The sequence below is a fragment of the Solimonas fluminis genome (assembly GCF_002930645.1).
Classification (GTDB): domain Bacteria; phylum Pseudomonadota; class Gammaproteobacteria; order Nevskiales; family Nevskiaceae; genus Solimonas_A; species Solimonas_A fluminis.
The window spans coordinates 161,662-217,639 of record NZ_PSNW01000006.1; the positions used below are offsets into that span (position 1 = coordinate 161,662).

Here is a 55,978-nt window from a genome sequence, read left to right on the forward strand (position 1 = left end):
CCGCCGTCCTGGCGGCGGGGCCGTTCATGGACGGCATCCTGGTCGGGGGCAGGGAAGTGCCGACCGCCAACCGGAGCAGAAGACCATGAAAGTGAGCCAATGCATGAGCCCCGATGTCTGCGTGGCCATGCCCGACATGAGCCTGCGGGATGCCGCGACCCTGATGGCCGACATCGATGCAGGAGCCCTGCCGGTGCGCCAGGGTGACCGACTGGTCGGCATGATCACCGACCGCGACATTGCAATACGCGGGATCGCCGCCGGGCTGGGGCCGGACGCACGTGTCAACCAGGCGATGAGCACCGAGGTGAAATACTGCTACGAGGACGAGGATGCCGAGCATGTGGCGCGCAACATGGGCGATATCCAGGTGCGCCGCCTGCCGGTCCTCAACCGCGACAAGCGCCTGGTCGGCATCGTCGCCCTGGCCGACCTGGCCTGCTCCGCCACGGACCGCGAGAACCTCGGCTGCGCGCTGGGCGACATCTCCCGCGACAGCAGCCTGCATTCGCAGACCCTGCCGAGAACCCACTGAGAAAAGTCGAAAGCCCGGGTTCGTCCACGACGGTGCGGACGGATTCGGGCAGGCCGGGGGATGCCGTCCATGGCGAAACCTCGTTCCTGGAGCGGGCTCCCGCCGGTGTTTCGACGTGGGGCGTGGCATGAGTCAGGCCCGGCGGCAGGGCAAACGCTCCATGGCCGGGCCTTCGGACGGGTGGATGTCGATCGGACATCCACCTGCCCCTCGGCCAAACGGAGGATTCGCCCGCGCGGGGACTGCGATGAACTGCGGCGCATTCACCGCACCAGGAGCAGTCATGGATACCCAGGCCCTCGAACGCCGCCTGCAGAAGCTGGAAGATGCCGAAGCGATCCGCACGCTGAAGGCGCGCTACCTGTTCGCCTGCGACCGCAAGGACACCGCGGCGATGCGGGCCTGCTTCGTCGACGGCAAGGTCCACATCGACTACGGCGTGGTCGGTACCTTCGACAATGCCGACGCCCTGGTGCAACTGTTCAAGGATGTCGGCTGCCATCCCCACATGGTCGAGATGCACCACGGCGCCAACCCGCAGGTCGAGGTGCTGGACGCCGCGCGTGCCCGCGGCACCTGGAGCCTGCACTACTTCCTGGTCAACACCCAGGCCAAGAGCCTGACCCAGCTCGCCGGCTACTACGAGGATGAATACCGCAAGGAAGGCGGCGTCTGGAAGATCGGCAGCACGAAGTTCATCGCCACCTCGACCCTGGCCCTGGACTACACCGACGGCGCCCTCAAGGCGCTGTTCGCCGGCGCTCCGCCGCCCGCCGCCGCGGCCTGATACACCTGGGTTGGCGGCCGTGGGCCGCGACGAGCCGGTGACTACGCCGCGGAGTTGCCGCGGCCGGCCCGCCCCTGCGGCTGGGTTCGTCCACTACCTGCGGGGGGCGGGTTGTTGCGGGCTGATATCGGGTCGTCGCTCGGCGCCCGCCGCCGCGGTGATCCTTGCATGCGGAAGATCGCGGCCCAGGCCGCTCCCAGCGGTTGGAAATCCCGCTGGACCTTGCCGTTCTGCCCTTTTGATGATAGTAATATCACTAATAGTAATGGCCCGGAGCCCCGATGAAGCAAGTCCAGACCCGCGTCGGCCCTCTGGCCTATGCCGAGCAGGGCAGCGGCCTGCCGCTGGTGCTGCTGCATTCGGCGGGACACGACCACCATGACTTCGACGCCATCCTGCCGTCGCTGGCCGAACGCCATCGCGTCATCGCGCTGGATTGGCCAGGCTTCGGCGAGTCCCCCGCGCCGCAGCCGCCGGCCTCCCTCAGCGCCAGCCTGGTGGGCGAGGTGCTGGAGGACGCGGTGGCCGCCCTGGGGCTTGAGCGGGCCGTGTTCCTGGGCAACAGCGTCGGCGGCATGGCGGCGGCGAGGCTGGCGGCCCGGCAGCCGCAGCGCGTGCGCGGCCTGGTGCTGGTATCGTCCGGCGGCTTCACGCCGATGAACGCGGTGACCCGCGCCTTCTGCCGGGTGCAGGGGCGCGAGTGGGTGCGCCGGCATACCGGCCGCTGGTTCGCACGCGCCTACCTGCGGCGCCGCAACAGCCACACCGCGGCGATCCTGCAGCGCTTCGACGCCACGCACGCGCGTCCGGCGACGCTGGCCGCCCACGCGGCGCTGTGGCGCAGCTTCGCCGAGGACGCCAGCAGCGTCATCGAGCAGGCGCGCGGCATCCGCTGCCCGACCTTGCTGGCCTGGGGGCGGCACGATCCGGTCTCGCGCCGCGGCGTGGAGGGGCGCTGCGCCCGCGAGGCCATCGCCGGCGCGCGCTACGTCGAGTTCGACACCGGCCACATGCCCTTTGCCGAGGACCCGCCGGCCTTCCTGCGCGAGCTGCTGCCCTTCCTCGAGGGCCTGCCGGCATGAGTGCTGCCGCCCGCCGGCCGAAGCAGGAGGCGCGGCCGCGACGCGGCGCGCCGGAGGAGACGCGCCGCCGCCTGGTGGCGGCCGCGGCGGAAGAGTTCAATCGCCTGGGCTACGAGGGCACCGATTCCAACCGCCTGGCCCGCGCGGCGGGCTATGCCCCGGGCACCTTCTACAAGCACTTCCGCGACAAGCGCGAGATCTTCCTGGCGGCCTATGCCGAATGGGTGGACCGCGAGTGGGAAGAGGTCAGTGCGGCGCTGGACCTGGGTGGCGAGGTGACCCGGCGCGCCGGGTGCATCGTCGACCTGCTGCTGGCCCATCACCGACGCTGGAGCGGCCTGCGCGCCAGCCTGCGCATGCTGACCGCGGCCGATCCGGTGGTCCGCGAGTTCTACCGCGGGCAGCGCCGCCGCCAGTTCGAGCTGCTGGCGCGGCTGCGCGCCGCGGCCGGTGATCCGCCGCGGCCGCGCGAGCAGGACGCCCTGCTGCTGTTCACGCTGGAGCGCAGCGCCGACGCGATGGCGGAGGACGAGGCCGAGGCGCTGGGACTGGACCCGGCGGCGATGCGGGCGCTGCTGGTGGAACGGGTGACGGCTGCCCTGTAGGAGCCGGCTTGCCGGGGACTTCCGGGCGGATGGGTCGCCGGCAAGCCGGCTCCTACGAGGCAGCCGCTTCGCTCCTGAAGGTCAGCACCAGCACGTCGCGATAGGCCGGCTGCGCCGGATCCAGCGGCTGCACGGCGGTGACGCCGTGGTACACGCGGCTGTCGTCGATCAGCGTGGCATCGCAGGGAGCGGTCAGCGTGAAGCTGCCCAGCGGGCTGCCGTCCGGGCGATGGATCGTGGTGACGCCGCTGGCGATGTTCTGTCGGCGGACCAGCAGCACCAGCACCCAGTCCACGCCGTCGCGGTGCACGCCTTCCGGGGTCGGCTGCCCGGCCTCGCCGGCCCGCGCCTCGATGCGGAACTGGTGCGCCTCGATGTGCCAGTTCGCCACCTGCGGCGAGAGGCGGCCGAACAGGCCGCGGCAGAAGCGCAGCAGCGTGTCCAGGCTGGCGCCGCTACCGATTTCCGGCAGGATCGGCTCGAACCAGCGCGCCACGCCGCCGTTGAGGCGGTTGTAGTCCCGGCTCTGGTAATGCGGCTGGTGCGGCTGGCGCTCGACCGGGCCGTCGCGCCCTGCGGCATAGACCGCGTGCCGGCGCCGGCGATAGCGGCCGCCATCCGCCATGTGGCGGTCCAGCTCCAGGCCGTTCCAGCTCGCGGCAAAGCTGTCCCAGTCCGACAGGCTGCCGGCAGCTTCCAGCAGCGCGCGCATCGGCTCGCCCTGCAGGAAGACATGGCCTTCGCGGGCGAGCGGGGTTTCCAGGGCCGGCAGGCCGGGGGAAGCAGGCGGTGACACGGAGCGGTCCATCGGGGCGCGCATTGTAGACCCTCCGGCCGCCGGCGGAGACCCGGGGGCACTACTGCGGGCGTACTTCCAGCGCCGCCAACTCCAGGTGGTGATGATGCAGTTCCAGCTCGAAGCGGCCGCTGTGGCCGGCGCGGAAGCGCAGGCTGCCGGTCTGCCCGGCCCGCAGCGGCATCGACAGGTCATAGCCGTGCAGGTGCAGCTCGTCGTCATGGTCGCTGGTCACGCGCAGTTCCACCTCGTCCCCGGCCTGCAGCACCACCACGGCGGGGCCCGACTCGCGCCGCCCTTGGCGCACCACCCATTCCGCCGTCATGGCCGGCGCGTCGGGCAGGGGCTCCGAGCCCGGCGGTACCGGGCCGGGCTCGCCGGGGAGGGCACCCGGCGGGGGCTTGATGGCGGCCTCCGGCGGCGCGGCGGGCGCCGCGCCGGGGGGCCCGGCTTCAGGGCGCAGCAGCAGGAAGAGGCCGGCCAGGACGGCAATGCCGAGGGCGATGAAGACGAGGGCTGAGCGGTTCATGCCGTCCAGCATAGCCGGCGATGGTGCCGGCCGGCACGGGCCATTTTTACTACAGGCCCGGCGTCACAGAGGGCTCCGGTTTGGTTAGCTTCGCGCGTTCGACAATAACGACAGGGAGAGGGGCATGCGGCAGCGCATTCTCGGAGTCATGGCGCTGGCGGCCATGCTGGGGCTGACAGCCTGCGGATCGAGCAAGCCGGTGGATGGCGGGTCCGCCACGCCGCGCGGGGCGCCGGTGACGCGCTATGACATGGCCAACGCCTGCTACGTCCTCAAGGCGGTGGAAACCGGGCGCCATGCGCTGCGCGACGGCGACGGCCGCTACGCCGCCACCGCGGGCGCCGCCGAGGCCACGCCCTTCTTCATGAAGCCCACCGCCCTGGGCAAGTACCTGTTCTTCGCCGAGGACGAATCGATGATGGCGGCCGCCGGCGGGGCTGTCGGCAGCGTCGCGCAGCCCGGCGAGAGCGCGGACTGGACCATCGACACCGACTCGGCCGGCGATTTCACCGTGTACTCCTCCAGTGCCGAACGCTTCCTGGCCCTGGACACCGCCAGCGGCGCGCTCACGCTGGCCTCGGCGCCTGCGAAGTTCGACTTCGTGCCGGCCCGCGGCTGCAAACCCTTCCCGGAAATCCGCACCGACGCCGAGGGCGCCACCTTCAAGGGCCAGGGCGTCGACAAGCCGGTGCTGGGCTTCGCCGAGGTGCATGCGCACGTCAGTGCCACGCATTTCCTCGGCGGCGGCCATTACGGCCGTCCGTTCCACCGCTTCGGCGTCACCCAGGCCCTGGGCAACTGCGCGACGCAGCACGGTCCCAACGGTGCGCTGGACCTGGTCGGCAACCTGATGGGGGGCGCCGGCAGTCCGCTCGCCACGCATGACACGCAGGGTTGGCCGACCTTCATCGACTGGCCGGCGCGCGATTCGCTGATGCACGAGGCGATGTACTACAAGTGGATCGAGCGCGCCTGGCTGGCCGGCATGCGCATCATGGTCAACGACCTGGTCGAGAACGAGGTGCTGTGCCGCCTGCAATCGCTGGTGAACACCGCCAACGTGCTGAACCTGGATATCGGCGACCTGGTGCAGGAGGTCAGCGAGATTCCCTCTCCGCAGTACTGCAACGAGATGGAAAGCGCGGTGAAGCAGGTGCAGTTCATGCGGGACCTGCAGGACTACATCGACGCCCAGGAAGGCGGGCCCGGCAAGGGCTGGTTCCGCATCGTCACCTCGCCGCAGGAAGCCCGCCAGGTGATCAACGACGGCAAGCTGGCGGTGGTGCTCGGCATCGAGATCTCTCACCTGTTCAACTGCAAGGTCCTGCAGCCCGGCGGGCTGTTCGAGGTCGCCAGCTGCGACAACGAGGAGATCGACACCCAGCTCAACCGCCTGACGGACCTGGGCGTGCGCCAGATGTTCCCGCTCCACGAATTCGACAACGGCCTGGGCGGCAACGGCATCTTCGACGGTCTGATCCTGAACCTGGGCAACTTCCTGGACACCGGCAGCTTCTGGGCCACCTACGATTGCCCCGAAGACGAGTACTTCTACGGTGCCGGCGCGCACATGACCACCTCGCTGCCGGCACCGCTGGATCCGCTGAGCAACCTGCTGCACAACCTCACGCAGGGACTGCTGCCGCTGTATCCGTCCAAGCCGCAATGCAATGCGCGCAGCATGACCGAGCTGGGCCACTACGCCTTCGAGCGCATGATGGACAAGAAGGTCATCATCGAGGTGGATCACCTCGAGCTGAAGATGAAGAGCGAGCTGCTGGACATGGCCGACGAACGCTCGCCGGTCTACCCGCTGGTGTCCACCCACGGCGGCCACGGCGGCATCAGCATGACCCAGGCACACCGCCTGCTGAAGGGCGGCGGCCTGCTGTATCCCTCCAAGGGCAACGGCCGGCAGTATGTCAGCCAGCTCGACAAGCTGCGCCCGCTGAAGGACGACCGCTACCTGTTCGCGATGGGCTACGGTGCCGACACCAACGGGCTGGCGGCGCAGTCGAGCCCGCGTGGCGCCGACGCCGAGCCGGTGCGCTATCCCTTCACGCTGTTCCGCGGTCCGGGCTGGGGCCCGCAGTTCGCGCGCGTACAGCCGGTGGTGTTCGACCAGTCGAAGGTGCCCGAGGGCAACCGCAGCTTCGACATCAACGCCGAGGGCCTGGCGCAGTACGGCATGATCGCCGACTGGGTCGAGGAAGTGCGGCTGGAGGGAGGCCAGCAGGCGGTGACGGACCTGTACAACTCCGCCGAGGCCTACCTGCAGACCTGGGAGCGGACGGTGAACCGCTAGACGGGCGACTGACCCCAACCAGAAAGGCCGGCGATCGCCGGCCTTTCTGGTTTCGAACCGCCATGCTCACCCGCGGGGGGGCAGCAGCAAAGGTGGTTTCATCACGACCGTCATACCGGCGAAGGCCGGTATCCAGTCGATCAATGATCACTCCCGTCGGCGACTGGATGCCGGCTCGCGCCGGCATGACGGATTGCTTCACCTGGCGGGATTGCAGAGCGCCGGGTGATTGTTCCGCCTGAACGGAAGAGGCCGGCATTCGCCGGCCTTTTCCGTTTGCGCCTCCGCGTTTCAGTCCAGGGGGCCGATCCGCTCGGCGCGCTCCACCCGAGCCTGCCGCTCCGCTGCGCCTTCGGCGGGGTAGTCCCAGCCCTGCAGCTCGCGGCGCACCAGGGCCTCCAGGGCGGCGATGTGGGCCGGCTCGTCGTTCAGGGCGGGGATGTAGCGCAGGGCTTCGCCGCCGGCCTGGCGGAAGCTCTGGCCGTAGCGCAGCGCGATCTCCTCCAGGGTTTCCAGGCAGTCCGCCGAGAAGCCGGGACAGATCACGTCGAGCTTGCGCAGGCCCTGCCTCGCCATCGCCTGCACCTGGGGCTCGGTATAGGGCTGCAGCCAGGGCGTGCGGCCCAGGCGGCTCTGGAAGCTCACCGACCACTGGCCCTGCGCCAGGCCCAGGCGCCCGGCCAGCAGGCGTGCCGTCTTGTGGCAATGGCAGAAGTAGGGATCGCCGGCCTGGAAATAGGCCAGCGGGATCGAGTGGAAGGACATCAGCAGGTGCTCGCCGCGGCCCTGCGCCTGCCAGTGCGCCTCCACGCTGCGGGCCAGCGCATCGATGTAGCCGGCGTCGTCGTGGTACTGGTTGACGGTGCGCAGCTCCGGCAGCCAGCGCCAGCGGCGCAGCAGCCCGAACAGCTGGTCCAGCACCGTGGCGGTGGTGGTGGCGGAGTACTGCGGGTACAGCGGCAGCACCACGAGGCGGCGCACGTCCTGGCGCCCCAGCTCGTCCAGCGCATCGGCGATCGAGGGATTGCCATAGCGCATCGCCAGGGCCACCGGTACCTCCGGGCCCAGCGCCGCCTGCAGGGCCGCCCGCTGGCGCTTGGAGATCGCCAGCAGCGGCGAGCCCTGCGGCGTCCAGACCGACTCGTAGGCGTGCTTCAGCTTCAGCGGCCGGAAGGGCAGGATGAACAGGTGCAGCACCGGCAGCCAGAACAAGCGGCTGAACTCCACCACGCGCCGGTCGCTGAGGAATTCGCGCAGGTAGCGGCGGATGGCCGGCGCCGTGGGCGCGTCGGGCGTGCCGAGGTTCACCAGCAGAACGCCGCGCCGCGGCGAGCGGCTATGGATGTGTTCCGGCAGGCTCATCTCAGGCCGTGCGGGCGAGGTGGCTGTGGCGGCGCGAATAGAGGAAGTAGACCGCGATGCCCACCAGCAGCCAGCTGCCGAAGCGGACCCAGGTCACCGCCGGCAGGCTCAGCATCAGGTAGATGCAGAACACGATGCCCAGCACCGGGATGACCGGGCCGAACGGCACCTTGAAGGGGCGCGGCAGGTCCGGCAGGCGCTTGCGCAGCACGATCACGCCGGCGCAGACCAGCACGAAGGCGCCCAGCGTGCCGATGTTGACCAGTTCCGCCAGCTCGTTGATCGGGGTGAAGCCGGCGGTCAGGGCGATCAGCACGCCGCTGATCATGATGATGCGCACCGGGGTCTGGGTCTTGGCGTTGACGGTGGAGAACACCGGCGGCAGCAGGCCGTCGCGCGACATGGCCAGGAACACGCGGGTCAGGCCGAAGTACAGCACCAGCATCACCGTGGTGAGGCCGGCGATGGCGCCGGCGGTGACCAGCTTCAGGCCCCAGCCGATGCCGTGGGCGCGCAGGGCGTCGGCCATCGGCGAGGCGGTGTTGAGGCTGGCGTAGGGGACGATGCCGGTCAGCAGCGCCGCGACGATGATGTACAGCACGGTGCAGATCGCCAGGCTGCCGAGGATGCCGATGGGGATGTCGCGCTGCGGGTTGCGCGCCTCCTCGGCGGCCGTGGAGACCGCGTCGAAGCCGATGTAGGCGAAGAAGATCACGGCGGCGCCGGTCATCACGCCGTTCCAGCCGAAAGGCATGAAGGGCGTCCAGTTGGCGGTGTCGACCTTGCCTGCCGCCACCACGATGAACACCAGCAGGGTGAACAGCTTCAGGAACACGATGCCGGAATTGAAGCGGGCGCTTTCCTTGACGCCTACCGCCAGCAGGATCGACAGCACCATCACGATCAGCACCGCCGGCAGGTTCACCAAGCCGCCGTCGGCCGGGGCCTTCATCAGGGTCTCGGGCAGGTTGATGCCGACGATCTCCATGCCGCGGCCGAAGTAGCGCGACCAGCCCACCGCGACGGTGGCGGTGGCCAGGGCGTATTCCAGCACCAGGTCCCAGCCGATGATCCAGGCGATGAACTCGCCCAGCGAGGCGTAGGCGTAGCCGTAGGCGCTGCCGCAGCCGCCGTAGCTGGCGGCCAGCTCGGAGTAGGACAGGGCGGCGAAGGCGCAGGCCAGGCCCGAGACGATGAAGGACAGGATGATCGCCGGGCCGCTGGTGGTGGCGGCGGTGATGCCGGTCAGCACGAAGATGCCGGTGCCGATGATGCAGCCGATGCCCAGCAGCATCAGGTCGGTGGCGCTGAGGCAGCGCTTCAGGCCGGTATCGGCGGTGGGAACGATGTGCTTGGTTCTGAACAGACTCATGGAGTTTCCCAACGCAAGTTCCGGGCCGGCGGCCCGCTGATGATCAGGGGCCAGCCGGCTCGGGAATGAGCTTCGGGCAGGAGGTACGCATGCGCGAACGCTACTACGGACGGGCCAGCAGGAACAGCGGCTCCGGGTAGACGCCCATGGCCAGCATCAGCAGCATCGACAGCAGCAGCATGACGCCGCCGGCCGACTGGGCCCAGCTCATGGACTCGCTGACGCGCTCGTAGCCGGGCATCGGCACGAACAGGGCGCTGATGACGCGCAGGTAGTAGTAGATGCCAATGGCGCTGCCCAGCACGATGCCGCTGACCAGCAGCCAGAGGTCGGACTCGACACCCACGGCGATGGCCGCGAACTTGCCGATGAAGCCGGCCGTCAGCGGGATGCCGGCCAGCGACAGCATCATGGCGGTGAAGATCGACACCACGTAGGGGCGCTGCCAGAACAGGCCCTGGTACTCGGAGAGCTTCTCGCGGTCGCGCTCGCCGGCCGGGCTGGACACCAGCGCGATCACGCCGAACACGCCCAGGGAGGTGATCAGGTAGGTGGCCATGTAGACGCCCGCCGTCTCCAGGGAGCGGCTGCCCGGGGCCACCAGCACGATCAGCAGGAAGCCGAAGTGGGCGATGGACGAGTAGGCCAGCAGACGCTTGAGGTTGTCCTGGCGCAGGGCCAGCAGGCTGCCGACGATCATCGAGGCCAGGGCCAGGATGGTCAGCGCCTTGACCACCAGCGGCGAGGGCGGGGCGCCCGCGGCGTGGAACAGGCGCAGGGCGGCGGCCAGCACGCCGGCCTTGACCACGGTGGCCAGGTAGGCCGTCACCGGGGCCGGGGCGGCCTCGTAGACGTCCGGCGTCCACTGGTGGAAGGGCACGATGGACAGCTTGAAGGCCAGGCCGGCCAGCACCATCGCCGCGCCCGCCAGCACCAGCGGCTGGCCGAGGTTGGCGTTGACCAGGATGGCGGCCAGGGCCTTCAGGTCCAGGGCGCCGGTGGCGGCATAGATCAGGGCCAGGCCGAACAGCAGGGTGGCGGAGGCGCCGGCCGACAGCACCAGGTACTTGGCGCCGCCCTCGACCGCGCGGCGGTCGGAGGTGGCGTAGGCCACGCCGGCCACCATCGGCAGGCTCAGCAGTTCCAGGCCGATCAGCAGTGTGGCGGCATGGTTGGCGCAGGCCAGGGTCAGGCCGCCGAGCGCGCCGAGCAGGATCAGCAGGTAGATTTCCTCGCGGTCGCTCCTGTAGCCCTCGAAATAGGCGTGGCACAGCGTCATCACGCCCAGCGTCGCGACCAGCACCAGCGCCATGTAGAAGCTGGCCAGCCCGTCCACCACCATCAGCGGCGTCACCTGCACCGGGCCGGTACCGGCCAGCCAGGTCGGCAGCAGCGACAGCAGGGTCAGGTTGAGGCCGACCACCGACAGGAAGGCGGTCAGGCGGTGATGGCGGCGGACCGAGATCGCCAGCATGACCGCCACGATGGTGGCGGAGATGACGAAGAAGGGCAGCAGCGCGGTGAGTTGTTGTGCGGTCATGGCGTGGTCGCTCCGCTGGCGGCGGCGCCGGAGTAGATGTGGTGCAGGGCCTGGATCGGGGCATGCGCGGCGTCGATCACCGGCTGCGGGTAGAGGCCCAGGCCCAACATCAGCAGCATCAGGACCAGCATCATCGCCAGCTCACGGTGATTGAGGTCTTCCAGCATGCCTTCCTCTCGCGGTGCGCCGTGGAAGGCCTTCTGCACCACGATCAGCGAGTACACCGCCGCCAGGATCAGTCCCGATGACGCCAGGATGGTGACCAGCGGGGCGACCGGGAAGCTGCCGACCAGGATCAGGAACTCGCCCACGAAGTTGCCCAGGCCCGGCAGGCCCAGCGAGGCGGCCGAGAAGAACAGCATGATCGGCGGCAGGTAGGGGAAGCGGGCCCACAGGCCGCCCATCTGGCGCAGGTCGCGGGTGTGCAGGCGCTCGTACAACTCGCCGCAGAGGATGAACAGCGCGCCCGCCGACAGGCCGTGCGCGATCATCTGCACCACCACGCCCTGCAGGGCCTGCTCGGTGCCGGCGTAGATGCCGATGATCACGAAGCCCATGTGCGAGACGCTGGTGTAGGCGATCAGGCGCTTGATGTCGGTCTGCGAGAAGGCCACCACCGCGCCATAGACCACGGTGAACACGCCCAGCCACATCGCGATCGGGGCGAACTCGCGCGAGGCTTCGGGGAAGAAGGGGATGCCGAAGCGCAGCAGGCCGTAGGCCGCCGTCTTCAGCAGGATGCCCGCCAGGTCCACCGAGCCGGCCGTGGGAGCCTGCGAGTGCGCGTCCGGCAGCCAGGTGTGCAGCGGTACCAGCGGGGTCTTCACGGCGAAGGCGACGAAGAAGCCGAGCATCAGCAGCCAGGCGATCTCCTTGCTCATCGGCGTGTTGAGCAGGTCGTGGTAGTCGAAGCTGATCACGCCGGTGGCCTTGTGGTGCAGGAACACCATCGCCAGGATCGCCAGCAGCATCAGGAAGCCGGAAGCCTGGGTGAAGATGAAGAACTTCACCGCCGCGTAGACCCGACCCTTGCCGCCGGGGATGTTGTGTCCCCAGAGCGCGATCAGGAAGAACATCGGCACCAGCATCATTTCCCAGAAGAAGAAGAACAGGAACATGTCCAGCGCCAGGAACACGCCGACCACGCCGCCCAGGTTCCACAGCAGGTTGAGATGGAAGAAGCCGACGTATTTGTCGATTTCACGCCAGGAGCAGATCACCGCCATCAGGCCCAGCAGGTTGGTCAGCACCACCAGCAGCAGCGACAGGCCGTCCAGGCCCAGGTGCAGGCTGATGCCGAGGCTGGGAATCCACGCGGCGCGGAATTCCACGGCCCATTGCGGTGCGGCGCCGGCCGCGGCCTGGAAGCCGGTGCCGGTGACGGAGTAGTCGCCGGTGGCCCACAGCCACAGCGAGATCACCAGCGAGAGCAGCATCGTGAAGAAGGCGATCCAGCGCGGGACGCCGAGCGACCAGCGCTCGGACTGCCAGCTCAGCAGGCCGCCGATGAAGGGGATCAGGATCAGCCAGACCAGAACCATTGTGGTCGTTCCCTATGTTCGGATCAGTGGAAGGCCACGAGGGCGATCAGCAGGCAGGTGCCGGCACCGGCCACCGCCGCGTACCAGCGCAGGCTGCCGGTCTGGGTGCGCACCAGGGCGGCGTTGAGGCCGCGCAGGCTGGCCGGGACCACGTTGATGATCGAGTCGACGACATCGTTCTTGTTGGTCTCGGCAGCCCAGACGAAGGGCTTCACGAACAGGCGGTCGTAGAGCCAGTCGAAGCCCCAGGCGCTCTTCCACAGCTTGCCGATGGGAGCGAGGCCGCCCGAGGCCAGCGCCGCCGGAATCTGCGGGCGCTTGAGGAACAGGAACCAGGACACCGCGATGCCGGCCAGCGACACGAACAGCGGCAGGTGCGGGACGATGCCGCCGTGGTGCTCGCCCTCGGGGATCGGGGCATGCGGCAGCACCGCGTCCAGCGGCAGGTGGATGAAGCCGCCGACGATCGACAGGACCAGCAGCACCGCCAGCGGGATATGGTGGTCCATGCTGTGCGCGCCATGCGGCGCGTGATGCTTGGCGTCGAAGCGCTCGGGACCGTAGAAGGTGATGAAGATCAGGCGGAAGCTGTAGACCGCGGTCAGGAAGGCGCCGAACAGGCCGGCCAGCCAGAGGTCGTGGTTCCCGGTCAGGTAGGCCTGGTGCAGGATCTCGTCCTTCGAGTAATAGCCCGAGGTGAACGGGAAGGCAGTCAGCGCCAGGGTGCCGATCAGCATGCAGGCGAATACGAAGGGGATGTGCTTGCGCAGGCCGCCCATCTTGAAGATGTCCTGCTCGTGGTGCATGGCCAGGATCACCGAGCCCGCCGAGAGGAACAGCAGCGCCTTGAAGAAGGCGTGCGTCATCAGGTGGAACACGGCGGGCTGGTAGGCCCCCACGCCCTCGGCCAGGAACATGTAGCCGATCTGGCTCATGGTCGAGTAGGCCAGGATCTTCTTGATGTCGGTCTGCATCAGCGCGGTGAACCCGGCCAGCAGCAGGGTGATGGCGCCGATGACGCCCACCATGTGCAGCGCGAACGGCGACAGCGCGAACAGGTCGTTCATGCGGGCGATCAGGTAGACGCCCGCGGTCACCATGGTCGCGGCATGGATCAGCGCGGAGACCGGGGTGGGGCCGGCCATGGCGTCCGGCAGCCAGGTCTGCAGCGGCAGCTGCGCCGACTTGCCTACCGCGCCGCCGAGCAGCAGCAGGCAGGTGGCCGTGGCCAGGGTCGAGCCCACCGCCCACTGCGTGGGGGCGATGACCGCCAGCTCCTTGATGTTCAGCGTGCCGAACTCACGGTAGAGGATGAACAGGGCGATGGCCATCAGCGTATCGCCCACGCGGGTGATGACGAAGGCCTTGCGCGCCGCGGCGCCGTTGGCCGGGTCCTTGTACCAGAAGCCGATCAGCAGGTAGGACGCCAGGCCCACGCCTTCCCAGCCGAAGTACAGGAACAGCAGGTTGTCGCCCAGCACCAGGAACAGCATGCTGGCCACGAACAGGTTCATGTAGGAGAAGAAGCGCGGGTAGGCATCGTCGCCGCGCATGTACCAGGACGCGAACAGGTGGATGAAGAAGCCGACGCCGGTGATGACCGACATCATGGTCAACGACAGGGCGTCCACGTGCAGCGTGAAGGTCGGGGCGAAGTTGCCCACCTTCATCCAGGTCCACAGGTGGACCGAGACGAAGCCGCCTTCCGGCGGTGCCGAGGAGAACTGCCAGATGGCGGCGGCGGTGGTCAGCGCGGAGATGCCGACGCTGCCGACGCCGATGGCGGCGGCCAGGTTCTCGGACATGCGGCTGCGCGACAGCGCCAGCACCAGGAAGCCGAGCAGGGGGGCGACGAAGACGAGGGGCAGGTAATTCATCATCCTTTCATCCCTTCATCTGGCTGGCGGCGTCGATGTCCAGCGTGCCGAAGCGCTTGTACAGCTGGATCACCAGGGCCAGGCCCACGCAGGCCTCGGCGGCGGCCAGCGTCAGCACGAAGATGAACATCACCTGGCCGTCGGCCTGCAGCCAGCGGCTGCCGGCGGTGACGAAGGCCAGGCCGGTGGCGTTCATCATCACTTCGATCGACATCAGCATGAAGATGATGTTGCGGCGCAGGACCAGGCCGCAGAGGCCCATCGCGAACAGGATCGCGGCGAGCAGGAGCGCATGCTCCATGGGGATGGCGTGGGGCGTCATTGTTCGGACTTGCCCAGGTGGTAGGCCGCGACCAGGCCGGCGAGCAGCAGCATCGAGGCCAGTTCGACGGCGAGCAGGTAGGGGCCGTAGAGGATGATGCCGACGTCCTTGGCGGTGATGGTCTTGAGGCCGGCGGCGGTCAGGGTGGTGTCCGGCATGATCACGCGTCCGAGCATGAACAGCAGCACGGTGGCCAGGATCGCGGGGCCGGCGGCGGCCACGGGCGACAGCCAGATGCGCTCCTGCTCGGTGGTACGGCGCCCGAGGTTGAGCATCATCACCACGAACACGAACAGCACCAGGATGGCGCCGGCATAGACGATCACCTGCAGCACGCCGGCAAACGGCGCGCCCAGCGTGAAGAAGGTGGTGGCCACCGCCAGCAGCGACAGCACCAGGTAGAGCAGGGCGTGCACCGGGTTCGGGCTGGTCACGACCAGTGCGGTCGAAAGCAGGGCGATGGCGGCGGCGACGTAGAACAGGAGTTCCATGGTCTCGGGTCCTTTAGGGCAGCAGGCTCTTGATGTCGACCGGGGCTTCCTCGTTGAGAGCCTCGCCCTTGTCCTTGCCCTTGATGGCCATGCCGGCCACCCGGTAGAAGTTGTAGTCCGGGTACTTGCCGGGACCGCTGATCAGCAGGTGCTCCTTCTCGTACACCAGGTTCTGGCGGTTGTACTCGCCCATCTCGTAGTCCGGCGTCAGCTGGATCGCGTTGGTCGGGCAGGCCTCCTCACAGAGGCCGCAGAAGATGCAGCGCGAGAAGTTGATGCGGAAGAACTCCGGGTACCAGCGGCCATCTTCCTTCTCGCCCTTCTGCAGCGAGATGCAGCCCACCGGGCAGGCTACCGCGCAGAGGTTGCAGGCGACGCAGCGCTCCTCGCCGTCCGGGTCGCGGGTCAGCACGATGCGGCCGCGGTAGCGCGGCGGCACGTAGGGCTTCACCTCAGGGTAGCTGATGGTATCGCGCGGACGCCAGCTGTGGGAGAAGATCATCCCGATGCTGCGCAGCTGGGTGTAGATGCCGTGCATCACGGCCTTGAACTGGCTCATGTCAGGCTCCGTGGTTCCACAGCACGATCGCGCCGGTGACGAGGAGGTTGATCAGCGACAAGGGCAGGCAGACCTTCCAGGCCGCGGACATCATGTGGTCGTAGCGCGGGCGCGGCAGCGCGGCGCGCAGCAGGATGAAGCTGGACATGAAGAACAGGCACTTGATCGCGAACCAGACGAAGGGAATCTTCTCGGTCCAGAAGGGGCCCTCCCAGCCGCCGAAGAACAGCGCCACCGTCAGGCCCGAGACCATGACGATGCCGACGTACTCGCCGACGAAGAACATGCCGAACTTCATGCCCGAGTATTCGGTGTGGTAGCCGGCCGCCAGCTCCGACTCCGCTTCCGGCAGGTCGAAGGGCGTGCGGTGCGTCACCGCCACCGCGGCCAGCGACCAGACGCAGAAGCCGATGAACTGCGGGACGATGAACCAGACGTTCTGCTGCTGGTACTCGACGATCTCGCGCAGGTTGAACGTGCCGGCCTGCATCACCACGCCCATCAGCGACAGGCCCATGAACACTTCATAGGAGATGGTCTGCGCGGTGGAGCGCAGGCCGCCCAGCAGCGAGTACTTGCTGTTGGAGGCCCAGCCGCCGAGCATCACCGCGTACACGGCCAGGCCGCCGATGGCGAAGAAGAACAGCATGCCGAGATCGGCCGACGAGACGCCCCAGGTCGGCGTGATCGGCACGAACAGGAAGCCCAGCATCATCATGCTCATCGCGATCAGGGGCGCCAGGATGAAGGTGGCCTTGTCGACGAAGGGCGGCGTCCAGTCTTCCTTGAAGAAGATCTTGATCATGTCCGCGATCACCTGGCCGAGGCCGAAGGGACCGATGCGGTTGGGGCCGTAGCGGTCCTGCCACAGCGCCAGCAGGCGGCGTTCCAGCCAGATCATCCAGGCGGCCGACAGCACCAGGCCCAGCAGGATGATCACGGCCTTGACCATCGCCCAGATCGCGGCGAGGACCACCGGCGAGCTCAGCCAATCCACGAAGGCGGACATGCGCTCAGGCTCCCTTGGCGACGGTGGCGGCGCTGCCGGCCTTGAGGGGCGGGACGCCGGCCAGGCCCACGGGCAGGCCCAGCACGCCGGCCGGCAGGTCCGGGCGGACGCGGGCGGGCAGGCTGAAGGTCTGGCCGTCGAGCGTGATGCTGATGCGCTCGGCGTGGTTCACGCCCAGGCGCGCGGCGTCGCCGACGCTGAGGGCGGCATAGCTGGCCGGGATGCGCTGCTGGATCGGGGCCGCCAGCGACGACAGCTCCTCGCTGCCGAAATGCTGGTACAGCGGCTCCACGCGCAGGGCGCCGTTGGGCTTGAGGGCCGCGGGCACCGCCGAGTAGTAGGCGGGGCGCGAGGCGGCGGCCTTCACCAGGTGCACGCCGGGGTCGCCGCCGCGCAGCGCGCCGCCGACCTCGGCCTGGAACTTGTTCCAGGCCTGCGGGCTGTTCCAGCCCGGCGCCCAGGCGAAAGGCAGCAGCTCCGGCGGGCGGTCGACGCCGGAGGCGCCGTTGACGCCTTCCATCGAGAAGGCCAGGGCGGAGTCGGCGTCCTGCGTGGAGCGCGGCTCGTGCACGAAGATGTTGGCGCGGGCTGCGGTGCGGCCGGACTGGCGCTGCGGCGCGCGCGCGATCTTCATGCCCTTGATGCGGAAGCTGGCATTGGGGGCGGCGGCGGCGATGCCCTTGAGCGCGGGCAGGGCGGCCTCGGCCTGGGCCAGGACCTCGTCCAGGTTCTCCCGGGCCGCATCGCCGTTCTGGAGGCGGTCGAGCCAGCGCCAGGATTCGGCGACGGCGACCGAGCGGTCGTAGTAGGCGGGGTCGAAGTTCTGGAAGTAGCGCTGGGCGCGGCCTTCGTAGTTGATCAGCGTGCCGTCACCCTCGGCGAAGCTTGCCGCCGGCAGCAGGGCCTGGGCGCGCTGCGCGGTGCGGGTGTCCTGGTGATCCAGCACGATCAGCGTGGAGCGGGCCAGGGCGGCGTCGACCTGGGCGGCCGGCAGGCGCGCATAGAGGTCATTCTCCACCACCACCAGCACGCTGGGCTGGGCGGCCGCGCGGGCCAGCGCGGCTTCCAGGTCCACGGCCTCGAACAGGGCCAGGCCGATGCTGTTGGACTCGGGCACCGCCAGGCAGATTTCGGCGGCCGGGTGGCTGGCCTGCAGGGCCCAGGCGATGTTGGCGGCGGCCTGGATCACGGCGGCATCGCCGCAGCCGGTGCCGGAGATCACCAGCGGCCGCTTGGCGGCCTTGAGCGCGGCGGCGATGCGCTGCGCCAGCTCGGCGGTCTTCGTGTCGAGACCTTCGACCGCCGGGCTGGACGCATCCAGCGCGTGGGCGATGGCATAGCCCAGGCGGGCCAGGTCCGGCGCGGCCGCGCGGTGCGTGGCCGCGGCGATGTCATCGAAGCGGGTGGCCGCCGGGGTGGCGACGAATACCGGGTTCAGCAGGCGCTGCGCGATGTCCTTGGCCGAAGCGGCCTGCCAGTCCGGCACCTTCTTCTCGGCGCACATCGTGTCGGCCTTGCCCTTGGCGGCTTGGCGCAGGGCCAGGGCGATGCGCGGCGCGGTCGCCAGCACGTCCTCGCCCAGCACCAGCACGGCGTCGGCGTCCTCGATCGAGGACGGAGTGGCGCACTTGGCCGGCCCCTGGCGCAGCACGTCCAGGCAGAGGCGGGTCAGGGCGGCATCCAGTGCGGTCTGGCCGTTGCTGAAGTGGGCGGTGCCGACCAGCTCGCGCAGGGCGTAGTTGGATTCGATCGAGGCGCGGGGCGAACCGATGCCCAGCACCGGCTTGCCGGCCTGGAGCTGTTGGCGGATGAAGTCCAGCGTATCGCCGGCATCCATCGCCTCGCGGCGGCCGTCCTTGCTCACCAGCAGCTGGCGCGGGCGGTCCTTGCGGTTGACGTGGCCGTAGCCGAAGCGGCCGCGGTCGCAGAGGAAGTAGCCGTTGAGCTCGCCGTGGTAGCGGTTTTCGATGCGGCGCACCTCGCCATAGCGTTCGCCCGGGGAGATGTTGCAGCCCACCGAGCAGCTGGCGCAGATGCTGGGCGAGAACTGCATGTCCCACTTGCGCGTGTAGCGCTCGGAGTGGGTCTTGTCGGTGAAAACGCCGGTGGGGCAGACCTCGGTGAGGTTGCCGGAGAACTCGCTCTCCAGCGTGCCGTCCTTCTCGCGGCCGAAGTAGACGTTGGCGGCGGAGCCGTAGACGCCCAGGTCGGTGCCGCCGGCGTAGTCGTTGTAGAAGCGCACGCAGCGGTAGCAGGAGATGCAGCGGTTCATCTCGTGCGCGATGAACGGGCCCAGCTCCTGGTTGCGGTGGGTGCGCTTGGTGAAGCGGTACTCGCGGTTGTGATGACCCGTCATCACCGTCATGTCCTGCAGATGACAGTGGCCGCCTTCCTCGCAGACCGGGCAGTCGTGCGGGTGGTTGGTCATCAGGAAGGAGATGATGGTCTCGCGGAACTCCTTGGATTCCTCGTCGTCGATCGAGATCCAGGTGTTGTCCGTGGTCGGCGTCATGCAGGACATGACGATGCGGCCCTGCTTGTCGTCGCCGTCCTTGTACTGCTTGACGGCGCATTGGCGGCAGGCGCCGACGGAATCCAGCGCCGGGTGCCAGCAGAAGTAGGGAATGTCCAGGCCCAGCGAGAGGCAGGTCTGCAGCAGGTTCTCGCCGCCCTTGACCTCGTACTGCTTGCCGTCAACGTGAATGATTGCCATGAATCAGCTCGCTTTCTTCTGGGCGAGGTCGCGGTCCGTCGTGATGTCCGGCAGACCCGCGGGAAGGATGCAGACGTCGGGCTTGGCCGAGTCGATGTCGCAGACGATGCCGATCTCGAATTCGTCGCGGAAATACTTGATCGCCGACTGCAGCGGCTCCATCGCACCCGGCGCGTGGGCGCAGAAGGTGCGGCCCGGGCCGAGCCAGCGCGTCATCTTGGAGAGCTGCTCGATGTCGCCGGTCTTGCCCTGGCCGTTCTCGATGGCGCGCAGGATCTTGACCGTCCAGGGCAGGCCGTCGCGGCAGGGCGTGCACCAGCCGCAGGACTCGCGGGCGAAGAACTCTTCCAGGTTGCGCACCGCCGAGACGATGCTCTGGTCCTCGGCCACGACCGTGATCAGGCCGGTGCCCATGCGCGAACCGGCGCGGGCGATGGTGTCGAAGTCCATCGGCAGGTCCAGGTGCTCGGGCAGCAGGAAGTCGGTGGACGCGCCGCCCGGCAGCCAGGCCTTGAGCTTCTTGCCGCCGCGCATGCCGCCGGCATGCACTTCCAGCAGCTCGCGGGCGGTGGTGCCCATCGGCAGCTCCCAGCAGCCCGGCTGGTTGGCCCGGCCCGAGACGCCGTACATCTTGGTGCCGGCGTCGCTGGTCTTGCCCTGGTTCAGCTCCTTGAACCAGGTGGGGCCGTTGAGCAGGATGTGCGGTACGTTGGACAGCGTCTCGACGTTGTTGACGATCGTCGGACGGCCCCAGAGGCCGGCGATCTGCGGGAAGGGCGGCTTGGCGCGCGGGTTGGCGCGGCGTCCTTCCAGCGAGTTGATCAGCGCGGTTTCCTCGCCGCAGATGTAGCGGCCGGCGCCGGTGTGCACGTAGAGCTCGAAGCTCCAAGGACCGCCGAGGATGTTCTGGCCCAGCAGGCCCGCGGCGCGGGCCTCGGCGATGGCCTTGTTCAGGCGCTCGGCGGCGACGACGTACTCGCCGCGCAGGAAGATGTAGCCGGTCTGAGCCTGGATGGCGTAGGCCGCCACCGCCATGGCTTCCACCAGCTGGTGCGGGGCCTGCTCCATCAGCAGGCGGTCCTTGAAGGTGCCGGGCTCCATCTCGTCGGCATTGCAGACGAGGTACTTGGCGCCGGCATCCGGCCCCATGGGAATCAGCGACCACTTGATGCCGGTGGGGAAGCCGGCGCCGCCGCGGCCGCGCAGGTTGGCTTCCTTGACCTTGGCCTGCACGTCCTGCGGCTTGAGGTCCTTGATCGCCTTGCGCAGGGCGGCATAGCCGCCCTCCGCCTCGTGGCCCTTCAGGTCCAGGGGACCGGCGGCCGTGTCGATCAGGCGCGTCAGCGGCTTCTGGTAGTTCGGGTCCTTCGCGCTGCGCAGGCTCACTGATAACCCCCCAGGATCGCGGCGACGTCCTTGGGCTCCACCGGCCCGTGCAGGTCGTCGTCGATCATCATCGTGGCGCCGCGGTCGCAGGCGCCCAGGCAGCAGATCGGCAGCAGCGTATAGCGGCCGTCCTTGGTGGTCTGGCCATAGCGGATGCCGAGCTGCTTCTCCAGCTCGTCGCGCAGCTCGTCGTAGCCGGTGAGATGGCAGGAGATGCTGTCGCAGACCTTGATCACGTGGCGGCCCACCGGGCGGCGGAAGATCAGGCTGTAGAAGGTGGCCACGCCCTCGAGGTCGGCGGCGCTGATGCCGATGGCGGCGGCGATCACCGGGATCGCGTCGTCCGGCACCCAGCCGCGGTGCTTCTGCACCGCCTTGAGCGCGTCGATGCTGGCCGCGCGGCCGTCGGGGTAGTGGGTCAGGGCGTGCTCGATCTCGTGGCGCTCCTCGTCGCTGAGGACGAAGGAGGGCTTGTTGAGGTCGGCGAGTTTGACGACTTTATCTGTCGACATCGGCCATCACGAAGTCAATGCTGGCGATATAGGCGATCAGGTCGGGCACCATCTGCCCGTTGATCGCCGCCGGAATCTGCTGCAGGTGCGCGAAGCTCGGCGTGCGGATGCGCGTGCGGTAGCTCATCGTGCTCGCGTCGCTGGTGAGGTAGTAGCTGTTGATGCCCTTGGTCGCCTCGATCAGCTGGCTGGTCTCGCCGGCCGGCATCACCGGCCCCCAGGACACGTCGAGGAAGTGCGTGATCAGCGTTTCGATGTCGCGCAGCGTGCGCTCCTTCGGCGGCGGGCAGGTCAGCGGGTGATCCGCCTTGTACGGGCCGGAAGGCATGTTGTTGAGGCACTGCTCGATGATGCGCAGCGACTGGCGGATCTCTTCTTCGCGCGCCAGGGTGCGGTCGTAGCAGTCGCCCTTGTGGAACACCGGCACCTCGAAGTCGAAGTTCTCGTAGCCGGAGTAGGGGCGGACCTTGCGCAGGTCGTAGTTGCAGCCGGTGGCGCGCAGGCCGGGGCCGGTGACGCCCCATTCCAGCGCGCAGGCGGTGTCGTAGGCGGCCACGTCGCGCGAACGCGACTTGAAGATGGCGTTCTCGACCGCGGCCTTCTTGTACTCGTCGAGGCGCTTGGGCATCCAGTCCAGGAACTCGCGGACCTTCTTGTCCCAGCCCTGCGGCAGGTCATGCGCCACGCCGCCGATGCGAAACCAGGCCGGGTGCATGCGGAAGCCGGTCACCGCCTCGATCACGTCGTAGGCCTTCTGGCGGTCCACGAACATGAAGAACACCGGCGACATGGCGCCGACGTCCTGGGCGTAGGTGCCGTAGAACAGCAGGTGCGAGGTGATGCGGAAGAACTCCGCCATCATCACGCGGATGGTCTGGACGCGCTCCGGCACCTTGATGCCGGCGAGCTTTTCCAGCGCCAGCACGTAGGGCAGGTTGTTCATCACGCCGCCGAGGTAGTCGATGCGGTCGGTGTACGGGATGTAGCTGTGCCAGGACTGGCGCTCGCCCATCTTCTCGGCGCCGCGGTGGTGGTAGCCGATGTCCGGCACGCAATCCACGACTTCCTCGCCGTCGAGCTGCAGCACCACGCGGAAGGCGCCATGCGCCGCCGGGTGGTTGGGGCCGAAGTTGAGGTACATGAAGTCGTGGTCGGCGGTGCCACGCTTCATGCCCCAATCCTCGGGGACGAAGCGCAGCGCCTCCTGCTCCATGTCCTGCTTCAGGGAGTCCAGGTAGAAGGGATCGAACTCGGTGGCGCGCGCCGGGTAGTCCTTGCGCAGCGGGTGGCCGGTCCAGGTCGGCGGCAGCAGGATGCGCCGCAGTCCCGGATGGCCCTCGAAGACGATGCCGAACATGTCCCAGGCCTCACGCTCGTACCAGTTGGCGTTGAGGTAGACATTGGTGATGGTCGGCAGGGAGGGGCTCTCGCCCTGCAGCGCCACCTTCAGGCGCACGTCACCCTTGCCGCGGGTGGCGATGTCGCGGTCGATCGACAGCAGGTGGTAGATCACCGTGAAGTCGGCTGCCGGCAGGCCGTGGCGGTGCTTGCGCAGCCGCTCGTCCATCGCCGTCAGGTCGTACAGCATCTTGTAGGGCTTGGGCGCCTCGTTCTTGAGGTAGCGCAGCACCTCGTGCAGGCGGTTGGCGGGCAACCACAGGGTGGGCACCTGGTCGACCGTGGCCTGCAGCGTGAAGAGGTTCTCGCCGAAGCGCGCGTACAGTTCGCGGACGACTTCGGGCAGGGCGGGGGCTCCGTCGGCGGCCATTAGAGCTTTCCCATGAGCAATACGCGCACGCGACGGAGGTCGTTTTGGCGTTCCGCTAACCCTATCGACCCGCGGTGTACACGAGTACATAAGGGGCGATACGGGCCGCGGGGCGCGAAAACGGCCCCGTCCCTCCGGGTTGCGCCGGAAATCGCGCCATGCTGCGCCGGCCACTGCTTATTTGGAACCACCAAACCGCGCATCGACCGACTTGCCGGGCGCGATTTCTGGCAGCAACGCGTGTGCGTATTGCTCATGGGGAGGCTCTCTACACCGAGTCCGGCGTGCGGAGGATGGTCTGCGCGCGGCGCTCCTCGGCCTTGAGGTCGCGCTGCGACGGCATCTTGGCCTTGTAGATGCCCTGGTCGCCCACGACCCAGGACAGCGGGCGCTGCTCCTTGCCGATGGAGTCCTGCAGCATCATCAGGCCCTGCAGGAAGGCCTCGGGGCGGGGCGGGCAGCCCGGCACGTAGAGGTCCACCGGCAGGAACTTGTCCACGCCCTGCACCACGGAATAGATGTCGTACATGCCGCCGGAGTTGGCGCAGGAGCCCATGCTGATGACCCACTTGGGCTCCAGCAACTGCTCGTACAGGCGCTGGACCACCGGCGCCATCTTGATGAAGCAGGTGCCGGCGATGACCATGAGGTCCGCCTGGCGCGGCGAGGCGCGGATGACCTCGGCGCCGAAGCGGGCCAGGTCATGGGTCGGCGTGAAGGCCGTGGCCATTTCCACGTAGCAGCAGGACAGGCCGAAGTTGTACGGCCAGATCGAGTGCTTGCGGCCCCACTGGACCAGGTCCGAGAGCTTGGCCGTCAGCACGTTGCGGCGGACCTGCTCCTCGGTGAACGTCTCTTCCGCCGGCTTGGCGAAGGGCGACACGCCGGTCGGACGGTTCGGGTCGATTCGGGTAAGGGTGTATTGAGGCATGGGGGCTGGCTCGCGCTTGCCGGGGGAGGGCCGATCAGGTCTGCTTTTCTTCGCGCTGGCGGCGCGCCTTGCGCGCCTGCGGCGACCAGTCGAGGGCGCCGACGCGGACGAGGTAGACCAGGCTGGCGCCCAGGATGGAGATGAAGATGAAGGCCTCGATGAAGCCCATCCAGCCGGCTTCCCGCAGCGACACGGCCCAGGCGTAGAGGAACAGGGCCTCCACGTCGAAGATCACGAAGAACACGGCCACCAGGTAGAACTTGGCGGAGAGGCGCAGCTTTTCGGGGGAGCCGGACACCACGCCCGACTCGAAGGGTTCGTTGCGGGCGCGGGCGGCGGAACGGCCGCCGAGCAGCCAGGAGAGGACCAGCATCAGGGCACAGAGGCCGAACACGCCGACGATGTAGAGGGCGGTACCCCAGAACTCGGGCGATTCCGGAACACTGGCGAAATCGGTCATTCGTGGCCTCGTACGGTCGCTCGTCTGTCTTGTCGTGGGCAGGGCACCATGGGCGGCCGCAACGGACATGCCTGAAGTCCGGGCGACGTGGCTAAAACTTCCCCAGGGGTGGCGGCCTGCATGCCGTCCGAACGGATTATAGACCGGCGAGGTGGCAAAGCGCTGAATTTTTTGTCGGAAGTTGCAGGGGTGTTGACAGCAGAAGGCCCGCATGTGCGGGCCTTCGGTGTGCAACTCCGGTGTACAGCCGTGACGCTTACTTCTCCACGAAGGCGCGCTCGATGACGTAGTCGCCCGGGGTGCCGATGTGCGGGGAGATCTGGAAGCCGCGGCTGTCGAGGATCTCGCAGGAGTCCTTCAGCATCTGCGGGCTGCCGCAGATCATCACGCGGTCGGTCACCGGGTTCAGGTCCGGCAGGCCGATGTCGGCGGCCAGCTTGCCGCTGCGGATCACGTCGGTCAGGCGGCCCTGGTTGCGGAAGGGCTCGCGGGTGACCAGCGGGTAGTAGATCAGCTTGTCACGCACCAGCTCGCCCAGGATCTCGTCCTGGGGCAGGCCTTCCAGGTAGTCCTTGTAGGCCAGGTCGTTGACATTGCGCACGCCATGGATCAGCACGATCTTCTCGAAGCGCTCGTAGGCCTCGGGGTCCTTGACCAGGCACATGAAGGGGGCCAGTCCGGTGCCGGTGCTGAAGTAGTACAGGTTCTTGCCCGGGTTCAGGTCGTCCAGCACCAGGGTGCCGGTCGGCTTGGTGCTGACCAGCAGCTCGTCGCCTTCCTTCAGGTGCTGCAGCCGCGAGGTCAGGGGGCCGTTCTGCACCTTGATGCTGAAGAACTCGAGATGTTCCTCGTAGTTGGCGCTGGCGATGGAATAGGCGCGCATCAGCGGGCGGCCGTTGACCTCCAGGCCAATCATGACGAACTGGCCGTTGCGGAAGCGCAGGCCCGGACCGCGGGTCGTCTTGAAACTGAACAGCGAGTCGTTCCAGTGGTGAACGCTCAGGACACGCTCGGGGGCGAACTTGGCCATTTCAATCCATGGTGCAGTGCAAAATGGGGCGCAATCTTAAGACAAAATCCTGCCGGCGGTGGCGGCCCGGCTTCCAATCGTCTGAAAAAAGTGCGTCCGGGAATAAAAAACCGGGCGGAATTGTCAGGTTAAGCTTGATGCGGCGCCTCACCCGCAGGGACTACCGCCGGTATTTATGGCCGCTGCCAGCCGGCCGCGATGATGGCCATGCCCGCCAGGGCGATCCCGGCGCCGGCCCAGTCCCAGGGGCTCAGCCGCACCCCGTCCACCAGCCGCAGCCAGACCAGGGCGGTGGCCACGTAGACCCCGCCATAGGCGGCGTAGACCCGGCCGCTGGCGGCGGGGTGCAGGGTCAGCAGCCAGACGAAGAGAGCCAGGCTGGCCGCCGCGGGCAGCAGCAGCCAGGCGGACCGGCCCTGGCGCAGCCAGAGCCAGGGCAGGTAGCAGCCGATGATCTCGGCCAGGGCGGTGGCGAAGAACAGCAGGGTGGTCTTGAGCATGGTCTGGCCATGCTAGAGCAGTTCGAGGGTGAAACGCGGGCCCTTGCCAGGATGAAGGGCAGTGAACGGCGCCTCTTCATCGGCTGGTGATCTTGGGGCCTCAGACTGCCGCTTTTCCGAGGGGAGTCCCCGATGATGCGGCGTCGCAGGTTCCTGCAGGGTCTGGGTGGCTTGTCCGGGGCGGCCCTGTTGCCGGGCTGCGGTAGCAGCGATCCGGTGGAGGACGCGGCGGGCAAGGTCCGCTTCGATCATGGCGTGGCCAGCGGCGACCCGCTGCAGGACCGGGTGATCCTGTGGACCCGTGTGACGCCGGAGCGCGATGGACCGGTGCGGGTGCGCTACCTCGTGGCGCGGGACCCGGAGATGAAGGACCTGGTGGCCTCCGAGACCGTGATGACGGACCGTGCGCGGGACTATACGGTGAAGGTGGACCCGGCGGGCCTGGCTGCCGGCATGCACTACTGGTACCGCTTCGAGGCGGGTGGGGCGGTGTCGCCGGTGGGGCGCACCAAGACCCTGCCGGTGGGAGCGGTGGACCGGCTACGCTTCGCCTTTACCTCCTGCTCCAACTACCCGGCCGGCTATTTCGGGGTCTACGGCCGCATCGCGGAGCGCCTGGACCTGGACGCGGTGTTCCACCTGGGCGACTACATCTACGAGTCCGGCTCCACCGGCCTGGACGGGCGTGACCACAGCAACGGCCGCGAGATGGTCACGCTGGACGACTACCGCGACCGCCACGCCCAGTACCGGACGGACCCGGACCTGCAGGCGATGACGCGCCAGCACCCGATGATCGTGGTCTGGGACGACCACGAATCCACCAACGACTCCTACCGGGATGGCGCCCAGAACCACACCGAGGGCGACGAGGGCGCCTGGGAGTTCCGCAAGGCGGCCTCGATCATGGCCTACTTCGAGTGGCTGCCGATCCGCATGGCGGATCCGGAGGACCCGCAGCGCATCTGGCGGCAATTCGTGTTCGGCGACCTGGTGGACCTGATCATGCTCGATACGCGCCTCTACGGCCGCGAGGAGCCGCTGGGCATCCTGCCGGGCGGGCCGGAGCTGAACGATCCCGCGCGCCAGCTGCTGGGCCTGCGCCAGGAGAACTGGCTGGTGGAGCGGCTGACCGCGTCCAGCGCGAAGTGGAAGCTGCTGGGCCAGCAGGTGATGTTCGGCCAGCTGCGCCTGGCCTCGCTGCCGGACCTGTCGCTGCTGGGCCTGACGCTGGCCGAGGAACTGCTGGCGCTCAACGGCGACCAGTGGGACGGCTACCCGGCGGCGCGCGACCGCGTATTCGACGCGGTGGAGCGCGGCTCGGTGGAAAACCTGGTGGTGCTGACCGGCGACATCCACAGCTCCTGGGGCAACGAGCTGTACCGCGACCCGGGCGAGCTGCTGACGCTGCTCGACAACATCGTGGGCGATCCGCTGGACCTGGGACTGATCAAGGCGCATGGCGTGGAATTCGTGTCGCCCTCGGTCACGTCCAGCGGCCTGCCGGCGGGCACCACGCCGCTGCTGCGCACCGCCTTCGGCCTGATCGACCCGCACATCAAGTACTTCGACGGCGAGCGCCACGGCTATGTGCTGCTCGACATCACGCCGGAACGCACCCAGGGTGAATGGTGGTACGTCGATACGATCCTGCAGAAGGATTCGCCGGAGCGGTTCGGCGCGGCGCTGTACACGCGCAGCGGCGAGAACCGGCTGCGCAGCGCCGCGGAGCCGAGCACGCCGGCCGAGGCGGCCGCACCGGCACCCTGGGGCATGGCCTATCCGATTCAAGCGAGGACATGATTCCGTCATGCCGGCTCTCGCCGGCATGACGGGTATCTGGGGGCATGCGTGCGCCCAATCCTGGCAAGCCCCAGACGGGCGCTGCGCCGCGGGCATGCCTGTTGCTGTGCAAAGGGCAGGGCCTTCCGCCTCGGGCGCGTAGGCAGGATTTACTGGCGGGATTCGTCCGCCCGCGGGGCCAGTTCCGCGGGTGGCCGCCTTAAGATTCACGCATTGGTTTTCTTGCGGTTCTTCGGGGATCAGGCAGTAATGACGTCCATCAGCGCAGGCGCCCCGGCAGAGGGCGCCGCCAGGATCGGTTGCACCGTCGCCGTGCCGCGGCCCGGGGCCGCGGCATGATGCCGCTCCTGCAGCGCCCGCTGGCCGACGGCCACGCCTCGGACCAGGCCTTCTACCGGCAGCGGCTGGGATCGGCGGCGGCCGAGTCCCTGCGCCGTACCGTGCGCGGCGAGCTGGCCTGGCTGCTGGCGCCATTCATGCATCACCTGCCCCAGGCCCTGGCCGAGTATGAAAGCCGCGCCGCCGATCCGGTGCGACGCGAGGCGATCCGCGAGCTGCGCGGGCTGTTCGGCGTCATCTCCGAGCGCTGGGTGGACACCTTCATCTATGCAGTGGATGCGCGCCTGATCGGCAGCGGTGCCGGCCTGGACGAGGCGCAGCCGGGCGACGAGCTGCTGTCCGGGCGCACCGAGCTGCAGGCGGAGGAGAAGTACGCCCGCCTGCTCTGCGAGCTCGACGACCGCCTGCAGCTGATCCGCCGCACGCTCTACGTTCCGGTGAACGTCCGCGCCCTGGCGCCGGCCGGCCTGTCACGCGCGCTGCAGGACACCGCGCAGCAGCTGGGTTGGCCGGCGGGGCACATGAAATTCCTGTTCGCCCGCTTCGGCGAGGACGTGCTGCTGCGCCTGGGCGAGCTCTACCGCGGCCTGATGGTGGCGCTGCGTGCCATCGGCAGCACGGCCCAGCAACTGGACGCGCAGCTTTCCTCGCTGCCGGCGCAGGCGCCGCCGCCGCGCGAACCCAAGGTGGACGAGGGCACGCTGTCCATGCTGCGCCACTACGCCGCCGCGGCCGACGAGCGCTACTACGACGACCGCTCGCTGGCGGCCGACCTCCTGGCGCTGGCCGAGAAGCAGTCCATGCCCGACATGGCCGACGAACAGCGCCATGCCCCGCTGCAGCGCATGAGCGTGGCGGGCCAGTTCTTCAGCGAGGCGGTGGCGGACCCGCTGCTGCCGCGCGAACTGCGCCAGCGCCAGGACGCGGTGCGCCTGCCGCTGGTCAAGACGGCGCTGGCCGACGCCACGCTGTTCACCTCGCCGCACCACCCGGTCAGCAGCCTGGTGGACGAGATGATGCTCAAGGCGGCTACCGCCCGCGTCACCGGCGACGAGGAGGAGAAACGCGCGGCGGAGCGCCTGGAGCAGCTGCTGGTGCAGTTCGAGCTGGCGCCGGATTTCGTGCGCCAGGCGATCCTGACCCAACAGCCGATCGACGAAGCCCAGGTCGAGAAGTTCCTGGAGGCCAAGCGGGCGCGCGCCCAGGAGCGGCGCCAGTCGGTACTGCACGCGGTGCAGCGGCGGGTGACGGAGGAACTGAGGTTGTCCACCTTCGGGCGCGAGGTTCCGGCCGCGGTCCAGGATTTCCTGCACCGCTGCTGGGGGCCGCTGCTGATGAAGGGACTGCTGGACCACGGCCCCGGCGACCCGCGCTGGCGCCAGGACCTGGACCTGGTGGACCAGCTCGTGGAGCAGTCGGAGCTGCAGGGCTTCGGCGAGGACGAGGAATGGGCTGCGCTGATGCTGCGCCTGACCCAACGCATGGCCATGTCGGGCATGCGCGACGACCGTATCGAGCAGGGCATCGCCACGCTGCGCATGCTGCGCCGCGCAGCCTGAGGCGCCGCGCTCAGGCGCGGACGGCGCTCACCAGCATGTAGTGCTCGATGTATTGTGCGCGCTCGTAGTAGATGTCGAGCGACTGCTGCAGCTGGGCGCGCGTGACCTGCCGGCGCAGCAGCGCTTCGTGGGCGTAGTTCACCATGTGCCGGTAGTGCCCCCGCCAGCAGTTCTCCGTGGCATCCACCATGGCGCCGGGCAGGAAGCCGCAGCGCTGGTACAGCGCGCGGTATTCGTCCAGGCTGGCGACGTGGTTGTCGCTGATGCGGCGCTCGTGGCTGTCGTCGGCGCGCTGCGTCGTCAGGATGTCGCTCAGCACCAGATGGCCGCCCGGCTTGAGCACGCGCGCGGCTTCGCGCAGGAACTTCTCGCGGGTGTTGAAGTGGAAGGCGGCCTCGACGCAGATCACGGCGTCGAAGGAAGCGTCCGGGAAATCCAGCGCGGTGGCGTCCATCAGCAGGAAGGTCGCGCCCGGCACCAGCTCGCGGCCCCGGGCCAGCTGGCGCTCGGAAATGTTGATCGCGGTGATCTGCTGCGCCGGATAGAAGGAGGAGAGATAGCGGGAGGTTTCGCCCTTGCCGCAGGCGACGTCGAGAATCCGCCCCTTCTTTTCCGGGATGAAGCCCAGGAGCTGGGCCATCAGGGCGTCGCAGGCCGACTTGGCGTCCGGCGTTGCGTCCGTCCAGTAACCGAAGTTGGTGTAGTGGCTTCCGCCGTAGTAGTTGATCAGGCGTTCGCTGAACATCGACGCGTCGTAGAAGCGATTGATGTTCTCTGCCAGATCCTTGGCTTGCGTGGTCATCTGAAGGCTATCCGTGGCACAGCGGATTTCGTCCGCTCAGGGCAGGAGCCCGCCGATCGACGGGTGCCGCTGCCAGGAGGCGGACCCCCTCCGGGAGTCTAGTGGCCAAGCTATATGACCGGCCGGTCCGTTTGTCGCCCGTTTGTATCCGCTCGGCGCAGTCCCAAAGTAGTGCACAGGACTGATTCATCCGTCATGAAAACAATCGTGATCGACCTCAGCGCCCGCAGCGCCTCGGGCCGGGAAATCACGGCGCTCTCAGGCGGGGCCATGCCGGCATGCGGCGAACATACATTCGTACACGCCGGGGGCTGCGGATCAGCGGCTCCGCAGGATCGCCGCCAGATCCTCCGGTAGCGGCATCGGCCGGAAGGCGCTGACGTTCGCTCCTCCGGTATTGCCCTCCGGCACCCAGATGCGCGAGAACAGCAGCGCCGCCAGCATCCGCAGGGTCTGCCCGAGGACCTCGCGCGCATCCCTGCGCCGCCAGCCGGCACGCCACATCCAGGCATGGCTGCGGACATGGTCCCCGGTACGGCGCTGCGACAGGATATGGGCACGCTCGAAGTGCCGGAACGCCGCGTCGGCGGCGTTCCGGGCGAGCAGCCGGCGGCCCAGCCGCAGTTCGCTCTCGATGGCTTGCTTCAGGTGCTCCATGGCGGATTCTCCCTTGAGAAGGCGCCAGCCTGAGCCCGGACCCCGGACCTGACTTCAAGTCTCCTCAGGCGGCCTCCTTGCGGTAGGCCAGCCGGTACAGCGCAGGCAACACCAGCAATGTCAGAAGGGTCGAGGAGACGATGCCGCCGATCACCACCGTGGCCAGCGGGCGCTGCACCTCAGCGCCGGTGCCGACGTTCAGCGCCATCGGCAGGAAGCCGAGGCCGGCCACCAGGGCCGTCATCAGCACCGGCCGCAGGCGGGTGGCGGCACCCTCGAAGATCGCCGTGTCCAGCGCCGCGCCGCCGCGGCGCAGCTGGCCGATGAAGGACACCATGACCAGGCCGTTGAGCACGGCAACCCCGGAGAGCGCGATGAATCCGACGCCGGCGGAGATCGACAGGGGAATCCCGGTCAGCCCTAGCGCCAGCACGCCGCCGGTCAGGGCCAGCGGCACGCCGGAAAAGACCAGCAGGGAGTCCTTCCAGGAGCCGAAGGCCAGGTAGAGCAAGCCCAGGATCAGGAGCAGGGCCATCGGCACCACCAGCCGCAGGCGCTGTGTCGCCGAGATCAGCTGCTCGAAGGTACCGCCGTAGCCGATCCAGTAGCCGGCCGGCAGCTTCACCGATGTGCCGAGCTGCTGCTGCGCTTCCGCGACGAAGCTGCCCAGGTCGCGCCCGCGGACGTTGGCGGTGACCACCACGCGGCGCTTGCCGTTCTCGCGATTGACCTGGTTGGGACCCGGCGCGATGCTGATTTCAGCCAGCTCCCGCAGCGGTGCGTAGCCACCCCCGGGCAAGGGCACCGGCAGGTTTTCGATCGCCGCCGGCTGGTTGCGCAGGGACTCCGGCAGGCGCACCACCAGCTCGAAGCGGCGGTCACCCTCGAAGACTTCGCCGGCCACCTGTCCTCCCAGGGCGATCGACACGACCTCCTGCACGTCGGCCACGTTGAGTCCGTAGCGGAACAGCAGCTCGCGCCGCGGGCGGATGGTCATCACAGGCAGGCCGGTGACCTGTTCCAGGCGCACGTCGGCGGCACCGGGCAGCTCCTTCAGCAACGCCTCGATGCGCTCGCCCTGCTGTTCCAGCACCGCCAGATCGTCGCCGTAGATCTTCACCGCCAGGTCGGAGCGCACGCCGGAGATCAGCTCGTTGAAGCGCATCTGGATCGGCTGGGTGAACTCGTAGTTGTTGCCGGGTACGCGCGAGACGGCGGCCTCCAGTTCGCGCACCAGCGCCGCCTTGGGCTTGTCCGGATCAGGCCATTGCTTGCGGGGCTTGAGCATGATGAAGGTGTCGGCGACGCTGGGCGGCATCGGGTCGGTGGCGATGTCGGCGGTCCCCAGCTTGGCCACCACGCGATCCACCTCGGGGAACTGGCGGATCACTTCCTCCACGCGCTTCTGCATGGCGATGGCCTGCTCCAGTCCGGTGCCGGGAATGCGCATGGCATGCATGGCGATGTCGCCCTCGTCCAGCGTCGGCAGGAACTCGGAGCCCATGCGCGTGGCCAGCCAGCCGGAGAGCAGCACCAGCAGGGCGGCGCCGCCGACCATCGGCCACCGCCGTGCCAGTGCCAGGCGCAGGGCCGGTTCGTAGGCGCGGCGGGCGGCGCGCATGACGCGGTTGTCGTGCTCCTCCACCTTGCCGGTGACGAACAGCGCCACCGCCGCCGGCACGAAGGTCACCGACAGGATCAGTGCGCCGGTCAGCGCCAGCGCCACGGTGAAGGCCATGGGGTGGAACATCTTTCCCTCCACGCCGGTGAGCGTGAAGATCGGCAGGTAGACCACCAGGATGATGAAGACGCCGAACAGGCTGGGGCGCACAACCTCCGCCGTGGCGGCGCGTACCGCCTGCAGGCGCTCGGCCAGGTCCAGCAGCCCGCCGCGGCGGCGCTGCTCCTCGGCCAGCCGCCGCAGGCAGTTCTCCACGATGATCACCGCGCCGTCGACGATCAGGCCGAAGTCGAGCGCGCCCAGGCTCATCAGGTTGCCGCTGATGCGGTTGGCCACCATGCCGCTGATCGTGAACAGCATCGCCAGCGGGATGATCAGCGCCGTGACCACGGCGGCGCGCAGGTTGCCCAGCAGGGCGAACAGCACCGCCACCACCAGAACGGCGCCCTCGAACAGGTTCTTCTTCACGGTGTCGATGGTCTTGTCGACCAGGACGGTGCGATCGTAGACCGCCTCCGCCACCAGGCCGTCCGGCAGCGACCGGTTGATCTCCTCCAGCTTGGCTGCCGTGCGGCGCGAGACCTCGCGACTGTTCTCGCCGATCAGCATGAACACGGTGCCCAGCACCACCTCCTCGCCATCCATCGTGGCGGCACCGGTGCGCAGGTTGTGCCCGATGGACACCTCGGCGACGTCGCCGATGCGGACCGGGGCGCCGTCACGCTGGCCCACCACGATGCGCCGGATGTCCTGCAGCCCCTGGACCTGGCCCGGCGAGCGGATCAGGTACTGAGAGCCGTTGCGCTCGATGTAGCCGGCACCGACGCTGGCGTTGTTGGCGGCCAGCGCCTGCACCAGGTCGCGCAGGCCCAGTCCGTAGGCCATCAGCCGGCCAGGCAGGGGCGCCACCAGGTATTCGCGCTCGTGGCCGCCGACGTTGTTGATCTCGGTGACGCCGGGCACCTTGGCCAGCTGCGGCTGCACGATCCAGTCCATCACCGTGTGCAGGTCCATGCCATCCCAGGGCTGGCCGTCGGGCCGCAGGGCACCGGCCTTCGGCTTGACCGTGAACATGAAGATTTCGCCCAGGCCGGTGGCGATGGGGCCCATGGCCGGTTCGGCGCCGGGCGGCAACGAGGAGCGTGCCTCCAGCAGGCGCTCCGCCACGAGTTGCCGGGCAAAGTAGATGTCGGTGCCGTCCTTGAACACCACCGTGACCTGCGACAGGCCGTAGCGCGACAGCGAGCGGGTGTACTCCAGCCGCGGCAGGCCCGCCATGGCATTCTCGATGGCGAAGCTGATGCGCTGCTCCGCCTCCAGCGGCGAATAGCCGGGCGCCTCGGTGTTGATCTGGACCTGGACATTGGTGATGTCCGGCACCGCGTCGATCGGCAGGCGGAAGTAGTTCCAGGCACCCAGTGCGGCCATGGCCGCGACGGCGATCAGCACCAGCCAGCGGTGCCTGATGGATGACTCAATGATTCTTTCGAGCATGGTCAGGCGCTCATCCTAGTGGTCGTGGCTCGCGCCCGACTTCTCGATGTCGGCCTTGACCAGGTAGCTGTTGGCGCTGACGTAGCGCGTGCCCGGCTTGATCCCGCCGAGCACCTCGGTCATCTCGCCGTCGCTGCGGCCCAGTTCCAGCATGCGCGCCTCGTAGGTTTCGCCGACCTGGGCGAACACCACCGTGAAGTCGCGGAAGGGCTGCAGGGCGGTGTTGACTATGGCCAGGGGCACCGGGCTTTCGCCAATCACCACCTCGGCCGTCACGAACTGCCCGGGCGTCCACTGGCCCTGGGCATTGTCCAGCGGGACACGCGCGACCAGCATGGGACCGCCGCCTTCCGCCGAGGCGATGGCGCCGATGCGGCCCTCGCCGGACTGATGGGCATCGGCCGCGGTGATCTTCACCGCCTGGCCGGCCTGCAGACGTGCGCGGTCGCGAGGGAACACGGTCAGTTCGGCCCAGACGCTGGCGTAGTCGGAGATCACGAACAACGCGCGTTCTCCGGTGGCCTCGCCGGGGTTGGCGGCGCGCTGCGTGACCAGGCCCGAGATGGGCGCGGTGACGGCATAGGTCTGCAGGCTTTCGTTGCTCTCCACTGTGGCCAGCAGCTGGCCGGCCTTCACCGGCTCGCCGAGCCGTGCCGAAACGCTGCGCACCACGCCGGGGAAGCGCGCGGCGACTTCACGCACCCGTTCGGCGTTGGGGCGGATGCTGCCGTAGAGCGGCAGGCGCTCGCGCAGGCTGCCGGGGCCGGCGACGGCGGTGCGGATGCCCATGCTGCGCGCCATCTCGGCCCCGATGCGGGTTCGCCCCTCGTACGAGTCGTAGGTCCAGGCGTGCTTCCTTCCGTCATGCACGGCCTCGACGCGCACGTCGAAGGAGTGCGGTTCGGCGACCATGCCGCTGCCCTTGAGGTAGTCCTGCTCCGGCGTGAAGCGGAACAGGCTCCTTTCGCCATCGAGCCGCGTCAGTTCGACCGTCAGGCTCAGCCCGGACGGCGCCAGCGGCTTGCCGCCATGGCGGGCGTAGACGTGGAATTCGGGCGGCACGCCGTCCTCGAAGATCGCGATCTCGAGCTCTAAGTCGCCGTCGGTGAGCAGGCGGCCGCCATGGGGTCCCCTGGCTTCCGTGGTTGCGGCGTGGCCCTGCGCTTCGTCATGGCCGTGGCCATGCTCGTCGGCGGCTCCGGGCTGGGGCTTGCAGGCTGCCAGCGACAGGGCCAGCAGCAGGATGAGAGTCTTGTTCATGGGTATTCCGGTTCAGGGCGCGGCGGCGCCGGCCTGGCTGGGCAGGGTGAGTTGCCCGGTGAGACGCTGGATTTCGATCAGCTGCGACTGGTACTCGGCGGCGGCCTCGATCAGCCGACTGCGCTGCGCCGTCCATTCGGCCTGGGCATCGCGCAGTTCCAGCAGCGAGTAGCGGCCGCGTTCCCAGGCGTAGCGGGTCTGCTCCAGCGCCTGTTGCGCGGCGGGCACCACGCGATCGCGCTGCGCCTCGAATTCGACGCGTGCATGGTTCATCTCCTGGTACAGCGCGTAGAGCTGGGCCTGGGCGCGCAACAGCGCGGCGCTGCGCTCGGACTGGCCCTGGTCGCGGCGCGCCTCGGCTTCGGCGATGGCGCCGCGCTGGCGCGAGCCCTGCCACAGCGGCAGCGAGGCGGAGAAGGTCAGGGCGGTATCGCCGCCGTCCTCGAAGCGGCGCAGGCCGGTGCCAAGGGTGACGCCGGCCTTGGCCTTCGAGCGGGCCAGGCGCCACTCGGACTCGCGCAGGCGGACTTCGCTGGCGTAGCGCAGGGCTTCCGGCGCGGATTCCAGCCGGGCCAGCAGCTCCTCCACCGGTGCCACTTCGGGCAGGCGCTGCAGATCGCCGCGGGCCTCGCCGAAGTCCGCCTCGGCCTGGCCCATGGCGGCGGCGAGATGGCGGCGCGAGGCGAGCAGCTCGTGTTCGGCATGCTCTTCGTCCAGCCTGGCGCGTTCCAGTGCGATGCGCGCACGCCAGCGCTCGGCCACCGGGCTGCGCGCGGCGCTGACACGGCGCTCCACCTCGCGCTGCGTGTCCTCGGCCAGTGCGGTGGTCTCGCGGGTGATGGCGAGCTTGGCCTGGTCGGAAAGCAAGTGCGCGAAGCGCCGCGCGACCTCGGCGCGGACCTCGAGCCGGGCGATGGCGGAGTCGTCGGCCTGCAGCGCCTGCTGTGCGCGGGCGCTGTCGACGCGACGCGCGAGCAGGTCGCCGCGCTCGATCAGCTGGCTGAAGCCCAGCGTGGTTTCCAGGCGGTCGACGCTGCCGTAGGGGCCGCTGCCGAGCAGGTTTTCGGCGTCCAGCCGCAGTTCCGGCGCCGGTCGCAGGCCGGCCTGCAGGACCTGGCTTTCGGCCACGCGGGCCAGGGCGCGCTGCGCTTCCAGCGAAGGGTGTTGTGCCTCGGCCCGCGCCAGCGCGGCGGCCAGCGTCAGTTCATCGGCGGCAGAAGTGGTGCCGGCGCAGAGCGCCAGCGGCAGGAACAGCACGAGTGCCGGCGGCACTCGTGACGGAAAGCGGGACATGATTGCCTCCCGGGGCAATGGAATGCGCGCCGCAGGCGCGGCGACGCGGGAACGACGTCAGGCGAGGGAGGCGAAACGGGGCGGGCCGCGCAGGGGTGGCCGCAGGACGTGAGGCAGTTTGCGCCGTGGCGGGGCCACGGCAACGAAGACGGGAGCGGCAGGGCGCGGGACCAGCGCGAGCCAGAGGAAGGCGGCGGCAATGAACAGCGCCAGGCTGGCCAGCGACTGCTGCGAGGGCTTGCTTGCGGCGGAGGCATCGTCGATGTCGATATCGCCGCCCTGGTGCCCGTCATGGTGCGATTCGCCGTCCGCGATGTGCACCGCGACCGGGGCTTCCTGTCCGTCGAAGCAGAAGTGCAGGTGCGTGCCGACCACGCGCGTCAGCAGCAGGGCGAAGCCCAGCAGCAGGACCAGCGTCAGCGGTGGCGAGCGGAAACGGCGCATACGGCGGATATTGAACACCCGGAGTGGGCTGCAGAGTCAAGTCGCGCGGGAAAGTTCCGCATGGACTGCAGCCTAGGCCAGCCCCGTCAGCTTCAGTGCCAGGCCCAAGGCCGCGCAGGCCGCCAGTGCCTTGAGCAGCCCCACACGGAAACGCAGCATCGCCAGCATGGCGCCGGCGCCGAGCAGCAGCGCGGGCAGGTCCAGGGAGGCAAGCTCGGGGGCGGGCAGGCGCAGCGGGCCGGCCTGCCAGCTGCCGACCTGGCGGAACAGCACGTGCAGGGCGAACCAGATCGACAGGTTCAGGATCACGCCGACCACGGCGGCGGTGATGCCGGTGAGCGCGGCGTTGAGCTGCGGGTTGCCGCGCAGGCGCTCGATGTAGGGGGCGCCCAGGAAGATCCACAGGAAGCAGGGGACGAAGGTGACCCAGGTGGAGAGCGTGGCGCCGAGCACGCCGGACAGCAGGGGATCAAGGCTGCCGGGATCGCGGTAGGCGCCCAGGAAGCCGACGTAGGTCAGCACCAGGATCAGCGGGCCCGGCGTGGTCTCCGCCAGTGCCAGGCCCTGCACCATCTCGCCGGGCGCCAGCCAGCCGTAGCGGTCCACCGCCTGCTGCGTCATGTAGGCCAGCACGGCGTAGGCACCGCCGAAGGTGACCACGGCCATCTTGCTGAAGAACACGGCCTCCTGCGTGAAGACGTGCTGCGCGCCGAGGACCAGCAGCAGGAGCAGCAGCGGCAGGCCCCAGAGCGCGGCGCCGGCCAGCAGCAGCTTCAGCGTCCACGCCGGTTGCGAGGGATGCGCGTGCGCCGGCACCGGATCGTGGTCCTCGTCGCCGGCCCTGGGCGGTGCCGGCATCCATCGAGGGGCCCACCGCGCAGCAGCCAGGCCGGCCATGGCCGCTCCGAGGACGATCAGCGGGAAAGGGATGTGCAGGGCGAAGATCGCCAGGAAGGCGATGCCGGCCAGCCACCACAGGGCGCGGGTCTTCAGTGCCTTCTTGCCGACGCGGATCACGGCCTCGATGACGATGGCCAGCGTCGCCGCCTGCATGCCGTAGAGCAGGCCCTGCACCCAGCCCAGCTCGCCGTAGATCACGTAGACCGCGGCGATGGCCACCATCAGGACGAATCCCGGGAGCACGAACAGCAGGCCGGCGACGATGCCGCCCCAGGTCTTGTGCAGCAGCCAGCCGACATAGGTGGCGAGCTGCTGGGCCTCGGGGCCGGGCAGCAGCATGCAGTAGTTGAGCGCGTGCAGGAACCGGGTCTCGGAGATCCACTTGCGCTCGTCCACCAGCATGCGGTGCATCAGCGCGATCTGGCCGGCGGGGCCGCCGAAGCTGAGGAAGCCGATCTTGAGCCAGACCAGGAAGGCCTCGCGGAAGCTGGGGGCGGGAGCGGAAGGGGCGGCCATGGGTTCAAGGCAGATGGATTGAATCAACTGTATCAAAATTAATGATACTGTTGAATCATGACTTCAGAAAAATGGCTGCTGCTGATCCATCAGCTACCCCCCAAACCCGACTACTCGCGCGTGAAGGTCTGGCGCCGCCTGCAGGCCCTGGGTGCCGTCGCCATCAAGAATTCCGTCTATGTGCTGCCGGGCAACGAGCAGACCCGCGAGGATTTCCAGTGGCTGCAGAAGGAGATCGAGAGCCTGGGTGGCGAGGCGACCGTGTGCGAGGCGCGCTTTGTCGACGGGCTCAGCGATGAGCAGCTTCACGGGTTGTTCCGGGCCGCCCGCGATAGCGACTATGTCCAGATTGCCGACGAAGCGAGGGAACTGCTGGAACTGCCGGCCGCGCCGGAGCGGCGCGATGAACTGCGCCATTCGCTGCGGCGGCTGCAGAAGCGGCTGGCGCAGGTCGAGGCGCTGGACTATTTCGGGGCGCAGGGCCGGGCAGCGGTGACATCGTTGCTGCGGCGACTGGAGGCGGCGCTGGCCGACGGCACCGCCCCTGCGGCGGGCGGGCGGCTCGATCAGTATCGGGAGCGCACCTGGGTCACCCGCCGCGATATCCGCGTCGATCGCATGGCCTGCGCCTGGCTGATCCGGCGTGCCATCGATCCGCAGGCACGCTTCCGCTTCGTGGAGGAGGCGGACTACCGGCCCGAGGAAGGGGAGCTTGGATTCGACATGGCCTCGGCCGAATTCACCCACGAGGGCGACCGCTGCAGTTTCGAGACCCTGCTGCAGCGTTTCGGCCTTGAGGAGCCGGCCCTGCTGGCCATCGGCGAGATCATCCACGACCTCGACCTGAAGGACGGCAAATATGGCCGCGATGAAACGGCCGGAATCGCCGCACTGCTTGCGGGCATCGGATCGGACGGCAGCGACATGGAACGCCTGGAGCGTTCCGCCATCGTGTTCGACGCATTGCGGACCGGCTTGTCGCGCTGAACGAGAAAGGCCCGCCGGAGCGGGCCTTTCTCGCTGAATCCTGCGAGAGGCTTACTTTCCTTCGACGATCGCCACCACGCCCTGGCCGCCGGCGGCGCAGATGGAGATCAGGCCGCGGCCCTTGTGGCCGTTCTCGGCGATGATCTTGGCCAGCGTGGCCAGGATGCGGCCGCCGGTCGCGGCGAAGGGGTGGCCGGCCGCGAGGCTGGAGCCCTTGATGTTCATGCGCGAACGGTCGATGGAACCCAGCGGCTTGGACAGGCCCAGGCGCTCCTTGCAGAACTTGGGGTCTTCCCAGGCCTTGAGGGTGCAGAGCACCTGGCCGGCGAAGGCTTCGTGGATCTCGTAGAAGTCGAAGTCCTGCAGGCTGATGCCGGCGCGCTCCAGCATGCGCGGCACGGCGTAGGCCGGGGCCATCAGCAGGCCTTCCTTCTTGTTGACGAAGTCCACCGCGGCGGTTTCGACGTGGGTCAGATAGGCCTGCGGCTCGAAGCCGTGGGCCTTGGCCCAGTCCTCGGAGGCCAGCAGCACGGCGGAGGCGCCGTCGGTCAGCGGGGTGGAGTTGGCGGCGGTCAGCGTGCCCTGGCCGGACTTGCGGTCGAAGGCGGGGCCGAGCGTGGAGATCTTCTCGATCGAGATGTCCGGGCGCAGGTTGTTGTCGCGCTCCAGGCCGGCGAAGGGCACCACGAGGTCGGCGTAGAAGCCGGACTCCCAGGCACGGGCCGCCTTCTGGTGCGATTCGAAGGCCAGCTGGTCCTGCGCCTCCCGCGGGATCTTCCATTCCTTGACCATGACTTCGCAGTGCTCGCCCATGCTCATGCGCGTGCGCGGCTCGCCGTTGGTCGGGATCGCCGGGGCCAGCATGGCCGGGCGGAACTTGGCGAGCGCGGCCAGGCGCTGGCCGCCGGTCTTGGCGCGGTTCACCTCGAGCAGGATCTTGCGCAGCTTCTCCCCCACGGCGATCGGCGCGTCGGAGGTGGTGTCCACGCCGCCGGCGATGCCGGACTCGATCTGGCCCAGGGCGATCTTGTTGGCGATGTTGATGGCGGCGGCCAGGCCCGTGCCGCAGGCCATCTGCACGTCGGCGGCGGCGGTCTCGGGCGCCAGGCCGGACGACAGCACGGATTCGCGGGTCAGGTTGAAGTCGCGCGAGTGCTTGAGCACGGCGCCGGCCTGCACTTCACCGATGCGCTCGCCATGGAGTTGGTACTTGTCGACCAGGCCCTTGAGGGCGGCGGTCAGCATGTCCTGGTTGGACTTGGTGGAGTAGGCGGTGTTGGAACGCGCGAAGGGGATGCGCGAACCACCGATGATGGCAACGCGGCGGCCGTACTTCATGAGGGTACTCCTAGAGGAAAAGGTCTGGACAAGGAGAATTATCGAAAGCGGCGCCGACAATGGCTATTGCCGTAGGGACACTGCCCCTGGAAAATTCTTGTCATAGTGTTTTCAGCTACTTGCGGTGGTATCGGCGGAACTTTCCGCTGGCCTGCAGGGTCTGCTTGACGCAGAATTCAGCGACATCGCCCCAGACCAGGAGCCTCACCGCATGCGATCCCTCATCCTGCTGCCCGCCGTGCTGCTGCTCGCCGCCTGCCAGGGCATGGAGCCGATCAGTTCCAGCCAGGCCGCAACCCCGCCGTCCCAGGCCGAGCCCGCGCCGGTGCCGGAAACCACGGTGCCGCCGGAGGCGACGCCGGCGGACGCCCAGGTCAGCCAGGAAACCTATTCCAGCGAGGAGATCGTGGCCGAGGCCTCGAAGTTCTTCGGCAAGGCCTCCGGCGATGTGGCGCAGGCGGTGGAGAAGGTCTTTGCCCGCTATGGCCGCCCCAATGCCTACATCATCGGCGAGGAGGGTTCCGCCGCCGTGGTGGTCGGCGCGCGCTATGGCCGCGGCACGCTGCAGTACAAAGGTGGCGACAGCATGCCGGTGTACTGGCAGGGCCCTTCGGTGGGCTGGGACTGGGGCGGCAACGCCTCCAAGACGGTGACGCTGGTCTACAACCTGCGAAACACGGCGCAGTTGTTCCAGCGCTTCCCGGGCGTGGAGGGCAGCCTCTACCTGGCCGCCGGCATCGGCGTGAACTACCAGCAGAGCGGCAACATCGTGCTGGCGCCGATGCGCACCGGCGTGGGCCTGCGCGCCGGTGCCAACGTCGGCTACCTGCATTACACGCGCAAGCCCTCCGTGATACCGTTCTGATCCCGTCCCCCTGAACTCTCGCGATCCCAAGGAGACCGCCATGAGCTGGAACAATGAACTCCGTCCCGTCCCGGTGAGCAGCGGCGCGCAGCCGCGCGGCACGCCGCTGGTGCGCGATACCGGCACCGACGCCGCCAACAAGGTGCTGCGCAATACTTACCTGCTGCTGTCGATGACGCTGCTGTTCAGCGCGCTGATGGCCGGCGTGTCGATGGCGGTGGGCGTCGGCTACGGCATCAGCCTGCTGTGCTCGCTGGTGTCGCTGGGCCTGCTGTGGTTCGTGGTGCCGCGCACCGCCAATTCCTCCGCCGGCATCTGGGTGGTGTTCGCCGTCACCGGCCTGCTCGGCTTCGGCCTGGGGCCGATCATCAACCGCTACCTGGGCATGGCCAACGGTGCGCAGAACGTCATGCTGGCCCTGGGCATGACCGGCGCGATCTTCGTCGGCCTGTCGGCCTATGCGGTGAAGACCAGGCGCGACTTCAGCTTCATGCGCGCCTTCCTGTTCAGCGGCATGATCCTGCTGCTGGTGGCAAGCCTGGTGATGCTGGGTGCCTCGCTGTTCGGCTTCTACCTGCAGCCGCTGCACCTGGCGTTGTCGGCCCTGTTCGCCCTGTTCGCCTGCGGCATCATCCTGTACCAGACCGGCGAGATCGTGAACGGCGGCGAGACCAACTACATCCTGGCCACCACCACGCTGTATGTATCGATCTACAACCTGTTCACCAGCCTGCTGCACATCCTCGGCGTCGCCAACGACGACTGAGGTAATGAGGTATAAAAAAGCCCCGCATCGCGGGGCTTTTTCCTTTGGGGCGGGGCCCCGCCATGGATGGCGCTCCTGCCGCCTCTGTCTTTTCGGGGAGTAACGATGAACTGGACCGTCATTGGCCAGACGACCGGCCTGCTGATCCTGTCCAACATCTTCATGACCGTGGCCTGGTACGCGCACCTGAAGGACCTGCGCGACAAGCCCTGGATCATCGCGGCGCTGCTGAGTTGGGGCATTGCCCTGTTCGAATACCTGCTGCAGGTGCCTGCCAATCGCATCGGCTATACCGCGCTGACGCTGCCGCAGCTGAAGATCCTGCAGGAAGTCATCACGCTGAGCGTGTTCGTGCCGTTCGTGGTGCTGTACATGAAGCAGCCGATCAAGCTGGACTACCTGTGGGCGGGGCTCTGCATGTGCGGTGCGGTGTACTTCATCTTCCGCAGCTAGGGACAGGCACCACCGGCATGACGGATCAAGGGTAGGGCGGATACCGCCGGCACAGTTCCGACATCGCCGTGACGACATGGTAGAGCGAGGTGGCGGGCGACGGGTCGCGGATGAATTCGCCCTGCGCGTCCATCCACTCCCACCACAGCCCACGCCGCGGCGTGGCAAGGAAATGCTGCAGCGTGGCGAACGCCGCCAGCGCGTCTTGGTGGAGCACCGGGGCGTCGGCGCCCGGCGCCTCCGCCAGGACCAGGCTGGCGCGCAGGCGTTCGGTCTGCGCCCAGAGGCGGGCGCGGCCGTCGGTGACGGTTCCGGCGGCGTCGAGCCCGGCCAGGGTGACGCCGCGCCCGGCGTGGATGCCATGGCGCAGGCCGAAGGCCATCAGCGCATGACCCTGCTCCTCGCAGTCGGCGCCCAGCAGGCGCCGCGACAGATCCAGCAGGAAGGCCCACTCGAACTGGTGGCCAGGTTCGCGCAGTCCGCCTTCGGCACCGGCGGCGAAGCGCCAGTCGCCGTCGAAGAACTCGCCCACGGCGCCGCTGGCGGGATCGATCATGTACCGGCGGCACAGTTCCAGGACCTGCGCCGCGCGTTCGCGGAATGGCGCGTCCACGCCCAGTTCCACCCAGGCCAGCAGGGCCTCCAGCAGGTGCATGTGCGGATTGGAGCGCAATGGCAGGCGGCGCGGCCGGGCTTCCTCGTAGCCGCCCAGCGGATGGGCAAGCAGGCTGTCCATGCGCGCCAGCAATGCGCGCGCCGTGGCCAGCAGTTCCGGCGGCTGGCCCTCCATGTCATAGGCATGGGCCAGGGCGAACAGCACGAAGGCCTGGTCGTAGAGGTCCAGGTCGGCTTCGCCGCCGCCGCGGTTGCTGCGGAACAGGCCGTCGCCGCGCGGGTACTCGCGCAGCATGAAGGACAGGGCGTGCTGCATCGCCTCGCGCCAGGGGCCCTGCCAGCCGAGGCGCCCAGCCTCGGCGTAGGCGTAGACCTGCCGAGACTGCACGCGTACGCGCGTCGGAAAGCCCACGGGGCGGCCGTGCAGGTCGAGCTTTTCATGGAAGCCGCCGCCAGCGTGGTCGGCCCCGGCCTCCCACCACAGCGGCAGGGCGGCGTCGAACAGCCACCAGCGCGACCAGTCGGCTGCCTCGCGCAGGCGGGCCTGCGTCTGCTCCGCTGTCGTGCCGGAGTTCATGCCGGTTCCGCGAGCAGGGCGTCGACGCAACCGGCCAGGCTGTCGAAGCGTCCGTCGGCGGGCGCCCGGGCGTCACCGACGAGATAGGCGCGGCCGACGCCGGCGGCGCGGGCGGCCTCGATGTCGGAGGGCTTGTCGCCCACCATCAGCGAGGCGGCCATGTCGATGCCCAGGTCCTGCTGGGCGCGCCGCAGCATGCCCGGCGCGGGCTTGCGGCAGTCGCAGTCGCGCGCGTAGGCCGCGACCTTGCCGCCGGGCAGGTGCGGGCAATGGTAGACGGCGGCCAGGCGCACGCCGTCTGCCTCCAGCGCCTGCTGCAGGCGGGCCGTCAGCTGTTCGTACTGCGGCTCGGTGTACATGCCGCGGGCGATGCCGGACTGGTTGGTGACGATCACCAGCGCGTAGCCGGCGGCCGATAGCCGCCGCATGGCACCGACGGCGCCGGGCAGGAACTCGAAATCCTCCCAGCGGTAGACATAGCCCTTGTCGACATTGACCACGCCATCGCGGTCGAGGAATGCGGCCTTCAGGGGAATGCTCCGGACGTGTGGATCAGGCCTTGGCCTGCGCGCCGATGCGGCGCACGATGTCGCTGGTGCTGAAGCCCTCCACCAGCGGCACCAGCTCGACGCGGCCGCCCCAGCTGCGGACTTCCGGCGCGCCGACGACGGTGGCCTCGGTGTAGTCTCCGCCCTTGACCAGCACGTCGGGCCGGATGGCCTTGATCACGTCGATCGGCGTGGGCTCGTCGAAGATCACGACGGCGTCGGTCGCCGCCAGCGCCGACAGCAGGCGGGCGCGCTGCTGTTCGCCGATGATCGGGCGGGTGGGCCCCTTGAGCCGGGAGACCGAGGCGTCGCTGTTGATGCCCACCACCAGCCGGGTGCCGAATTCGCGGCACTGTTCCAGCAGGGTGACGTGGCCGACATGGACCAGGTCGAAGCAGCCATTGGTGAACACGACCTTGTCGCCCGCGGCCTGCCAGGCGGCGACCTTCTCGGCCAGCTCGGGCAGGCTCATGGCCTTGAGGTCCGAGCCGTCCTTGTTCCGGGCGCGCAGTTCCGACAGCAGCTCGCCGGCCGAGGCCGGCACGGTGCCGACCTTGGCCACGACGATGCCGGCGGCGAGGTTGGCGAGGCTGGCGGCCTGCTCCGGCGGCACGCCGCTGGCGGCGCAGAGCGCCAGCGTGGCGATCACGGTATCGCCGGCACCCGACACATCGAAGACCTGGCGGGCGACGGCCGGCGCATGGTGGCGGCGGTCCGGCCACAGCAGGCAGATGCCCTTCTCGCTCATGGTGACCGTGAGATGCGACAGGCCCAGCTGCTCGACGTAGCGCTGGCCGTGGTTCAGCTCTTCCTCGACATCGCCGTGGACGCCGGTGGCCAGCGCCAGTTCGCCGCGGTTGGGGCAGATGGTGGTGGCACCGGCGTAGCGCGAGAAGTCGCGGGTCTTGGGGTCCACCAGCACCGGCACCCCGGCCTTGCGGGCCAGGGCGATGGCGCGCTGGCACACGGTCTTGGTCAGCACGCCCTTGGCGTAGTCGGAGAGGATCACGACCTGGGCCGAGGCCAGCGCGGCCTCGAAGCGCTGCAGCAGTTCCTCGTAGGCCGGGGCGGGGCGCTCGGCGGTGGATTCATGGTCCAGCCGCACGACCTGGTGCTGGCCGGCCAGCACGCGCAGCTTGGCGGTGGTGGGCGTACCGTCCACCGCAACCAGGGCGCTGTCCACTCCAGCGGCGGCCAGTTGCCGCTCCAGCAGTTCGCGGTCCGCATCGCGTCCGGTGAATCCGACCAGCGTGGCCCGGGCCCCCATGGCGACGACGTTCATGGCGACGTTGGCCGCGCCGCCCGGCTGTTCGCTGCTGCGGTCGGCACGCACCACCGGCACGGGCGCCTCGGGGGAGATGCGCTCGACGTGGCCGTAGACGTACTTGTCCAGGATGACGTCACCCAGGATCAGGACCTTGGTCTGCGGCCACCGCCGCGCGATGGTGTCCTGCAAGTAATGCACTTCGTCCCTCAAAAGACTGATCTCCTGACCATGGCGCGGACCGGCGCCCATCATCCTTGATTTGCGCCGGCATTCCCAATGGTCATGCCGCCACGGCCTGCCGCAGGCGCAGGGCGATCAGGGCGGCCATGACCAGCCCCGTCAGCACGATGAAGGCACGCAGCCGCGCCGGCGGGATGCGGCTTGCCCAGCGCGCTCCGGCATAGCCGCCGGCGGTGGCGAACAGCATCATCCACAGCGCCGGGCCCCAGCGCAGGGCCTCACCGGCGGCGTACAGGACCACGGCGATGGCGGTGAGCACGCCGGACACGAGGTTCTTGAGCGCATTGGCGCGGTGGAGTTCGCGCAGCCCCAGCAGGGACAGCGCGGCCAGCAGGAGGATGCCCAGGCCGCCGTTGAAGTAGCCGCCGTAGACGCAGACGGCCAGTATCACCGCGGCGGCGATGGCCTGGGGCACGGCGGCCGGGGCCCGCTGCAGGCCCGGCTGCAGCGCGAACAGCAGGGTCGCCGCCAGCAGCAGCAGCGGCGCGACGCCGGCGAACAGGCGGTCCGGGGTGAGCAGCAGCAGGGCGGCACCGGCACTGCCTCCGAGCAGGGCCAGGCCCAGCAGGGAAGGCAGGCCCAGGCCGGCCGGCGCCTGCAGGTCGCGCCGCGAGGCCCAGGCGGCGCTGAGGTAGCCCGGCAACAGGGCGGCGGTGCCGGTGGCGTTGGCTGCCACCGGGGGGACGCCGGCCGCCATCAGGGCCGGCAGGGTCAGGAAGCTGCCGCCGCCGGCCAAGGCATTCAGGCCACCGGCCAGGAAGGCGGCGCCGGCCAGCAGGGCGGCCTCGGGGAGCGTCACGGGAGCCTGCCCGGGACGATTGGCCCCGGCAATCGAAGCCATAGGAACAAATCAATGGCGTCAATATTGATAATCATTATCATCTTTATCCAGTCAACCAGGAGAACCGCCATGATCAAGACCCTGAGCTTCGGTGCGATGCACATCAGCGTCGCGTTCCTGGTCGTGTGGGCCATGACCGGCAGCTGGATGACCGGCGGCCTGGTCGCCCTGGTGGAGCCTTGCATCAATACCGTCGCCTACCACTTCCACGAAAAGGTCTGGAAGCGCCGCGGCGAGCAGGAAGCGGCCGGCGCCGGCCGCGCGGGCTGGCTGGCCCACAGCCACTAGACGGTCAGTAGCCCGGGGGCGGGTAGTCCCCGGAAGGTGGCGGAGGCGGCTCCGGCCATGGTGCGGGAGCGGCTTCGGCCGGCGGCGGCGCCGGGATCGGCGGCGTGGGGGCCGGGTCTGCCGCCGGCACGGGAGCGGCCGGGGGCCGCTGGATGGGCGCCGGCTGCGGGGAAGCGGGCGGCGGGTTGCGCTCCGCCATCAGCACCAGCACGCCCTCCTTGGTCCTGACCAGCTTGCCGGACACCGCCAGCGGCACCTTGCTGCTGCTGTTTCGCATATCCATGATCGAGGCGCCCGCGGCACGCCCGTTGACCCAGACGCATTCGGTCTCGCCGGTCAGCATCCAGTCGTTGTTCGAAACCGGCGGTGCGCCCAGGCAGCTGCCCTCGCGCTGGCGCGGCAGGCCCGACAGCGTGATGCGCTTGCCGACCTGATTCGCCAGCTGGGGGGCGGCCAGGTCCACCGGCACGGCCTGGCCCGGCGTGAAGGTGAGCAGTTGTTCCTTGGTAGGTCCGCTGGCGCAGGCGGCCAGCAGCAGGGCGAGCAGGGCGGTCGGGCGTGTCATGGTCGTTCTATGAATCCGGCGATGAATCCGGTCTGGCGATTGTAAGGCCGGCGCGGATCGCCGCTACTCTATGCGCAGAAAACTTCAGGATGGAGGAGAACGATGATTTCCGCAGCGGATTACGCAGGCCATGACGCACTGGGCCTGGCCGGGCTGGTGGCCCGGGGCGAGACCACGGCGGCGGAACTGCTGGAAGCCGCCCTGGCGCGTGCCGCGGAGGTCAATCCGAGGATCAACGCCATCAACATCCCGATGCACGAGATCGGCCGCGCCCGGGCGCGCGAGGCGCTGCAGGGGCCGTTCGCCGGCGTGCCCTTCCTGATCAAGGACATCGTGCAGGACTACGGCGGCGTTCCGGCCAGTTCCGGCTGCACGCCGCTGCGCGACTGGAAAGCGCCCTCCCATGCCGCGATCACGCAGCGTTTCCTCGACGCCGGCCTGGTGATCTTCGGCAAGACGGCCACGCCGGAACTGGCGCTGAAGGGCATCACCGAATCGCGCGCCTGGGGTATCACGCGCAATCCCTGGAACCTGGACCACACGCCGGGCGGCTCTTCCGGCGGCGCGGCGGCGGCGGTGGCGGCCGGCATCGTGCCGATGGCGGGTGCCAATGACGGCGGCGGCTCGATCCGCATCCCCGCCGCTTGCTGCGGACTGTTTGGCCTGCGTCCCTCGCGCGGCCGCGTGCCCCTGGGGCCGCGCATGGGGGAGGCCTGGGAAGGAGCCAACAGCGACCTGGTGGTGTCGCGCAGCGTGCGCGACAGCGCCGCGATGCTGGATGCGCTGCAGGGTCCGGATGTCGGCTCGCCCTTCGAGATCCGCGCGCCGGAGAGGCCGTACCTGGACGAGCTGCAGCGCGAGCCGGGCCGGCTGCGGGTGGCCTTCTGCACCCGCTCGCCGCTGGGCACGCCGGTGGACCCGCAGCATGTCGAGGCGGTGCGGCGGGCCGCGAAGCTGCTGGAGTCGCTGGGCCACCATGTCGAGGAGGCGGAGCCGCAGGTGGATGGACCGCTGCTGGCGCGCTGCTTCATCACCATGTACATGGGCAATGTCGCGGCCAGCGTCGCCGAGATCCGCGCGCTGACCGGCTGCGCCGAGAGCGAATTCGAGCCGGACACCCGCGTCTTCGCCCAGGCCGGCCGCGCCCTGGATGCCGGGGAGTACGTGCGCCGGCGCCGCCTGTGGAACGACTTCGCCCGCGCCCTCGGCCGCTTCTTCCAGAGCCATGACCTGTACCTGACGCCGACGCTGGCCTGCCCGCCGGTGCGCATCGGCGAGCTGGACCAGCCGGCGGCGCTGCGCGCGGCGCAGAAGCTGGTGCTGGGGCTGCGCGGCGGCGGCCTGCTGCTGCGCAGCGGCATGGTGGAGCAGATCGCCACCGAGAGCCTGGCCAAGGTGCCGTTCACGCAGTTGTCGAACCTCACCGGGACGCCGTCGATGTCGGTGCCGCTGTACCAGACCGCGGAGGGGCTGCCGCTGGGACTGCAGTTCGTGGCGCCATTCGGCGAGGAGGGGCGCTTGCTGCGCCTGGCGGCGCAGCTGGAGCGCGCGCTGCCCTGGTTCGGCCGCGTGCCCTCGTTGTGAGCGGCACGGCGGAGCTGCTGGCCCGTCTCCGGGCCCAGGATGCCGCGCTCGCCGAGGCGGCGGTTCGCGCCTGCGCCGCCAGTCCCTTCGTGGCGGAGGCGCTGGCCTGGATGCTGGACCGGGGCATGGCCCTGGAGGAGCTGCGCCGCGTCCGCGAGCCGGGGCAGACGGCCGGGCGCATCCGGGAGGCGACGCGGGAGCTGGCCGAGGAGGCCGACATGCAGCGGGCGCTGCGCCGGCTGCGGCGCGAGGACATGGCGCGCATCGCCTTCCGCGACCTGGCCGGCTGGGCGCCGCTGGACGAGACGCTGGGCGATCTCTCCGACCTCGCCGACGCCTGCTGCGAGGCGGCCCTGCGCTTTGCCGAGCGCCGGCTGCAGGGCCGCCACGGACGGCCGCTGGACGAACGCGGCGGGGAAAGCCGCCCGGTGGTGCTGGGCATGGGCAAGCTCGGCGGGCGCGAGCTGAACTTCTCCTCCGACATCGACCTGATCTTCTGCTACACGCAGGGAGGCGAGACCGACGGCGCGCGGCCGCTGAGCAACGGCGAGTACTTCGGCCGGCTGACGCAGGAGACCGGCAAGCTGCTGTCGGCCCGCACCGAGGACGGTTTCGTGTTCCGGGTGGACACGATGCTGCGGCCTTTCGGTTCGGCCGGGGCGCTGGCGGCGTCCTTCGCCGCGATGGAGGAGTACTACCAGGTGCACGGCCGCGAATGGGAGCGCTACGCGCTGATCAAGGCGCGGCCGGTGGCCGGAGACATCGAGGCTGGCCAGGCATTGCTGCGCACGCTGCGGCCCTTCGTCTACCGCCGCTACCTGGACTACAACGCCATCGGCAGCCTGCGCGAACTCAAGCGGTTGATCGAGGACGACGTCAAGCGCAAGGGCATGGACGACAACGTCAAGCTCGGCCCGGGCGGTATCCGCGAGCTGGAGTTCATCGTGCAGTCCTTCCAGCTGGTGCGCGGCGGCAACGAAACCCCATTGCGCGATGCACGGCTGCGGCCGGTGCTGCGCTACCTCGGCGAGGCCGGCCACCTGCCATCGCAGACGGCGATGCGGCTGGACGAGTGCTATGTCTACCTGCGCCGGCTGGAGAACGCGATCCAGATGTACGGCGACGAGCAGGCCCATGCGCTGCCGGCGGACGAGGCGCGCCGCGCCGCGCTCTGCGCGGCCATGGGCAACGCCGACTGGTGCGGCCTGCTGGAGGAGCTGGACGCGGTGCGCGGCTTCGTGCAGCAACAGTTCGGCCGTGTGTTCGCCGAGTCGCAGAAGGGGCGTGACGAAGGGCCGCTGGCGCGGCTGGTGGCGGGCCTCTGGAGCGGCCAGCTCGATCCGGGCGATGCCGCCGACGGCCTCTACGGGGCAGGGTACCAGCAGTCGCCCAAGGAACTGGTCGATGACCTGGAGACGCTGAAGGGATTGCGCCTGGTAAGAGCCATGCGCGAGGAAACCCTGCTGAAGCTCCAGCAGCTGCTGGCCCAACTGCTGGAGGAAGCCCTGCAGCAGCCGCAGCCAGCGGTGGCGCTCAAGCGCGCCCTGCGCATCATCCAGGCGGTGGTCGGCCGCTCCACCTACCTGACGCTGCTGCGCGAGAGCGACGGCACGCGCCAGCAACTGCTCGGGCTCTGCGCCGCCAGCCCCTGGCTCACCGATTTCATCGCCCAGTCGCCGGTGCTGCTCGACAGCCTGCTCGACCCGCGCACCCTGTACGCGCCGCCGGAGAAGGAGGAACTGTTCGAGGACCTGCGCCGGCGCGCGCAGGAGATCGAAGGGCAGGGTACCGAGGCGGCCATGGACCTGCTGCGCCGCTACCAGAAGGAGATGACCCTGCGCATCGCCGCGGCGGACCTGATGCATGCGCTGCCCCTGGTCAAGGTCAGCGACCGGCTGACCTGGCTGGCGGAGGCCATCGTCGCCCAGGCGCTGCGCTTCACCTGGGCCGAGATGGCGGCCCAGTACGGCGAGCCGCGGCGCCGCGACGGCAGCCCCTTCGGTTTCGGCGTGATCGCCTATGGCAAGTTTGGCGGCATCGAGCTGGGCTACGGCTCGGACCTCGACCTGGTCTTCGTGCACGACTGCGATGCGCTGGATGAGGACAGCCAGGGTGGTGCGCGGCCGCTCAACAACGGCGCCTGGTATGCCCGCCTGGCCCAGCGCCTGATCAACAGCCTGGCCACCCAGACGCCGGCCGGCCGCGCCTACGAAGTGGACATGCAGCTGCGGCCCAGCGGCGCCTCCGGCCTGCTGGTGACCAGCCTGGACGGCTTTGCCGACTACCAGCGCAGCTCCGCCTGGACCTGGGAGCACCAGGCCCTCACGCGGGCGCGCTACATCGCCGGTCCGGAAGCGATGGGGGAGGCCTTCGAGGCGGTGCGACAGGAAATCCTCTGCCGCCCGCGCGATGTCGCCACGCTGCGTGGCCAGGTCGTGGAGATGCGCGCCAGGATGCGCGGCAGCCTGGACAAGTCCAGCGCCGAGTCCTGGGACATCAAGCAGGGCGAGGGGGGGCTCATCGACATCGAATTCGTCACCCAGTACCTGGTGCTGCGCGATGCCAGCCGCGATGCGGGCGTGGTTGAATACAGCGACAATTGGCGCCAGCTGGATGCGCTGGAGCGGGCCGGCAGCATCAGCACCGGCAGCAAGCAGGCGTTGATCGACTGCTACCGCGCCTACCGTGGCTTTGTCCATGTCCGCTCGCTGCAGAACCAGCCGGCACAGGCACCGGCCGACCGCTTCGCGGCGGAACGGGAGGCGGTCCGGGCGATCTGGAGGCAGTTGCTGGTCGATGTGCGGGATTGACCGGAAGCTGCGGGGCGGTTCGCGGATGGAGGCTCCGGCTGGTTCGAGCGGGAAGCGGCGGGGCGGTGGCGCTGCCGGAAAGACAACTAACGATCACAATCAGCAATCAGGGATTTCGGCATGCCGATCGAGGGAAAGCGTTATCTGCGGGCCAGGAAGCTGCTGTCGGACGTGACGGCACAGCTGGAGGCGCTGGGCATGCAGTATCACCTGGAGGGGGGGACCCTGCTGGGCCTGGTGCGGGACGGCGACCTGATTCCCTGGGACGATGACCTGGATATCTCGCTGTCCTCGGAGCTGGCCGAGGCCTTCGTGAAGCGCGCGGCATGGCCGCTGCGGCTGCGCGGCTGGCGGGTCAGCGTGCATCGGTTCGAACGGGACGGCGTGGGCTGGAAGAGCGGCCAGATCCGCATCATCAAGATCCGCAACCGCCGCTGGATCTTCCTGCGCGGCAGCCTTTGCCTGGACGTCTTCCCGAAGTATCAGGTGGGCCAGGACGTATTCTGGACGGCAAAGAAGAAAGTCATGCGCGCCCCGGCCCGGTTCTATCAAGGCTGCGGCTGGATCAGCTTCCACGACAGGAAGCTGGCAATCCCGCTGGCCCATGAAGAGTACCTGTCGCTGAAGTACGGCGACTGGCGGACTCCGGTCAGGCAGTGGAACTGTGCGGTGAACGAGGGAACCGTGGTCGGCGACCTGTAGCCTGGCGGGATTCGCCCCGCCGGTTCCTAGTTGCCGCGCCGTACGATCTCGATGATCTCGGTCGTCGAGACCGACGGGGTGCGCGGCAGGTAGATCACCTCGCAGAGCGGCATGAGGTGATCGAAACGACCCTTCCAGTCGTCGCCCATCACCAGCACCTGCGCATCGTACTGCCGGATGTAGTCCGCCTTCAGTTCCAGCGATTCCTCGACGAACACCTGATCGACGCTGCGCAGGGACTCGATGATGCGAATCCGGTCGGCCTGCCGGTAGATCGGATAGCGCTGCTTCTTGCTGTAGTTCAGCTCATCGGAGGACACGCCCACCGTGAGGTGGTCGCCGAGCGCGCGCGCGCGCTCCAGGATCAGGATGTGGCCGACGTGGAGGACGTCGAAGGTGCCGAAGGTAATGACTCGCCGCATCCGTGTACCTGTAGTCGGGGATTGCCCGGGTGTCCTGGTTTTTTTGTGTATTGGCGCCATGCCTTCGTCGGCGCTCTCCACTCGGCAGGACCGCTGCCGGCGGGGACTGTCCTCGAGCCGCGGCATGCGTGGAGGCTGGCCTGCAAGGGGCGTGGCTGCCGTTTGGCAGCCGGAACAATAGCGCGCTAGTGCACGGTTTCCAAGCGCCGCAGCCGCTACAATTGCTCTGCCGGTCGGGGGATCGGCATTGCTGGAGGGGGCGGCTTGGCGCTGGCTGTCGCAGCGCCGGGCCGGGGGGCATGCATCGCAGGTGGAAAGAGGCGGCTGTTCCACTTGACGGCCGTTCAGGCCGATGGCATGCGGAATGCGTCAGGGGGCATCGGGGAAAGTGAAGAAAGTCGGCTACACGACGGGGGTCTGGGACCTGTTCCATGTCGGTCACCTCAACTTGCTGCGCCGGGCGCGGCTGGAATGCGATTATCTGATCGTCGGCGTGACCACCGACGAGCTGTCCGAAGCAGGCAAGGGAAGGACGCCGATCATCCCCTTTGCCGAGCGGCTCTCGATCATCGAGGGCCTGCGCTGGGTCGACAGCGTTGTCCCGCAGGTCAACTACGACAAGTGGGAAGCCTGGAACAACTTCAAGTTCAACGTGATGTTCGTCGGCGACGACTGGAGGAACAGCGCGCGCTGGAACGGGTTGGAGGCGAAGTTCCAGGAGGTCGGCGTGGATATCGTCTATCTGCCCTACACCACGCATACCTCGAGCTCGAAGCTGCGCGGCATCCTTGACCGATTCGAGCAGGCAGATGGGCGGTAGCATCAAGCTGGAGGGGAAGGTCGCCCGGGATGCCGAGGCGATGCTGGCCGACGTGACGCGGTTGCTCGGCAAGATCGGCATTCGCTACGGCCTCGACGGTGGCACCCTGCTCGGGATCGTGCGGGAGGATCGCCTGCTGCCCTGGGACGACGACATGGACCTGGTCGTGACCGAGGATCAGCTGCCCCGCCTGGAAGCAAGGCTCTATCGCTTCCGCCTGGCCGGGTACAAGGTCTCCGTGAAGAGGGCCCGCAGTGCCATGGGCGTCATCCCGGCCGGGGCGGTCCGGCTGATCAAGATCCGCAGCCGCAAGTATCTCTTCTGGCGCGGCGATCTGCTGATGGACCTTTTCATCAAGTACGCTTCCGGCGATCGCTACGAGTGGATCGTGGGTGAAAAGAATGCGGTCCACAAATCGGTGGACGGTCGCTTCTACCGGTCGCTCGGCCAGCTGACCTTCAGGGGCGTCGAATACACGGTTCCGGCGGAGACCGAGGCCTATCTCGGGGCCCGCTACGGGGAGTGGCGGACGCCGGTGAAGGTCTGGGACTTCCGCCGGGACGACCAGGCGATCAGCCAGGGTTCGCCGTCGCCGTCGTAACGGTACCCGGATTGCGCCGGGCTGCAGGCAAGGGTCAGCCGCTGCGCTGTTCGAGTTGGTCCACGATCCGTTCCGACACGCGCCCGTCGCGCTGGCCGATCAGGTACTCGACAAGGTCCTCGCGTTCCTCGCTGGGGTGGTAGGGCTGGCGCAGCAGGGCTTCGAGCGCACCGGGCAGCTGGCTGGCGCGGTCGATGCAGCTCGCGATCGCCTCGTAGCGATGGGTCTGGGGATCGATCCGGTCCTTGAGCCGCCAGCTGAAAAGGCCGCGATAATTCCAGCGCAGCTTCTGGAACCGGCACCACACCACCGGCCGGCGCAGCGCGGCGAATTCGAACAGCGCGCTGGACGCATCGCTGACCAGGACGTCGGCGCGAGCCATCAGCGGGACCAGGTTGTAGTGCTGCGCCCCCAGGACTTCCACGTTCGGCTGCTCTGCCCATGCCCGCAGGCGACGGCGCTGGGCGGCATACTTGTCGATGGTCCAGCTGAAAAAGTGCGGCTTCACGATCCATCGGGCCCCCGGCAGCAGCGTGGAGAGCTGCCGCGGCATCAGTTCCAGCGACGAGGGGTAGAAGGTCGGTGCATACAGCACGGTAGGCCCCTCTCCCCGACTCGCCGGCGAGGCTTCCCGGGAAAACAGCGGATCGAGCTTGGCGAAACCCACCAGCGCCAGTTTCGGCCTCAGCGCCGGATTCCGCTCCAGCAATTCATCCAGCACGCGCTGGGATTCCACGAAGCGCAGGTCGAAGCGGTCGAGCCGCGGATCGAACAGCACGTTCTTCACGCCGATGCCGTGATACACCAGCGCGGTACGCGTGCCGGGCGCCAGGTTTTCCTTCTCGTCCAGGTAGCTGCCGAACACGGCCCAGTCCGGAGCCAGCCGCCGCAGTTGCGCGTAGGCGTCGACGGTGCTGTCGACCAGCCGC

General features: G+C 68.8%; 51 protein-coding genes (1 of these 51 cut by a window edge). 17 read left to right on the top strand and 34 right to left on the bottom strand.

Going from position 1 to position 55,978, the window contains the following annotated elements:
• Positions 1-85 precede the first annotated feature (85 nt).
• The 4 genes from C3942_RS12505 (at position 86) to C3942_RS12520 (ending at position 3,009) form a co-directional block, all read left to right on the top strand.
• Positions 86-535 carry a CBS domain-containing protein gene (locus tag C3942_RS12505; RefSeq protein WP_104230678.1) on the top strand — a complete coding sequence of 150 codons (450 nt, stop codon included), beginning with the start codon at positions 86-88 and terminating at the stop codon, positions 533-535.
• A gap of 283 nt (positions 536-818) precedes the next feature.
• On the top strand, positions 819-1,322 hold the full coding sequence (locus C3942_RS12510) for a nuclear transport factor 2 family protein (protein ID WP_207766068.1): 504 nt from the start codon (positions 819-821) through the stop codon (positions 1,320-1,322).
• Positions 1,323-1,603: 281 nt separating this feature from the next.
• Positions 1,604-2,404: an alpha/beta fold hydrolase gene (locus C3942_RS12515; protein ID WP_104230680.1), complete on the top strand. Its 801-nt coding sequence runs from the start codon at positions 1,604-1,606 to the stop codon at positions 2,402-2,404.
• The gene (locus C3942_RS12520) at positions 2,401-3,009 is read left to right on the top strand and encodes a TetR/AcrR family transcriptional regulator (protein WP_104230681.1); all 609 of its coding nucleotides are present in this window, start codon (positions 2,401-2,403) and stop codon (positions 3,007-3,009) included. The genes C3942_RS12515 and C3942_RS12520 overlap by 4 nt, the downstream gene beginning before the upstream one ends.
• Before the next feature lie 52 nt (positions 3,010-3,061).
• Here the strand turns inward: C3942_RS12520 and C3942_RS12525 are convergent, their stop codons facing one another.
• Positions 3,062-3,817 carry a 2OG-Fe dioxygenase family protein gene (locus C3942_RS12525; protein ID WP_207766081.1) on the bottom strand — a complete coding sequence of 252 codons (756 nt, stop codon included), beginning with the start codon at positions 3,815-3,817 and terminating at the stop codon, positions 3,062-3,064.
• A 49-nt stretch (positions 3,818-3,866) separates the two neighbouring features.
• Positions 3,867-4,334: a cupredoxin domain-containing protein gene (locus tag C3942_RS12530; protein ID WP_133164299.1), complete on the bottom strand. Its 468-nt coding sequence runs from the start codon at positions 4,332-4,334 to the stop codon at positions 3,867-3,869.
• A gap of 124 nt (positions 4,335-4,458) precedes the next feature.
• Here C3942_RS12530 and C3942_RS12535 point away from each other — a divergent pair, with 124 nt between their 5' ends.
• Positions 4,459-6,639, top strand: coding sequence for an amidohydrolase family protein (locus tag C3942_RS12535; protein ID WP_104230683.1), 2,181 nt, complete (start codon positions 4,459-4,461; stop codon positions 6,637-6,639).
• 291 nt (positions 6,640-6,930) lie between these two features.
• On the opposite strand, the gene hemH is transcribed toward C3942_RS12535, so the two are convergent.
• From hemH to C3942_RS12620, 17 genes are all read right to left on the bottom strand, one after another.
• Positions 6,931-8,001, bottom strand: a complete 1,071-nt coding sequence (gene hemH, locus C3942_RS12540) for a ferrochelatase (protein ID WP_104230684.1) — start codon at positions 7,999-8,001, stop codon at positions 6,931-6,933.
• Position 8,002: 1 nt separating this feature from the next.
• A complete protein-coding gene (locus C3942_RS12545; protein ID WP_104230685.1) occupies positions 8,003-9,373 on the bottom strand; it encodes an amino acid permease in 1,371 nt (456 codons plus the stop codon).
• A 103-nt stretch (positions 9,374-9,476) separates the two neighbouring features.
• Positions 9,477-10,913: an NADH-quinone oxidoreductase subunit NuoN gene (gene nuoN / locus C3942_RS12550; RefSeq protein ID WP_104230686.1), complete on the bottom strand. Its 1,437-nt coding sequence runs from the start codon at positions 10,911-10,913 to the stop codon at positions 9,477-9,479.
• On the bottom strand, positions 10,910-12,454 hold the full coding sequence (gene nuoM, locus C3942_RS12555; RefSeq protein ID WP_104230687.1) for an NADH-quinone oxidoreductase subunit M: 1,545 nt from the start codon (positions 12,452-12,454) through the stop codon (positions 10,910-10,912). The genes nuoN and nuoM overlap by 4 nt, the downstream gene beginning before the upstream one ends.
• Positions 12,455-12,477: 23 nt before the next feature.
• Complete coding sequence (nuoL, locus tag C3942_RS12560; protein ID WP_104230688.1) at positions 12,478-14,331, bottom strand: NADH-quinone oxidoreductase subunit L; 1,854 nt, start codon at positions 14,329-14,331, stop codon at positions 12,478-12,480.
• Positions 14,332-14,338: 7 nt separating this feature from the next.
• Entirely contained in the window at positions 14,339-14,653 is a 315-nt protein-coding gene (nuoK, locus tag C3942_RS12565) for an NADH-quinone oxidoreductase subunit NuoK (protein WP_243393592.1), read from the bottom strand.
• Positions 14,650-15,144 (bottom strand): NADH-quinone oxidoreductase subunit J, encoded by a 495-nt coding sequence (gene nuoJ / locus C3942_RS12570; protein ID WP_104230689.1) that lies wholly within the window; start codon positions 15,142-15,144, stop codon positions 14,650-14,652. The genes nuoK and nuoJ overlap by 4 nt, the downstream gene beginning before the upstream one ends.
• Before the next feature lie 13 nt (positions 15,145-15,157).
• Positions 15,158-15,703, bottom strand: a complete 546-nt coding sequence (nuoI, locus tag C3942_RS12575) for an NADH-quinone oxidoreductase subunit NuoI (RefSeq protein ID WP_104230690.1) — start codon at positions 15,701-15,703, stop codon at positions 15,158-15,160.
• Between the two features lies 1 nt (position 15,704).
• The gene (gene nuoH, locus C3942_RS12580) at positions 15,705-16,700 is read right to left on the bottom strand and encodes an NADH-quinone oxidoreductase subunit NuoH (protein WP_104230815.1); all 996 of its coding nucleotides are present in this window, start codon (positions 16,698-16,700) and stop codon (positions 15,705-15,707) included.
• Between the two features lie 16 nt (positions 16,701-16,716).
• A complete protein-coding gene (nuoG, locus tag C3942_RS12585; RefSeq protein ID WP_104230691.1) occupies positions 16,717-19,425 on the bottom strand; it encodes an NADH-quinone oxidoreductase subunit NuoG in 2,709 nt (902 codons plus the stop codon).
• 3 nt (positions 19,426-19,428) lie between these two features.
• Complete coding sequence (gene nuoF / locus C3942_RS12590) at positions 19,429-20,811, bottom strand: NADH-quinone oxidoreductase subunit NuoF (protein WP_207766069.1); 1,383 nt, start codon at positions 20,809-20,811, stop codon at positions 19,429-19,431.
• Complete coding sequence (nuoE, locus tag C3942_RS12595) at positions 20,808-21,323, bottom strand: NADH-quinone oxidoreductase subunit NuoE (protein ID WP_104230692.1); 516 nt, start codon at positions 21,321-21,323, stop codon at positions 20,808-20,810. The genes nuoF and nuoE overlap by 4 nt, the downstream gene beginning before the upstream one ends.
• On the bottom strand, positions 21,310-23,091 hold the full coding sequence (gene nuoC / locus C3942_RS12600) for an NADH-quinone oxidoreductase subunit C/D (RefSeq protein ID WP_104230693.1): 1,782 nt from the start codon (positions 23,089-23,091) through the stop codon (positions 21,310-21,312). Before nuoC ends, nuoE begins: the two co-directional genes overlap by 14 nt.
• Positions 23,092-23,359: 268 nt before the next feature.
• A complete protein-coding gene (locus tag C3942_RS12605; protein ID WP_104230694.1) occupies positions 23,360-24,022 on the bottom strand; it encodes a NuoB/complex I 20 kDa subunit family protein in 663 nt (220 codons plus the stop codon).
• Positions 24,023-24,056: 34 nt separating this feature from the next.
• Positions 24,057-24,482: an NADH-quinone oxidoreductase subunit A gene (ndhC, locus tag C3942_RS12610; protein WP_104230695.1), complete on the bottom strand. Its 426-nt coding sequence runs from the start codon at positions 24,480-24,482 to the stop codon at positions 24,057-24,059.
• A 256-nt stretch (positions 24,483-24,738) separates the two neighbouring features.
• Positions 24,739-25,512 carry a ferredoxin--NADP reductase gene (locus tag C3942_RS12615; protein ID WP_104230696.1) on the bottom strand — a complete coding sequence of 258 codons (774 nt, stop codon included), beginning with the start codon at positions 25,510-25,512 and terminating at the stop codon, positions 24,739-24,741.
• Between the two features lie 173 nt (positions 25,513-25,685).
• Positions 25,686-26,012 (bottom strand): YnfA family protein, encoded by a 327-nt coding sequence (locus C3942_RS12620; protein WP_104230697.1) that lies wholly within the window; start codon positions 26,010-26,012, stop codon positions 25,686-25,688.
• Positions 26,013-26,147: 135 nt separating this feature from the next.
• Here C3942_RS12620 and C3942_RS12625 point away from each other — a divergent pair, with 135 nt between their 5' ends.
• On the top strand, positions 26,148-27,815 hold the full coding sequence (locus C3942_RS12625) for an alkaline phosphatase D family protein (protein WP_243393594.1): 1,668 nt from the start codon (positions 26,148-26,150) through the stop codon (positions 27,813-27,815).
• 335 nt (positions 27,816-28,150) lie between these two features.
• Entirely contained in the window at positions 28,151-29,713 is a 1,563-nt protein-coding gene (locus tag C3942_RS12630) for a DUF1631 family protein (protein ID WP_104230699.1), read from the top strand.
• Positions 29,714-29,723: 10 nt separating this feature from the next.
• Here C3942_RS12630 and C3942_RS12635 read toward each other — a convergent pair whose 3' ends face one another.
• The 7 genes from C3942_RS12635 to chrA all read right to left on the bottom strand — a co-directional run bounded on the left by C3942_RS12635 (position 29,724) and on the right by chrA (position 38,760).
• Positions 29,724-30,515, bottom strand: a complete 792-nt coding sequence (locus C3942_RS12635) for a class I SAM-dependent methyltransferase (RefSeq protein ID WP_104230700.1) — start codon at positions 30,513-30,515, stop codon at positions 29,724-29,726.
• Between the two features lie 318 nt (positions 30,516-30,833).
• Complete coding sequence (locus tag C3942_RS12640) at positions 30,834-31,172, bottom strand: DUF3703 domain-containing protein (protein ID WP_104230701.1); 339 nt, start codon at positions 31,170-31,172, stop codon at positions 30,834-30,836.
• 64 nt (positions 31,173-31,236) lie between these two features.
• Positions 31,237-34,347, bottom strand: coding sequence for an efflux RND transporter permease subunit (locus C3942_RS12645; protein WP_104230702.1), 3,111 nt, complete (start codon positions 34,345-34,347; stop codon positions 31,237-31,239).
• A 15-nt stretch (positions 34,348-34,362) separates the two neighbouring features.
• A complete protein-coding gene (locus C3942_RS12650) occupies positions 34,363-35,607 on the bottom strand; it encodes an efflux RND transporter periplasmic adaptor subunit (RefSeq protein WP_104230703.1) in 1,245 nt (414 codons plus the stop codon).
• Positions 35,608-35,619: 12 nt separating this feature from the next.
• On the bottom strand, positions 35,620-36,900 hold the full coding sequence (locus C3942_RS12655) for a TolC family protein (protein WP_104230704.1): 1,281 nt from the start codon (positions 36,898-36,900) through the stop codon (positions 35,620-35,622).
• 57 nt (positions 36,901-36,957) lie between these two features.
• Complete coding sequence (locus tag C3942_RS12660) at positions 36,958-37,344, bottom strand: hypothetical protein (protein WP_104230705.1); 387 nt, start codon at positions 37,342-37,344, stop codon at positions 36,958-36,960.
• Between the two features lie 72 nt (positions 37,345-37,416).
• The gene (gene chrA, locus C3942_RS12665) at positions 37,417-38,760 is read right to left on the bottom strand and encodes a chromate efflux transporter (protein ID WP_104230706.1); all 1,344 of its coding nucleotides are present in this window, start codon (positions 38,758-38,760) and stop codon (positions 37,417-37,419) included.
• A gap of 57 nt (positions 38,761-38,817) precedes the next feature.
• On the opposite strand from chrA, the gene C3942_RS12670 reads away from it, so the two are divergent.
• Complete coding sequence (locus tag C3942_RS12670) at positions 38,818-39,747, top strand: chromate resistance protein ChrB domain-containing protein (protein ID WP_366516615.1); 930 nt, start codon at positions 38,818-38,820, stop codon at positions 39,745-39,747.
• A 51-nt stretch (positions 39,748-39,798) separates the two neighbouring features.
• Here C3942_RS12670 and C3942_RS12675 read toward each other — a convergent pair whose 3' ends face one another.
• The gene (locus C3942_RS12675; protein ID WP_104230707.1) at positions 39,799-41,085 is read right to left on the bottom strand and encodes an acetyl-CoA C-acetyltransferase; all 1,287 of its coding nucleotides are present in this window, start codon (positions 41,083-41,085) and stop codon (positions 39,799-39,801) included.
• A 211-nt stretch (positions 41,086-41,296) separates the two neighbouring features.
• Between C3942_RS12675 and C3942_RS12680 the strand changes: the two genes are divergently transcribed.
• The 3 genes from C3942_RS12680 to C3942_RS12690 all read left to right on the top strand — a co-directional run bounded on the left by C3942_RS12680 (position 41,297) and on the right by C3942_RS12690 (position 43,169).
• Positions 41,297-41,950 (top strand): DUF1134 domain-containing protein, encoded by a 654-nt coding sequence (locus tag C3942_RS12680; RefSeq protein WP_243393595.1) that lies wholly within the window; start codon positions 41,297-41,299, stop codon positions 41,948-41,950.
• A gap of 40 nt (positions 41,951-41,990) precedes the next feature.
• Positions 41,991-42,716, top strand: a complete 726-nt coding sequence (locus C3942_RS12685; RefSeq protein ID WP_104230708.1) for a Bax inhibitor-1/YccA family protein — start codon at positions 41,991-41,993, stop codon at positions 42,714-42,716.
• Positions 42,717-42,821: 105 nt separating this feature from the next.
• On the top strand, positions 42,822-43,169 hold the full coding sequence (locus C3942_RS12690; protein WP_104230709.1) for a DMT family protein: 348 nt from the start codon (positions 42,822-42,824) through the stop codon (positions 43,167-43,169).
• 25 nt (positions 43,170-43,194) lie between these two features.
• On the opposite strand, the gene C3942_RS12695 is transcribed toward C3942_RS12690, so the two are convergent.
• The 4 genes from C3942_RS12695 to C3942_RS12710 all read right to left on the bottom strand — a co-directional run bounded on the left by C3942_RS12695 (position 43,195) and on the right by C3942_RS12710 (position 47,215).
• Positions 43,195-44,361 carry an AGE family epimerase/isomerase gene (locus C3942_RS12695; protein WP_207766071.1) on the bottom strand — a complete coding sequence of 389 codons (1,167 nt, stop codon included), beginning with the start codon at positions 44,359-44,361 and terminating at the stop codon, positions 43,195-43,197.
• Positions 44,358-44,897 (bottom strand): D-glycero-beta-D-manno-heptose 1,7-bisphosphate 7-phosphatase, encoded by a 540-nt coding sequence (gmhB, locus tag C3942_RS12700; RefSeq protein WP_104230710.1) that lies wholly within the window; start codon positions 44,895-44,897, stop codon positions 44,358-44,360. Before gmhB ends, C3942_RS12695 begins: the two co-directional genes overlap by 4 nt.
• A 16-nt stretch (positions 44,898-44,913) precedes the next feature.
• Positions 44,914-46,374, bottom strand: coding sequence for a bifunctional D-glycero-beta-D-manno-heptose-7-phosphate kinase/D-glycero-beta-D-manno-heptose 1-phosphate adenylyltransferase HldE (gene hldE, locus C3942_RS12705; protein ID WP_207766073.1), 1,461 nt, complete (start codon positions 46,372-46,374; stop codon positions 44,914-44,916).
• A gap of 82 nt (positions 46,375-46,456) precedes the next feature.
• The gene (locus C3942_RS12710; RefSeq protein ID WP_207766074.1) at positions 46,457-47,215 is read right to left on the bottom strand and encodes a sulfite exporter TauE/SafE family protein; all 759 of its coding nucleotides are present in this window, start codon (positions 47,213-47,215) and stop codon (positions 46,457-46,459) included.
• Between the two features lie 111 nt (positions 47,216-47,326).
• Here C3942_RS12710 and C3942_RS12715 point away from each other — a divergent pair, with 111 nt between their 5' ends.
• A complete protein-coding gene (locus C3942_RS12715; RefSeq protein ID WP_104230712.1) occupies positions 47,327-47,545 on the top strand; it encodes a DUF2061 domain-containing protein in 219 nt (72 codons plus the stop codon).
• Between the two features lie 4 nt (positions 47,546-47,549).
• On the opposite strand, the gene C3942_RS12720 is transcribed toward C3942_RS12715, so the two are convergent.
• Positions 47,550-48,110 carry a hypothetical protein gene (locus tag C3942_RS12720; RefSeq protein WP_104230713.1) on the bottom strand — a complete coding sequence of 187 codons (561 nt, stop codon included), beginning with the start codon at positions 48,108-48,110 and terminating at the stop codon, positions 47,550-47,552.
• A 102-nt stretch (positions 48,111-48,212) separates the two neighbouring features.
• Here C3942_RS12720 and C3942_RS12725 point away from each other — a divergent pair, with 102 nt between their 5' ends.
• The 3 genes from C3942_RS12725 (at position 48,213) to C3942_RS12735 (ending at position 53,206) form a co-directional block, all read left to right on the top strand.
• A complete protein-coding gene (locus C3942_RS12725; RefSeq protein ID WP_104230714.1) occupies positions 48,213-49,694 on the top strand; it encodes an amidase in 1,482 nt (493 codons plus the stop codon).
• A complete protein-coding gene (gene glnE, locus C3942_RS12730; protein ID WP_104230715.1) occupies positions 49,691-52,504 on the top strand; it encodes a bifunctional [glutamate--ammonia ligase]-adenylyl-L-tyrosine phosphorylase/[glutamate--ammonia-ligase] adenylyltransferase in 2,814 nt (937 codons plus the stop codon). Before C3942_RS12725 ends, glnE begins: the two co-directional genes overlap by 4 nt.
• 120 nt (positions 52,505-52,624) lie before the next feature.
• Positions 52,625-53,206, top strand: a complete 582-nt coding sequence (locus C3942_RS12735; protein WP_104230716.1) for a LicD family protein — start codon at positions 52,625-52,627, stop codon at positions 53,204-53,206.
• 26 nt (positions 53,207-53,232) lie between these two features.
• Here the strand turns inward: C3942_RS12735 and C3942_RS12740 are convergent, their stop codons facing one another.
• Positions 53,233-53,628, bottom strand: a complete 396-nt coding sequence (locus C3942_RS12740) for an FAD synthase family protein (protein WP_104230717.1) — start codon at positions 53,626-53,628, stop codon at positions 53,233-53,235.
• 388 nt (positions 53,629-54,016) lie between these two features.
• On the opposite strand from C3942_RS12740, the gene C3942_RS12745 reads away from it, so the two are divergent.
• Together C3942_RS12745 and C3942_RS12750 are read left to right on the top strand one after the other, a co-directional pair.
• A complete protein-coding gene (locus tag C3942_RS12745) occupies positions 54,017-54,448 on the top strand; it encodes an FAD synthase family protein (protein ID WP_104230718.1) in 432 nt (143 codons plus the stop codon).
• On the top strand, positions 54,438-55,049 hold the full coding sequence (locus tag C3942_RS12750) for a LicD family protein (protein ID WP_104230719.1): 612 nt from the start codon (positions 54,438-54,440) through the stop codon (positions 55,047-55,049). Before C3942_RS12745 ends, C3942_RS12750 begins: the two co-directional genes overlap by 11 nt.
• Before the next feature lie 34 nt (positions 55,050-55,083).
• On the opposite strand, the gene C3942_RS12755 is transcribed toward C3942_RS12750, so the two are convergent.
• Positions 55,084-55,978, bottom strand: the 3' portion of a protein-coding gene (locus C3942_RS12755; RefSeq protein ID WP_104230720.1) for a CDP-glycerol glycerophosphotransferase family protein. The gene runs 164 nt beyond the window's last position; 895 of the gene's 1,059 nt are visible here — the last part of the coding sequence; its start codon lies beyond the right edge, outside the window — the gene reads right to left on this strand; the stop codon is at positions 55,084-55,086.

What these genes read in the sequence shown, in the direction of transcription:
- nuoI (WP_104230690.1), bottom strand. Translation starts at nt 15,703, where the DNA reads ATGAGCCAGTTCAAGGCCGTGATGCACGGCATCTACACCCAGCTGCGC.
- nuoL (WP_104230688.1), bottom strand. Translation starts at nt 14,331, where the DNA reads ATGAATTACCTGCCCCTCGTCTTCGTCGCCCCCCTGCTCGGCTTCCTG.
- C3942_RS12675 (WP_104230707.1), bottom strand. Translation starts at nt 41,085, where the DNA reads ATGAAGTACGGCCGCCGCGTTGCCATCATCGGTGGTTCGCGCATCCCC.
- C3942_RS12670 (WP_366516615.1), top strand. Translation starts at nt 38,818, where the DNA reads ATGACTTCAGAAAAATGGCTGCTGCTGATCCATCAGCTACCCCCCAAA.
- C3942_RS12690 (WP_104230709.1), top strand. Translation starts at nt 42,822, where the DNA reads ATGAACTGGACCGTCATTGGCCAGACGACCGGCCTGCTGATCCTGTCC.
- C3942_RS12510 (WP_207766068.1), top strand. Translation starts at nt 819, where the DNA reads ATGGATACCCAGGCCCTCGAACGCCGCCTGCAGAAGCTGGAAGATGCC.
- C3942_RS12715 (WP_104230712.1), top strand. Translation starts at nt 47,327, where the DNA reads ATGATCAAGACCCTGAGCTTCGGTGCGATGCACATCAGCGTCGCGTTC.
- C3942_RS12660 (WP_104230705.1), bottom strand. Translation starts at nt 37,344, where the DNA reads ATGCGCCGTTTCCGCTCGCCACCGCTGACGCTGGTCCTGCTGCTGGGC.
- C3942_RS12535 (WP_104230683.1), top strand. Translation starts at nt 4,459, where the DNA reads ATGCGGCAGCGCATTCTCGGAGTCATGGCGCTGGCGGCCATGCTGGGG.
- C3942_RS12520 (WP_104230681.1), top strand. Translation starts at nt 2,401, where the DNA reads ATGAGTGCTGCCGCCCGCCGGCCGAAGCAGGAGGCGCGGCCGCGACGC.
- C3942_RS12750 (WP_104230719.1), top strand. Translation starts at nt 54,438, where the DNA reads ATGGGCGGTAGCATCAAGCTGGAGGGGAAGGTCGCCCGGGATGCCGAG.
- C3942_RS12605 (WP_104230694.1), bottom strand. Translation starts at nt 24,022, where the DNA reads ATGCCTCAATACACCCTTACCCGAATCGACCCGAACCGTCCGACCGGC.
- chrA (WP_104230706.1), bottom strand. Translation starts at nt 38,760, where the DNA reads ATGGCCGCCCCTTCCGCTCCCGCCCCCAGCTTCCGCGAGGCCTTCCTG.
- C3942_RS12630 (WP_104230699.1), top strand. Translation starts at nt 28,151, where the DNA reads ATGATGCCGCTCCTGCAGCGCCCGCTGGCCGACGGCCACGCCTCGGAC.
- C3942_RS12525 (WP_207766081.1), bottom strand. Translation starts at nt 3,817, where the DNA reads ATGGACCGCTCCGTGTCACCGCCTGCTTCCCCCGGCCTGCCGGCCCTG.
- C3942_RS12625 (WP_243393594.1), top strand. Translation starts at nt 26,148, where the DNA reads ATGCGGCGTCGCAGGTTCCTGCAGGGTCTGGGTGGCTTGTCCGGGGCG.
- C3942_RS12615 (WP_104230696.1), bottom strand. Translation starts at nt 25,512, where the DNA reads ATGGCCAAGTTCGCCCCCGAGCGTGTCCTGAGCGTTCACCACTGGAAC.
- nuoG (WP_104230691.1), bottom strand. Translation starts at nt 19,425, where the DNA reads ATGGCAATCATTCACGTTGACGGCAAGCAGTACGAGGTCAAGGGCGGC.
- nuoC (WP_104230693.1), bottom strand. Translation starts at nt 23,091, where the DNA reads ATGGCCGCCGACGGAGCCCCCGCCCTGCCCGAAGTCGTCCGCGAACTG.
- C3942_RS12655 (WP_104230704.1), bottom strand. Translation starts at nt 36,900, where the DNA reads ATGTCCCGCTTTCCGTCACGAGTGCCGCCGGCACTCGTGCTGTTCCTG.
- ndhC (WP_104230695.1), bottom strand. Translation starts at nt 24,482, where the DNA reads ATGACCGATTTCGCCAGTGTTCCGGAATCGCCCGAGTTCTGGGGTACC.
- C3942_RS12720 (WP_104230713.1), bottom strand. Translation starts at nt 48,110, where the DNA reads ATGACACGCCCGACCGCCCTGCTCGCCCTGCTGCTGGCCGCCTGCGCC.
- nuoN (WP_104230686.1), bottom strand. Translation starts at nt 10,913, where the DNA reads ATGACCGCACAACAACTCACCGCGCTGCTGCCCTTCTTCGTCATCTCC.
- C3942_RS12505 (WP_104230678.1), top strand. Translation starts at nt 86, where the DNA reads ATGAAAGTGAGCCAATGCATGAGCCCCGATGTCTGCGTGGCCATGCCC.
- C3942_RS12640 (WP_104230701.1), bottom strand. Translation starts at nt 31,172, where the DNA reads ATGGAGCACCTGAAGCAAGCCATCGAGAGCGAACTGCGGCTGGGCCGC.
- hemH (WP_104230684.1), bottom strand. Translation starts at nt 8,001, where the DNA reads ATGAGCCTGCCGGAACACATCCATAGCCGCTCGCCGCGGCGCGGCGTT.
- nuoJ (WP_104230689.1), bottom strand. Translation starts at nt 15,144, where the DNA reads ATGGAACTCCTGTTCTACGTCGCCGCCGCCATCGCCCTGCTTTCGACC.
- C3942_RS12620 (WP_104230697.1), bottom strand. Translation starts at nt 26,012, where the DNA reads ATGCTCAAGACCACCCTGCTGTTCTTCGCCACCGCCCTGGCCGAGATC.
- C3942_RS12685 (WP_104230708.1), top strand. Translation starts at nt 41,991, where the DNA reads ATGAGCTGGAACAATGAACTCCGTCCCGTCCCGGTGAGCAGCGGCGCG.
- C3942_RS12545 (WP_104230685.1), bottom strand. Translation starts at nt 9,373, where the DNA reads ATGAGTCTGTTCAGAACCAAGCACATCGTTCCCACCGCCGATACCGGC.
- C3942_RS12735 (WP_104230716.1), top strand. Translation starts at nt 52,625, where the DNA reads ATGCCGATCGAGGGAAAGCGTTATCTGCGGGCCAGGAAGCTGCTGTCG.
- C3942_RS12740 (WP_104230717.1), bottom strand. Translation starts at nt 53,628, where the DNA reads ATGCGGCGAGTCATTACCTTCGGCACCTTCGACGTCCTCCACGTCGGC.
- C3942_RS12635 (WP_104230700.1), bottom strand. Translation starts at nt 30,515, where the DNA reads ATGACCACGCAAGCCAAGGATCTGGCAGAGAACATCAATCGCTTCTAC.
- C3942_RS12645 (WP_104230702.1), bottom strand. Translation starts at nt 34,347, where the DNA reads ATGCTCGAAAGAATCATTGAGTCATCCATCAGGCACCGCTGGCTGGTG.
- C3942_RS12515 (WP_104230680.1), top strand. Translation starts at nt 1,604, where the DNA reads ATGAAGCAAGTCCAGACCCGCGTCGGCCCTCTGGCCTATGCCGAGCAG.
- nuoK (WP_243393592.1), bottom strand. Translation starts at nt 14,653, where the DNA reads ATGACGCCCCACGCCATCCCCATGGAGCATGCGCTCCTGCTCGCCGCG.
- nuoM (WP_104230687.1), bottom strand. Translation starts at nt 12,454, where the DNA reads ATGGTTCTGGTCTGGCTGATCCTGATCCCCTTCATCGGCGGCCTGCTG.
- C3942_RS12680 (WP_243393595.1), top strand. Translation starts at nt 41,297, where the DNA reads ATGCGATCCCTCATCCTGCTGCCCGCCGTGCTGCTGCTCGCCGCCTGC.
- nuoE (WP_104230692.1), bottom strand. Translation starts at nt 21,323, where the DNA reads ATGTCGACAGATAAAGTCGTCAAACTCGCCGACCTCAACAAGCCCTCC.
- C3942_RS12530 (WP_133164299.1), bottom strand. Translation starts at nt 4,334, where the DNA reads ATGAACCGCTCAGCCCTCGTCTTCATCGCCCTCGGCATTGCCGTCCTG.
- C3942_RS12725 (WP_104230714.1), top strand. Translation starts at nt 48,213, where the DNA reads ATGATTTCCGCAGCGGATTACGCAGGCCATGACGCACTGGGCCTGGCC.
- C3942_RS12650 (WP_104230703.1), bottom strand. Translation starts at nt 35,607, where the DNA reads ATGAACAAGACTCTCATCCTGCTGCTGGCCCTGTCGCTGGCAGCCTGC.
- C3942_RS12695 (WP_207766071.1), bottom strand. Translation starts at nt 44,361, where the DNA reads ATGAACTCCGGCACGACAGCGGAGCAGACGCAGGCCCGCCTGCGCGAG.